55 protein-coding genes and 1 rRNA gene (1 of these 56 only partly in view) are annotated in these 56,493 nt (G+C 58.5%); 36 read left to right on the forward strand and 20 right to left on the reverse strand.

Features of this window, described 5'->3' with window-relative positions; genetic code table 11:
- Positions 1-4 precede the first annotated feature (4 nt).
- A 5S ribosomal RNA gene (rrf, locus tag MKR05_RS16090) occupies positions 5-120 on the forward strand.
- 610 nt (positions 121-730) lie between these two features.
- Complete coding sequence (locus MKR05_RS16095; protein WP_023290679.1) at positions 731-2,029, forward strand: MFS transporter; 1,299 nt, start codon at positions 731-733, stop codon at positions 2,027-2,029.
- A 3-nt stretch (positions 2,030-2,032) separates the two neighbouring features.
- Here the strand turns inward: MKR05_RS16095 and MKR05_RS16100 are convergent, their stop codons facing one another.
- The 5 genes from MKR05_RS16100 to trxC form a co-directional block, all read right to left on the reverse strand.
- Positions 2,033-2,356 (reverse strand): YfiM family lipoprotein, encoded by a 324-nt coding sequence (locus MKR05_RS16100; RefSeq protein WP_004201811.1) that lies wholly within the window; start codon positions 2,354-2,356, stop codon positions 2,033-2,035.
- Between the two features lie 41 nt (positions 2,357-2,397).
- The gene (gene pssA, locus MKR05_RS16105; protein ID WP_023290677.1) at positions 2,398-3,753 is read right to left on the reverse strand and encodes a CDP-diacylglycerol--serine O-phosphatidyltransferase; all 1,356 of its coding nucleotides are present in this window, start codon (positions 3,751-3,753) and stop codon (positions 2,398-2,400) included.
- A 120-nt stretch (positions 3,754-3,873) separates the two neighbouring features.
- Positions 3,874-6,525, reverse strand: coding sequence for a bifunctional acetate--CoA ligase family protein/GNAT family N-acetyltransferase (locus MKR05_RS16110; RefSeq protein WP_049013875.1), 2,652 nt, complete (start codon positions 6,523-6,525; stop codon positions 3,874-3,876).
- Between the two features lie 34 nt (positions 6,526-6,559).
- A complete protein-coding gene (gene tapT / locus MKR05_RS16115; protein WP_044524370.1) occupies positions 6,560-7,258 on the reverse strand; it encodes a tRNA-uridine aminocarboxypropyltransferase in 699 nt (232 codons plus the stop codon).
- Between the two features lie 69 nt (positions 7,259-7,327).
- Positions 7,328-7,753 (reverse strand): thioredoxin TrxC, encoded by a 426-nt coding sequence (gene trxC / locus MKR05_RS16120; RefSeq protein WP_002914091.1) that lies wholly within the window; start codon positions 7,751-7,753, stop codon positions 7,328-7,330.
- A gap of 203 nt (positions 7,754-7,956) precedes the next feature.
- On the opposite strand from trxC, the gene MKR05_RS16125 reads away from it, so the two are divergent.
- A complete protein-coding gene (locus MKR05_RS16125; protein ID WP_023290674.1) occupies positions 7,957-9,042 on the forward strand; it encodes a tRNA/rRNA methyltransferase in 1,086 nt (361 codons plus the stop codon).
- Between the two features lie 55 nt (positions 9,043-9,097).
- On the opposite strand, the gene ung is transcribed toward MKR05_RS16125, so the two are convergent.
- Positions 9,098-9,787 carry a uracil-DNA glycosylase gene (gene ung, locus MKR05_RS16130; protein WP_023290673.1) on the reverse strand — a complete coding sequence of 230 codons (690 nt, stop codon included), beginning with the start codon at positions 9,785-9,787 and terminating at the stop codon, positions 9,098-9,100.
- Between the two features lie 311 nt (positions 9,788-10,098).
- Between ung and grcA the strand changes: the two genes are divergently transcribed.
- Positions 10,099-10,482, forward strand: a complete 384-nt coding sequence (gene grcA, locus MKR05_RS16135; RefSeq protein WP_002914084.1) for an autonomous glycyl radical cofactor GrcA — start codon at positions 10,099-10,101, stop codon at positions 10,480-10,482.
- A 45-nt stretch (positions 10,483-10,527) separates the two neighbouring features.
- Here the strand turns inward: grcA and srmB are convergent, their stop codons facing one another.
- Positions 10,528-11,859 carry an ATP-dependent RNA helicase SrmB gene (gene srmB, locus MKR05_RS16140; RefSeq protein WP_032453738.1) on the reverse strand — a complete coding sequence of 444 codons (1,332 nt, stop codon included), beginning with the start codon at positions 11,857-11,859 and terminating at the stop codon, positions 10,528-10,530.
- 132 nt (positions 11,860-11,991) lie between these two features.
- Between srmB and trmN the strand changes: the two genes are divergently transcribed.
- Positions 11,992-12,729, forward strand: coding sequence for a tRNA(1)(Val) (adenine(37)-N(6))-methyltransferase TrmN (trmN, locus tag MKR05_RS16145; protein ID WP_048298029.1), 738 nt, complete (start codon positions 11,992-11,994; stop codon positions 12,727-12,729).
- Here trmN and nadB read toward each other — a convergent pair.
- Positions 12,714-14,333 carry an L-aspartate oxidase gene (gene nadB / locus MKR05_RS16150; protein WP_064157324.1) on the reverse strand — a complete coding sequence of 540 codons (1,620 nt, stop codon included), beginning with the start codon at positions 14,331-14,333 and terminating at the stop codon, positions 12,714-12,716. The genes trmN and nadB overlap by 16 nt on opposite strands.
- A gap of 328 nt (positions 14,334-14,661) precedes the next feature.
- On the opposite strand from nadB, the gene rseD reads away from it, so the two are divergent.
- The 12 genes from rseD to acpS all read left to right on the forward strand — a co-directional run bounded on the left by rseD (position 14,662) and on the right by acpS (position 24,123).
- The gene (gene rseD, locus MKR05_RS27055; protein ID WP_223822583.1) at positions 14,662-14,757 is read left to right on the forward strand and encodes a rpoE leader peptide RseD; all 96 of its coding nucleotides are present in this window, start codon (positions 14,662-14,664) and stop codon (positions 14,755-14,757) included.
- Positions 14,754-15,329 carry an RNA polymerase sigma factor RpoE gene (gene rpoE / locus MKR05_RS16155; RefSeq protein WP_002914074.1) on the forward strand — a complete coding sequence of 192 codons (576 nt, stop codon included), beginning with the start codon at positions 14,754-14,756 and terminating at the stop codon, positions 15,327-15,329. Before rseD ends, rpoE begins: the two co-directional genes overlap by 4 nt.
- 32 nt (positions 15,330-15,361) lie before the next feature.
- A complete protein-coding gene (gene rseA / locus MKR05_RS16160) occupies positions 15,362-16,012 on the forward strand; it encodes an anti-sigma-E factor RseA (protein WP_032453736.1) in 651 nt (216 codons plus the stop codon).
- On the forward strand, positions 16,012-16,968 hold the full coding sequence (rseB, locus tag MKR05_RS16165) for a sigma-E factor regulatory protein RseB (protein WP_004201821.1): 957 nt from the start codon (positions 16,012-16,014) through the stop codon (positions 16,966-16,968). Before rseA ends, rseB begins: the two co-directional genes overlap by 1 nt.
- A complete protein-coding gene (rseC, locus tag MKR05_RS16170) occupies positions 16,965-17,444 on the forward strand; it encodes a SoxR-reducing system protein RseC (RefSeq protein ID WP_004201822.1) in 480 nt (159 codons plus the stop codon). The genes rseB and rseC overlap by 4 nt, the downstream gene beginning before the upstream one ends.
- A gap of 185 nt (positions 17,445-17,629) precedes the next feature.
- Positions 17,630-19,429: a translation elongation factor 4 gene (lepA, locus tag MKR05_RS16175; RefSeq protein WP_023290668.1), complete on the forward strand. Its 1,800-nt coding sequence runs from the start codon at positions 17,630-17,632 to the stop codon at positions 19,427-19,429.
- A 15-nt stretch (positions 19,430-19,444) separates the two neighbouring features.
- Positions 19,445-20,419, forward strand: a complete 975-nt coding sequence (gene lepB, locus MKR05_RS16180; RefSeq protein ID WP_004201827.1) for a signal peptidase I — start codon at positions 19,445-19,447, stop codon at positions 20,417-20,419.
- Positions 20,420-20,668: 249 nt separating this feature from the next.
- Entirely contained in the window at positions 20,669-21,349 is a 681-nt protein-coding gene (rnc, locus tag MKR05_RS16185) for a ribonuclease III (protein WP_002914065.1), read from the forward strand.
- Positions 21,346-22,251 (forward strand): GTPase Era, encoded by a 906-nt coding sequence (era, locus tag MKR05_RS16190; protein ID WP_023290667.1) that lies wholly within the window; start codon positions 21,346-21,348, stop codon positions 22,249-22,251. Before rnc ends, era begins: the two co-directional genes overlap by 4 nt.
- Before the next feature lie 11 nt (positions 22,252-22,262).
- Complete coding sequence (gene recO, locus MKR05_RS16195; protein ID WP_002914062.1) at positions 22,263-23,000, forward strand: DNA repair protein RecO; 738 nt, start codon at positions 22,263-22,265, stop codon at positions 22,998-23,000.
- Positions 23,001-23,011: 11 nt separating this feature from the next.
- Positions 23,012-23,743, forward strand: coding sequence for a pyridoxine 5'-phosphate synthase (gene pdxJ / locus MKR05_RS16200; protein WP_023290666.1), 732 nt, complete (start codon positions 23,012-23,014; stop codon positions 23,741-23,743).
- On the forward strand, positions 23,743-24,123 hold the full coding sequence (gene acpS, locus MKR05_RS16205) for a holo-ACP synthase (RefSeq protein ID WP_004201835.1): 381 nt from the start codon (positions 23,743-23,745) through the stop codon (positions 24,121-24,123). Before pdxJ ends, acpS begins: the two co-directional genes overlap by 1 nt.
- 12 nt (positions 24,124-24,135) lie before the next feature.
- On the opposite strand, the gene MKR05_RS16210 is transcribed toward acpS, so the two are convergent.
- Positions 24,136-24,396 (reverse strand): YfhL family 4Fe-4S dicluster ferredoxin, encoded by a 261-nt coding sequence (locus MKR05_RS16210; RefSeq protein WP_023290665.1) that lies wholly within the window; start codon positions 24,394-24,396, stop codon positions 24,136-24,138.
- Positions 24,397-24,452: 56 nt separating this feature from the next.
- On the reverse strand, positions 24,453-25,301 hold the full coding sequence (locus MKR05_RS16215) for a MurR/RpiR family transcriptional regulator (RefSeq protein ID WP_023290664.1): 849 nt from the start codon (positions 25,299-25,301) through the stop codon (positions 24,453-24,455).
- Positions 25,302-25,512: 211 nt separating this feature from the next.
- On the opposite strand from MKR05_RS16215, the gene yfhb reads away from it, so the two are divergent.
- Together yfhb and tadA are read left to right on the forward strand one after the other, a co-directional pair.
- Positions 25,513-26,148 (forward strand): phosphatidylglycerophosphatase C, encoded by a 636-nt coding sequence (gene yfhb / locus MKR05_RS16220; RefSeq protein WP_017900418.1) that lies wholly within the window; start codon positions 25,513-25,515, stop codon positions 26,146-26,148.
- Positions 26,149-26,210: 62 nt separating this feature from the next.
- The gene (gene tadA / locus MKR05_RS16225) at positions 26,211-26,720 is read left to right on the forward strand and encodes a tRNA adenosine(34) deaminase TadA (RefSeq protein WP_023290663.1); all 510 of its coding nucleotides are present in this window, start codon (positions 26,211-26,213) and stop codon (positions 26,718-26,720) included.
- On the opposite strand, the gene mltF is transcribed toward tadA, so the two are convergent.
- Complete coding sequence (mltF, locus tag MKR05_RS16230; protein ID WP_032453733.1) at positions 26,717-28,333, reverse strand: membrane-bound lytic murein transglycosylase MltF; 1,617 nt, start codon at positions 28,331-28,333, stop codon at positions 26,717-26,719. The genes tadA and mltF overlap by 4 nt on opposite strands.
- 175 nt (positions 28,334-28,508) lie before the next feature.
- On the opposite strand from mltF, the gene purL reads away from it, so the two are divergent.
- From purL to glnB, 5 genes are all read left to right on the forward strand, one after another.
- Positions 28,509-32,396, forward strand: coding sequence for a phosphoribosylformylglycinamidine synthase (gene purL / locus MKR05_RS16235; protein WP_064157320.1), 3,888 nt, complete (start codon positions 28,509-28,511; stop codon positions 32,394-32,396).
- Positions 32,397-32,987: 591 nt separating this feature from the next.
- Complete coding sequence (locus MKR05_RS16240; protein ID WP_086075121.1) at positions 32,988-34,409, forward strand: HAMP domain-containing sensor histidine kinase; 1,422 nt, start codon at positions 32,988-32,990, stop codon at positions 34,407-34,409.
- Positions 34,410-34,438: 29 nt separating this feature from the next.
- On the forward strand, positions 34,439-35,125 hold the full coding sequence (qseG, locus tag MKR05_RS16245) for a two-component system QseEF-associated lipoprotein QseG (protein WP_023290659.1): 687 nt from the start codon (positions 34,439-34,441) through the stop codon (positions 35,123-35,125).
- A complete protein-coding gene (glrR, locus tag MKR05_RS16250) occupies positions 35,112-36,449 on the forward strand; it encodes a two-component system response regulator GlrR (protein WP_048298025.1) in 1,338 nt (445 codons plus the stop codon). The genes qseG and glrR overlap by 14 nt, the downstream gene beginning before the upstream one ends.
- A gap of 65 nt (positions 36,450-36,514) precedes the next feature.
- Positions 36,515-36,853 (forward strand): nitrogen regulatory protein P-II, encoded by a 339-nt coding sequence (gene glnB / locus MKR05_RS16255; RefSeq protein WP_002914032.1) that lies wholly within the window; start codon positions 36,515-36,517, stop codon positions 36,851-36,853.
- 74 nt (positions 36,854-36,927) lie between these two features.
- On the opposite strand, the gene hmpA is transcribed toward glnB, so the two are convergent.
- Positions 36,928-38,118, reverse strand: a complete 1,191-nt coding sequence (gene hmpA, locus MKR05_RS16260; protein ID WP_238874838.1) for an NO-inducible flavohemoprotein — start codon at positions 38,116-38,118, stop codon at positions 36,928-36,930.
- A gap of 325 nt (positions 38,119-38,443) precedes the next feature.
- On the opposite strand from hmpA, the gene glyA reads away from it, so the two are divergent.
- Positions 38,444-39,697, forward strand: coding sequence for a serine hydroxymethyltransferase (glyA, locus tag MKR05_RS16265; RefSeq protein WP_002914027.1), 1,254 nt, complete (start codon positions 38,444-38,446; stop codon positions 39,695-39,697).
- A gap of 55 nt (positions 39,698-39,752) precedes the next feature.
- Here the strand turns inward: glyA and MKR05_RS16270 are convergent, their stop codons facing one another.
- From MKR05_RS16270 to hcaE, 6 genes are all read right to left on the reverse strand, one after another.
- A complete protein-coding gene (locus tag MKR05_RS16270; RefSeq protein WP_101862571.1) occupies positions 39,753-40,175 on the reverse strand; it encodes a DoxX family protein in 423 nt (140 codons plus the stop codon).
- Positions 40,176-40,276: 101 nt separating this feature from the next.
- Positions 40,277-41,479: a phenylpropionate dioxygenase ferredoxin reductase subunit gene (gene hcaD, locus MKR05_RS16275; protein ID WP_238874840.1), complete on the reverse strand. Its 1,203-nt coding sequence runs from the start codon at positions 41,477-41,479 to the stop codon at positions 40,277-40,279.
- Between the two features lie 9 nt (positions 41,480-41,488).
- Positions 41,489-42,301 (reverse strand): 3-phenylpropionate-dihydrodiol/cinnamic acid-dihydrodiol dehydrogenase, encoded by an 813-nt coding sequence (hcaB, locus tag MKR05_RS16280; RefSeq protein ID WP_048298021.1) that lies wholly within the window; start codon positions 42,299-42,301, stop codon positions 41,489-41,491.
- Positions 42,301-42,618: a 3-phenylpropionate/cinnamic acid dioxygenase ferredoxin subunit gene (gene hcaC, locus MKR05_RS16285; RefSeq protein ID WP_044524356.1), complete on the reverse strand. Its 318-nt coding sequence runs from the start codon at positions 42,616-42,618 to the stop codon at positions 42,301-42,303. The genes hcaB and hcaC overlap by 1 nt, the downstream gene beginning before the upstream one ends.
- Positions 42,618-43,136, reverse strand: a complete 519-nt coding sequence (gene hcaF, locus MKR05_RS16290; protein WP_023290652.1) for a 3-phenylpropionate/cinnamic acid dioxygenase subunit beta — start codon at positions 43,134-43,136, stop codon at positions 42,618-42,620. Before hcaF ends, hcaC begins: the two co-directional genes overlap by 1 nt.
- On the reverse strand, positions 43,133-44,494 hold the full coding sequence (gene hcaE, locus MKR05_RS16295) for a 3-phenylpropionate/cinnamic acid dioxygenase subunit alpha (RefSeq protein WP_048336305.1): 1,362 nt from the start codon (positions 44,492-44,494) through the stop codon (positions 43,133-43,135). The genes hcaF and hcaE overlap by 4 nt, the downstream gene beginning before the upstream one ends.
- A 135-nt stretch (positions 44,495-44,629) precedes the next feature.
- Here hcaE and hcaR point away from each other — a divergent pair, with 135 nt between their 5' ends.
- Positions 44,630-45,514, forward strand: a complete 885-nt coding sequence (hcaR, locus tag MKR05_RS16300; protein WP_238874841.1) for a DNA-binding transcriptional regulator HcaR — start codon at positions 44,630-44,632, stop codon at positions 45,512-45,514.
- Between the two features lie 322 nt (positions 45,515-45,836).
- Positions 45,837-46,973: a 3-phenylpropionate MFS transporter gene (locus tag MKR05_RS16305; protein WP_048336304.1), complete on the forward strand. Its 1,137-nt coding sequence runs from the start codon at positions 45,837-45,839 to the stop codon at positions 46,971-46,973.
- Here the strand turns inward: MKR05_RS16305 and csiE are convergent.
- Positions 46,970-48,247, reverse strand: a complete 1,278-nt coding sequence (gene csiE, locus MKR05_RS16310) for a stationary phase inducible protein CsiE (protein WP_102004280.1) — start codon at positions 48,245-48,247, stop codon at positions 46,970-46,972. The two genes, MKR05_RS16305 and csiE, sit on opposite strands and share 4 nt — an antisense overlap.
- 124 nt (positions 48,248-48,371) lie before the next feature.
- Here csiE and MKR05_RS16315 point away from each other — a divergent pair, with 124 nt between their 5' ends.
- Both MKR05_RS16315 and MKR05_RS16320 read left to right on the forward strand, forming a co-directional pair.
- Positions 48,372-49,010, forward strand: a complete 639-nt coding sequence (locus MKR05_RS16315) for a DUF1007 family protein (protein ID WP_023290647.1) — start codon at positions 48,372-48,374, stop codon at positions 49,008-49,010.
- Positions 49,001-49,981 carry a nickel/cobalt transporter gene (locus tag MKR05_RS16320; RefSeq protein WP_238874843.1) on the forward strand — a complete coding sequence of 327 codons (981 nt, stop codon included), beginning with the start codon at positions 49,001-49,003 and terminating at the stop codon, positions 49,979-49,981. Before MKR05_RS16315 ends, MKR05_RS16320 begins: the two co-directional genes overlap by 10 nt.
- Before the next feature lie 47 nt (positions 49,982-50,028).
- Here MKR05_RS16320 and suhB read toward each other — a convergent pair whose 3' ends face one another.
- Positions 50,029-50,832: an inositol-1-monophosphatase gene (gene suhB, locus MKR05_RS16325; protein ID WP_002913995.1), complete on the reverse strand. Its 804-nt coding sequence runs from the start codon at positions 50,830-50,832 to the stop codon at positions 50,029-50,031.
- Positions 50,833-50,952: 120 nt separating this feature from the next.
- Between suhB and trmJ the strand changes: the two genes are divergently transcribed.
- From trmJ to hscA, 7 genes are all read left to right on the forward strand, one after another.
- Entirely contained in the window at positions 50,953-51,687 is a 735-nt protein-coding gene (gene trmJ / locus MKR05_RS16330) for a tRNA (cytosine(32)/uridine(32)-2'-O)-methyltransferase TrmJ (RefSeq protein ID WP_023290645.1), read from the forward strand.
- Positions 51,688-51,943: 256 nt separating this feature from the next.
- Positions 51,944-52,435: a Fe-S cluster assembly transcriptional regulator IscR gene (gene iscR, locus MKR05_RS16335; RefSeq protein WP_002913993.1), complete on the forward strand. Its 492-nt coding sequence runs from the start codon at positions 51,944-51,946 to the stop codon at positions 52,433-52,435.
- A gap of 178 nt (positions 52,436-52,613) precedes the next feature.
- The gene (iscS, locus tag MKR05_RS16340; RefSeq protein WP_017900428.1) at positions 52,614-53,828 is read left to right on the forward strand and encodes a cysteine desulfurase; all 1,215 of its coding nucleotides are present in this window, start codon (positions 52,614-52,616) and stop codon (positions 53,826-53,828) included.
- Between the two features lie 26 nt (positions 53,829-53,854).
- Entirely contained in the window at positions 53,855-54,241 is a 387-nt protein-coding gene (gene iscU, locus MKR05_RS16345) for a Fe-S cluster assembly scaffold IscU (RefSeq protein WP_002913991.1), read from the forward strand.
- A 17-nt stretch (positions 54,242-54,258) separates the two neighbouring features.
- Positions 54,259-54,582, forward strand: a complete 324-nt coding sequence (gene iscA / locus MKR05_RS16350) for an iron-sulfur cluster assembly protein IscA (protein ID WP_002913979.1) — start codon at positions 54,259-54,261, stop codon at positions 54,580-54,582.
- Between the two features lie 74 nt (positions 54,583-54,656).
- Positions 54,657-55,172: a co-chaperone HscB gene (gene hscB / locus MKR05_RS16355; RefSeq protein WP_023290644.1), complete on the forward strand. Its 516-nt coding sequence runs from the start codon at positions 54,657-54,659 to the stop codon at positions 55,170-55,172.
- Between the two features lie 15 nt (positions 55,173-55,187).
- A protein-coding gene (gene hscA / locus MKR05_RS16360; RefSeq protein ID WP_023290643.1) for a Fe-S protein assembly chaperone HscA crosses the window boundary here: on the forward strand, positions 55,188-56,493 show its 5' portion. It continues 545 nt past the right edge of the window; the window shows 1,306 of its 1,851 coding nt (coding positions 1-1,306); its start codon is at positions 55,188-55,190; its stop codon lies off the right edge, out of view.

The raw sequence follows: 56,493 nt of genomic DNA on the forward strand, positions 1-56,493 counted from the left end.
TTTGCCTGGCGGCACTAGCGCGGTGGTCCCACCTGACCCCATGCCGAACTCAGAAGTGAAACGCCGTAGCGCCGATGGTAGTGTGGGGTCTCCCCATGTGAGAGTAGGGAACTGCCAGGCATCAAATAAAACGAAAGGCTCAGTCGAAAGACTGGGCCTTTTGTTTTGTCTGTTGTCTGTCGGTGAGCGCTCTCCGGAGGAGGACAAATCCGCCGGGAGCGGATTTGAACGTTGCGCAGCAACGGCCCGGAGGGTGGCGGGCAGGACGCCCGCCATAAACTGCCAGGCATCAAATAAAGCAGAAAGCCCGGTCGAAAGACCGGGCTTTTTGTTTTTGCGTTTAAAAAGAACCCCGTCCCGAAAGGTGCGGGGTTTTTTGCTGTGTGGTGTATGCCTCCCCCGGTGGCGCTGCGCTTACCGGGGCTACGGATCCGTAGCCCGGACAAGGTGCGCAGCACCGCCTCCGGGGAAAATCCCGCCATACCCGCACCATTATCTTCATTCAAAGCAACATAAAACCCCGTCATGGCAAACCCTTCGCCATAATCCACTTTTTCCTTGCCTCTGCGCTGGCGTTGATCGCGAAAACCGTGCTTGCGAAAAAAAATGTGAATGCAATCACATATAAAGATATAACAATTATATAACATTTAGTTTACTAACTAATTTGTCTGCGTGACGTGGTACGCCCGACAAGACAGACTGCAGTCTTTGCTGGAGCAATATAACAATGACAGAGAGTAGCATTACCGAACGGGCCGCGCCGGAGCAGGCCGATACCCGTCGTCGTATTTGGGCAATTGTTGGCGCTTCCTCGGGAAATCTGGTTGAGTGGTTTGATTTTTATGTCTACTCATTCTGCTCGCTCTATTTTGCCCATATCTTCTTTCCCTCCGGAAATACCACCACTCAACTTTTACAAACGGCAGGCGTATTCGCCGCCGGATTTCTGATGCGTCCTATCGGTGGGTGGCTGTTTGGTCGGATCGCCGACCGCCGCGGACGTAAAGCTTCCATGCTTATTTCGGTCTGTATGATGTGCTTTGGTTCACTGGTGATTGCCTGCCTGCCGGGCTACGCGGTCATCGGCACCTGGGCTCCGGCGCTGCTGCTGTTGGCCCGTCTGTTTCAGGGGCTGTCGGTCGGTGGAGAATATGGCACCAGCGCGACCTATATGAGTGAAGTGGCGATTGAAGGAAAGAAAGGCTTCTATGCCTCTTTCCAGTACGTCACGTTAATTGGCGGTCAACTGCTGGCGGTATTAGTGGTCGTGGCGCTCCAGCAGGTGCTGAGCGACGAAGATTTGCATGCCTGGGGATGGCGTATTCCTTTTGCTCTCGGGGCAGTACTGGCTATCGTCGCGCTGTGGCTGCGTCGCCAGCTGGACGAAACCTCGAAGCAGGAGACCCGGGCGCTGAAAGAGGCTGGCTCATTTAAAGGGTTGTGGCGTAATCGCCGGGCTTTCGTGATGGTGTTGGGCTTTACTGCCGCCGGATCGCTGACCTTCTATACCTTTACTACCTATATGCAAAAGTATCTGGTCAACACGGCTGGCATGACGGCCAGCACCGCCAGCGTGATCATGACCGCGGCGCTGTTCGTTTATATGCTGGTTCAACCGCTGTTCGGCGCCTTTTCGGATAAAGTTGGCCGCCGTACCTCCATGCTGTGCTTTGGCGTGCTGGCGACATTATTTACCGTGCCTATCCTGAGCGCCTTGCAAAAAGTGAGCTCACCCTATGCTGCCTTCGGCCTGGTGATCTGCGCCTTGCTGATTGTCAGTTTCTATACCTCGATCAGCGGCATCCTGAAGGCCGAGATGTTCCCGGCGCAGGTTCGCGCGCTTGGGGTAGGGCTGTCCTATGCCGTCGCGAATGCCCTGTTTGGCGGCTCGGCGGAATATGTCGCGCTGTCGCTGAAATCGGCGGGGATAGAGCACGCGTTCTACTGGTACGTGACGGTGATGGCGGCCATCGCCTTCCTGGTCTCCCTGATGCTGCATCGCAAAGGCAAAGGCCTGCGTCTTTAGCCGTTACTGGTGCGCCAGTTGCCAAACAGCGTAGCCGGTGGTCGCGCCGGCTACATCCCAGGCGAAATCCTTCCAGCTCCAGCCGCTGCCTGCCGGGCGGCTGTCCCAAAGCTCTTTTGAGGCGCCGAGGCTGACGGAAAACATCAGGCCGATAGCAGCGCTGCGGTCCCGGCTGTAACCCTGATGTTGCGCATATTCATTGCCGGCGGCAGACAGCATCGCCGAGGCCAGAAAATGCTGGGCTTTGTCCTGACCGGACCATGCATCATTTGCCATGTGGCTGCAGCCCGTTAACATCAGCGAAGCAATCACGATTATCGTACGCATAGCGCTTCCAGAAAAAAGCCCCGTCGAGGCGGGGCTGATTGTCAGAGAATACGGCTGATCAGCCGGTCAATGCGGATCCGCCGCAGTCGGCGGATCAGTTTACGCACTTTCACCGGATAGTCGGCAATACTTTGCAGATCCCGATAATGTTTCACCACCGTGGTGTGGGTGCGGATGAGCTTCAGCTCTTTCTCCCGCATGGCTCCCAGCTGCTGCTTTGGATCGTGGATCAAAATGGCATTTTCCAGATCGAGTCGCCAGGCGCGCGGGTTAAGGTTGTTGCCGGTGAGCAGCATCCACTCGTCGTCAACCCACATGCCCTTCAGGTGGTAGCTGTTATCGTCATCCTTCCACAGGCGGACGATCAGCTGATCGGTATTCACATAATACTGCAGCCGGCTGAGGAAACGCCGCAGGTTGATCTCATACAGATAAGGAAGCGCGCCGATGATTTTAAACGGCTGATCTTCCGGAATATAGAAATCGTTAGCGGTTTTATCGCCGACAATAATCTCCACCTGTTTACCGTCGCGCAGCAGCTGGATGATATTTCTTACCAGCACGGCAGGAAGGTTGAAGTAGGGGGTGCAGATCGTTAACTTGTGCTCGGCACAGGGCATCAGGTGAAAGATAGTTTTGTTCAGCAGGCTGGATTTCCCCAGGCCTACCAGCGGGGTGACGGAGAGTTCTTCGTCACCGGCGGTGCCGACAAAATGGTAGCTGCGGTCGCGCAGCTCCTGACGGTACTGGCGAATATCGTTTTTGATTTCCGGACTTTTTGGCCGATCCGGTCTGTCGAGACGATTCACGCCGCGTCCCTGAACCAGATTATTGTCGACCCAGTCGAACATGACGTCCGCCATTTTGCCGTTACGGATGCACTGATAGCGGTCATAGCGGTACTTATCATGCTGATGCAGATAAACATCGTTCAGGCTGGCGCCGCTGTAGAGGACGCAGTCATCGATAATAAAGCCTTTGAAATGGAGAACGCCGAGCGCCTCCCGGGTGTTAATCGGCACGCCGTAAACGGGGATCTCTACGCCCGGATTTTCATTGGCCATCCGACAATACCAGTCAGCATTGGTGTTGGAGGCGGCGGCGCCGATACGGCCACGTTGAGCGCGGTGCCAGTCAACGAGGACGCGAACATCCAGTTGCGGACGCTGACGTTTGGCGTCATAAAGGGCCTGCAAAATTCCTTTTCCGCCATCATCTTGCTCCAGGTAGAGCGCAATAATGCATATACGCTGAGTGGCGTTGGCAATCCGGGTCAGTAACGCTTCCCTGAAATCCGCAGGGGCGTAAAAGAACTCTACATCATCAACTGACTGAGAAAGCTTAGGGAGTTGGGCAAGGTGTTGTTGATGTTTATTACGCTTAAATTTTGACAACATCACAGTGCGTTTCTTCTCTGTTTATTGAAGGGTCTTCTGTACCATGCAGACGACGTAAGCGGGCAATAATACCATTACTACCCGCTAATGTGGTCAACAATTGCGGTCAGCGTCGCGCGATTATCCCTGATTCAGGGGCAGCGACAGACTGACAATCCCATCTTCCAGCTGAATATCAACGGTGAATCCCAGCTTTCTGGCGAGGCCGATCATGCCTCGGTTATTCGGCATCGTAATCCCATTCAGCCGTTGCAGGCCATGGCTTTGCGTATAGGCGATCAGCTTTTCCAGCAGCCTTCGCCCCAGGCCTAACCCTTTCAAATCTGAACGGACCAGCACAGCAAACTCGGCATCAATATTGTCAGGGTCGGAGATCGCCCGCGTCACGCCGAGGATCTCGCTCTGTTCCGCGGTGGTCCTGACGGCGACGAACGCCATTTCACGATCGTAGTCGATCTGGGTCATATTGGCTAAGTCGTCATGGGTAAATTCGTTGATCTCACTAAAATAGCGATAATAGAGATCTTCTTTGGTGACCTGAGCGATAAACGCGAGCAACTGCGGTTCATCTTCCGGAAGGATCGGCCGGAACAGACAGCGATCGCCATTTTTCATCACCACCCACTCCTCCAGCTGGTGCGGATAGGGACGAATAGCGAGACGGCTTTCACTGTCGCCGCTAAAGGGAGCAAGCCCCAGGGTAACGTCCAGCGCCGTAAACTCGTTGCCGGAGGCGAGCAGGGGATGAATATCCAGCCGCTGGATCTCCGGGCAGTCGACGATCAGGTTCGAGACTTGAACCAGCAGCTGGCTTAAGCCTGCGATATCCAGCGGTCGCAATGCGCTGCGGCCGCGGATCTTCTTATTTTTGATCGCCTGGATCACCAGATAACGCGCCAGGTTCATATTCAGCGGCGGCAGCGCCACAGCGGCCTGGTCCTCGGCCCGCCACTCTACGCCGCCTTCGCCCAACATAATCAACGGGCCGAAGAGGGGATCGTGCTCAACCACCACTCTCAGTTCCTGGGCGCCGGCGCGATTGGCCATACTCTGCACCAGCAGGCCATGAATGCGCGCCTGGGGCCAGGCCAGCCTGACGCGATCGATCATCGCATCCGCTGCCTGCTGTACTTCTGCCGCGGTACGCAGATACAACATGACCCCCTGTACTTCTGATTTGTGCGGAATATCCGGGGAACGCAGCTTCAACGCAACCGGATAGCCTATCTGCTCAGCGATATGCACCGCTTCCGCGCTGTCAGCGGCGATCCAGGTTGGCAGTGTGTGGATACCGTAGGCCCGGAGCACCGGGCTGACCTCGTGGGTATCCAGCGTGGTGGCGCCGTCATCTATCGCTTGCTGGAGCAGAGCATGCGCTTCGCTGGTATTGGCGGTTAACGAGTCCGGCAGCACTGGAGTCTCGCGCAGCTGTTTCTGGTTACGGCGGTACTCGACCATATGCATAAAGGCGGTGATGGTGCCCTCCGGCGTACGGTAGGTGGGAAGGCCGGCATCGCTGAACAGCCGTCGCGCCTCCTGGGAAGAGAATTCGCCGCACCAGTTGGTCAGCACGGTGACATATTTGCCACGCGGATGGTGCTTCAGGGCGTCTATCAGCGCCAGGGCGCTCTCGGTGCCCGGCGCGGCGGCGCTGGGCGAGTGGATCACCAGCAGCGCGTCGTAGTCCTGACTGTTAAGCAGAATGTTCACCGCCCGCTGATAGTGTTCGCTGCTGGCGTCATCGCGTAGATCCAGTGGGTTGGCGATCTCAACGCCGCCCGGCAGCGCCTGGCGCAGGGCGTCGCGCGTCTCCTCGCTGAGGGTCGCCAGCTTACCGTTACGCAACCAAAGCTCATCCAGCGCCAGCGCCGCCGGCGCCGCGCCGTTGCTGACGATCATCAGTTTTTCACCGCGCAGCGGGCGCATATGGCTTAGGGTTTCTACGGCGGAGAACAGCTCATGGGTATCCTGGACCCGCAGCAGACCAGCACGCTGGATGGCCGCATCCCATGCCGGATCCATCCCTGAATTGACGTGCAACAGTTTCTGCGCCGCGGGACTACGGCCGCTTTTGATCACCAGGATTGGCTTGTTTCGCGAGGCGCTGCGCGCGGCGGAGACAAACCGGCGCGCGTCGCTGAGATGCTCAAGGTAAAGCAAAATGGCGCTGGTTTTGCTGTCGCGGGCCAGAAAGTCCAACAGGTCATCGACATCTATATCCAGGCTATCGCCCAGCGCGATGAAGTAGGAAAACCCCATCTCGCGCTGTTGCGCCCAGTCAAGGATGGTGTTGGAGACGGCGGCCGACTGCGAGATAAAGGCCAGTTTACCGCGGTGGATCGCGACCGGCGAAAAGCTGGCGTTCAGGCCTTGCCACGGCGCCAGCAGCCCCAGGCTGTTTGGGCCGAGCAGGCGCATCTGATAGCGCGCAGCGCATTCGAGCAGCGCCGGATACTGTTCCGGCTGCGAAGAGAGGATGATGCAGGTCTTGCAGCCTTTCTGCCCCAGGGCTTCGAGCAACTCGAGATTACGTCGCGCGTTGGTACAAAGCACCGCCAGATCCGGCGTAAACGGCAGCTTCTCAATGGTGGGCCACGCCAGCACCCCAAGCACCGCCTTCCAGGCGGGGGTCACCGGCAGTACCGGGCCATTGAAGCCGCCGGCTAGCAGGTTGCGCATCATGAGATAGCCAGCGCGCTGCGGCTTCATTGATGCGCCAATAACGGCGATGGATTTTGGTCGCAGCAGCGCTTCCAGGCCTCGTTGGCTCATACCGGTCTCCTTTCATCCCAGTGACCGAATGATTTTAAACGTTTTCCGCCTGGCCCGCTGTGATACTGCCCTTATGCTGGGTTTTTCCCGCCAGGTAGCGGGTCCGGAAGCGGGTGAAGTGTTCGCCAAGCGCTGCGGCGGCCGGCGCATCGCCCGCCAGATCCAGCAGGGCGATGGCCACTTCCGCGGTACAATATTGTCCGTCGGCGTGCGCCTCGCGCAGATGGTAGGCTGAGATGCGCGACAGATCGACGGAGATGATCGGCAGCGCGTCCAGATAAGGGCTCTTACGGAACATTTTACGCGCTTCGGTCCAGGTGCCGTCGAGCATGATAAACAGCGGCGGTTTGCCGGACGGCGGCGCGCTCAGGACCTGGCGCTCCGGTGCGGCGTAAGAGGCGGGGAACACCACCATCGGCTGGTAATCGGGATGGGCGACCAGATCGAGCAGCCCCTGCGGCGGCTCGGTTCTCGACCATTGATAAGCCTCGGTATTCGGCAGAATATCGGCGATGAGCCGGCCGGTGTTGCTGGGCTTCATCGGCTCCGTATCAAACATCACCAGGCAGAAACGACTGGTGGCCTGCGCCGGCGTTAACGTGGCGCACAGGCACTGCTTGAGCGGCAGCAGACAGCGCTGGCAGCGGCGGATGCGGTTGCCGCGAGCAAGGAAAGGGCGGGTGGCTCGCGCGAGACGTTCGGCGCGCAGGCGAAGGACAGCGTTATCAGTCATGGGAGTCGCTAGTGAAAAACGCTATTGTCGCAGAGGCGAAAACGGGGCACAAGCGGTGCCCCGGAAGGATTACTGCTGTCCGGCTTCGTTCAGCCAGCTATCAAATGGCGCTTTTGGCACCGCGCCATTAAGCATGTCGATCACTTCGCCATTTTTGAACATCATGATGGTCGGGATGCTGCGGATACGAAACCGTGCGCTAAGCTCACGTTCCGCTTCGGTGTTAACTTTCACAAAACGCATCTTCCCGCTACGCTCTTCCGCGACGTCTTCAAAGATCGGCGCGAAGCTGCGGCAGGGACCGCACCATGGCGCCCAGAAATCGACAACGACCGGCAGATCGTCCTTTAAGAGTTTATCCAGCGTTGCCCCGGTCGCGTTGATGACGTCGCCATCAAAAAGATCGTGACCGCAGCGTCCGCACTTTGCGCCATCCGCGCTACGATCGTCCGGGAGGCGGTTCAGAGCCTGACAACTGGCACAAACGGTATTCATAACTAACCTCTGGTTATGGGTTGCAACGTGGCACGTGGCCGATATGTTTCTGTGATGTTACATATTATCGATTAAGTGTTATTTAAGGACAATGCGTTTTGTTCGATGAGTGCAATAGAGGCCGTCTTTTAAACGAAATCATGGCGAAGCGATGACACATCGGGTAATCTGCGCGCTTCGCGCAGCGCAGGTGGAGAAAATTGATGAGCGACGAACTGAAAAATAAAAGCGGCAAGGTCAAAGTGATGTATGTCCGCAGTGATGATGATTCTGACAAACGCACCCATAACCCACGTACCGGGAAAGGGGGAGGTCGTCCAGGAAAATCTCGTGTTGACGGCCGCAGCCGCCCTGCGCGTGACGAACGAAACAGCCGCGGTGACGATCGTAAACGCGATGACCGCAAGCGTGATGAGCGCAAGCGCGATGATTTTAATCGTGACGATGCGTCCCCGTGGCGTACCGTTTCTCGCGCTCCTGGCGATGAGACGCCGGTAAAAGAGGATCACGGCGGGATCAGCGGGAAGAGTTTTATCGATCCGGAAGTACTGCGTCGCCAGCGTGCGGAAGAGACCCGCGTGTATGGTGAAAACGCCTGTCAGGCCCTGTTCCAGAGCCGACCGGAAGCCATTGTCCGCGCCTGGTTTATCCAGAGCGTGACGCCGCGCTTTAAAGAGGCGCTGCGCTGGATGGCGGCTAACCGTAAAGCCTATCATGTGGTTGATGAAGCCGAGCTGGCGAAAGCCTCCGGGACCGATCACCACGGCGGCGTCTGCTTCCTGATCAAAAAACGCCACGGTACCTCTGTTGCCCAGTGGGTCGCGAAGGCCGCAGAAGAAGATTGCGTTCTGGCGCTGGAGGACGTGGGTAACCCGCACAACCTCGGGGCGATCATGCGCAGCTGCGCGCACTTCGGCGTGAAGGGTGTTGTGGTTCAGGATGCCGGCGTGCTGGAGTCCGGCGCGGCGATCCGTACGGCGGAAGGCGGTGCGGAACATGTTGAACCGATCACCGGCGACAGCTTCATCGATACTCTGGATCAGTTCCGTCAGGCGGGCTATGCGATTGTCTCGACCTCCAGCCATAATGGTACCCCGCTGTTTAAAGCCGAGCTGCCGAAGAAAATGGTGCTGGTGTTAGGCCAGGAGCGCGATGGCCTGTCGGATGCAGCGATCTCCAGCGCGGACCTCAGCGTCGCCATCGATGGTACCGGCAATGTCGAAAGCCTGAACGTCTCTGTGGCGACCGGTGTCCTGCTGGCGGAATGGTGGCGTCAGAACAAGGCGTAATACCTGTCCCTGAATACAAAAGCCAGCTGATGCTGGCTTTTTTTATGACTGTCGATCACTCGCTTTCGGCGGGAAGGACCGGCATCCAGTCAATCGGCGCTTCGCCGCGATCGGCCAGCCACTGATTGGTTTGCACGAAATGGTTGCTGCCAAAGAAGCCGCGATGCGCGGAGAGCGGTGAAGGGTGCGGCGCCTTCAGTACGCAGTGGCGCTGGCGATCGATAATCGCGCCTTTCTTCTGCGCATGGGAGCCCCACAGCAGAAAGACCACCCCCTCGCAGTGCTCATTGATTAACGCGATTACCTTATCAGTAAACGTCTCCCAGCCGAGGCTGGCGTGCGAGTGCGCCTGCCCGGCGCGGACGGTCAGGACCGTATTAAGCAGGAGCACCCCCTGGCGCGCCCAGCTTTCCAGGTAACCATGGGTAGGGCGGGTAAAGCCAGGGATAGTGGCCTCCAGCTCTTTGTACATATTCAGCAGCGAGGGCGGGATAGCGACGCCGGGGCGAACCGAGAACGCCAGACCGTGGGCTTGCCCCGGGCCGTGATAGGGGTCCTGACCGAGAATGACGACTTTGACATCGCCCAGTTCGGTAAAGCGAAACGCATTAAAGACATCTTTTTGCGGTGGATAGATGGTGATCCCGGACTGGCGCTCTTCGGCGACGGTCTTCAGAGTATTGAGAAAATAGGGTTGTTGCTTTTCATCCGCCAGCACGTCATGCCAGGTTAAAGGGGTGGTCATCTTGCTCTCCTGCAAAGGGTCATCGCTATAGCTTAACGGCTTCTTTCTACAGAACAAAATCGGCACGGCTTGACGCGGGCCTTGATGCAAAAAAAATTGAAAATTTACAAAATTATTTATAGCGGCTTATGGCGTAACTTGATGTAAAACAATAAAATCCTTGCATACCCACTTAGAGTGAGTGGTTTTTATTGATTTACATCAAAGAATGCCGAGGGTGCGGCTGATATATATACACTCATACAACAATGGTTTTACCAATTGGCCGCGAAGAGGCCAAAATCGAATAAACACTGCCTGGGAGGCATCAAATGATTACTGGTATCCAAATTACTAAAGCGGCAAACGACGACCTGCTGAACTCTTTCTGGCTGCTGGATAGCGAAAAAGGCGAAGCGCGTTGCCTGTGCGCCAAAGGTGGTTTTGCGGAAGATGACGTGGTGGCGGTCAGCAAACTGGGTGAAATCGAATACCGTGAAATCCCGGTAGACGTGAAACCAGAAGTTCGCGTGGAAGGCGGTCAGCACCTGAACGTTAACGTGCTGCGTCGCGAAACCCTGCTGGACGCGGTTGAGCATCCGGAAAAATACCCGCAGCTGACCATTCGTGTTTCCGGCTACGCGGTACGCTTCAACTCCCTGACTCCGGAACAGCAGCGCGACGTTATCGCTCGTACCTTTACCGAAAGCCTGTAAGGCTAACGCCAGATGTGAAAACGCCGGGATATCCCGGCGTTTTTTTTACTCTTCGCTGGACGCTGATGGCGTTCCGGTCGCGCTTGGCTTCCGGCGCTTACCGATATTTTTCGTATCGCGGTGGCGCTTCTTCACCCGCGGCTTCTCTTTTTCTTTCTCTTTTTTCTCGGCGCGTTTCGCCAGCACTTTCTTCGATGGTTTACCGGTCAACTTCTCGCTTGGCGCGCGGGTTTTGGGTCGCAATTCATCAATCACGCGAGCTTTCAGCGGTTCTTCAACGTAGCGGCCGATCTTGCCCAGCAGCAGGTGATCGTGCGCTTCAACCAGCGAAATCGCGGTGCCTTTCTTACCTGCGCGGCCGGTACGACCGATACGGTGCAGATAGATGTCGGCGGTGCGCGGCATATCGAAGTTAAAGACGTGGCTGACGTCCGGAATATCGATACCGCGGGCGGCGACGTCGGTGGCGATCAGCACGTTTACGCGGCCGTCGGTCAGACGCTTAATGGCTTCGTTACGCTTGGCCTGCACCATCTCGCCTTCCAGCCAGCAGGTGTTAATCCCCGCTTCACGCAGCCAGTTGGCCAGCTCATGCACGCGCTCGCGCTTGCGCACAAAGACGATAGCGCGGGTAGCTTCCGGCTGTTGCAGCAGATTCACCAGCAGCCTGGTCTTATGTTCGATATCGTCCGCGCGATAGTACCATTGATGGATTTTCTTACGCTCGCGAGTCGACGGGGTAGCGGAAACTTCAACCGGCTCTTCCAGCAGGCGCTCAGCGAAGTCTTTGATCGCATCGCCTTCCAGCGTCGCGGAGAACAGCATGGTCTGCTTGCGCCAGCGGGTTTCACCAGCGATGGTTTCGATATCCTGCGCAAAGCCCATGTCCAGCATGCGGTCGGCTTCATCGAGGATCAGGGTCTCGACGGCGCGGCAGTCGAAGTTCTCTTCTTTTATATACTGCAGCAGGCGACCAGTGGTGGCGACCACGATGTCCTGGTTTTCGCTGAACACTTCCGCGTGGTTCATGTAGGCTACGCCGCCGGTAATGGTGGCGATATCCAGATGGGTATGCTTCGCCAGCTCGCGGGCGTGGTCAGCCACCTGCATCGCCAGCTCACGGGTCGGCGTCAGGATAAGAATACGCGGCGGGCCGGATTTCTTACGCGGGAAATCGAGCAGGTGCTGCAACGCTGGCAGCAGATACGCCGCCGTTTTACCGGTGCCGGTCGGCGCTGAACCGAGAATGTCACGGCCATCGAGCGCAGGCGGAATAGCGGCGGCCTGAATGGCTGTCGGGCGAGTGAAACCTTTATCCTGGAGGGCTTCCAGCAGGTTTTCATCGAGTTCAAGTTCGGAAAAAGTCGTTACAGTCATGTTCTACCTCTGAGTGGGCCGCCGATTATAGACGTTACTGACGTAATGTTCATCTGTTTGTAAGGCTATCTGTTCTCCGGTATTGTGCATAGCCTTACGTTCAGGAGTTTTTTGTCGGCAAGGTTATTGAGGATGTCTCAGTCGAAGTTTGCGCTGCCGCGCAATGGTTTTACCTTCAAACAGTTTTTTGTCGCCCACGATCGTTGCGCGATGAAGGTGGGTACCGACGGCATTTTGCTCGGCGCCTGGGCGCCGATTGCCGGAGTGAAACATGTGCTGGATATTGGCGCCGGCAGCGGCCTGCTGGCGCTAATGCTCGCGCAGCGTACCGGCGATGATGTGCGTGTCGATGCGGTCGAACTGGATGAGGAGGCCGCCGCCCAGGCGCAGGAAAATGCCCTTGCGTCGCCATGGGCTTCGCGGGTTGAGGTCTGTCAGGCCGATATCCATCAGTGGCAGCCGCCGCAGACCCGACGCTATCAACTGATAATCAGTAACCCGCCCTTTTTTGCGGAAGGGGTGCCTTGCGCCACCTCGCAGCGGGAGCAGGCGCGGTATACCACGACGCTCGATCACGCTTCTCTGCTGACCTGTGCCGCTGAGCATATCACCGAAGAAGGCTTTTTTTGCGTGGTGCTGCCGGTCGATATCGGTAATGCGTTTATCGAACGGGCAACCGCGATGGGCTGGCACCTGCGACTGCGCACTGACGTGGCGGAGACCGAGATGCGGCCGCCGCATCGGGTGCTGCTGGCTTTCTCCCCGACGGCGGGGGAGTGTTTCAGCGACAGGCTGGCGATCCGCGGGCCAGAGCAGCAGTATTCAGAAGGCTTTACCGCTCTGACCGAGGATTTTTATCTCTTTATGTGAGCCAGGGGCGACAATATCGACGGACCGCTGTTCGGCAGCGGCTGCGGATAGTCAAGGGTGTAATGCAGTCCCCGGCTCTCTTTGCGCAACATCGCGCAGCGTACGATAAGTTCCGCCACCTGCACCAGATTGCGCAGCTCCAGCAGATTATTCGAGACGCGGAAGCGGGCGTAATACTCATCCAGCTCCTGCTGCAGCATGGTAATGCGCCGCAGGGCGCGCTCCAGCCTGCGGGTGGTGCGCACAATCCCCACGTAATCCCACATCAGCAGGCGCAGCTCGTGCCAGTTATGCTGGATAACCACCAGTTCATCCGGGATCTCCACCTGACTTTCATCCCACGCCGGCAGGGTGCTGACCTTCTGGGCCAGCGGCAGGCGACGGGCAATATCTTCTGCGGCGGACCAGCCGTAAACCAGACACTCCAGCAGCGAGTTCGAGGCCATACGGTTCGCGCCGTGCAGCCCGGTATAGCTGACTTCGCCGATGGCGTATAACCCATCGACGTCGGTGCGGCCATTATCATCCACCATCACTCCGCCGCAGGTGTAATGCGCGGCAGGGACGACCGGTACCGGATCTTTGGTTAAATCAATTCCCAGACCGAGCAGCTTTTCGTAAATCATCGGGAAGTGCTGGCGAACAAACGCCTCGGGTTTATGGCTGATATCAAGGAACATACAGTCAACGCCAAGGCGCTTCATCTCATGATCGATGGCGCGGGCGACGATATCGCGTGGGGCCAGCTCGCCGCGTTCGTCAAAGTCCGGCATAAAGCGGGTGCCGTCCGGGCGTTTAAGGTGGGCGCCTTCGCCGCGCAGCGCTTCGGTCAGCAGGAAATTGCGCGCCTGCGGATGATACAGCGCGGTGGGGTGAAATTGGTTGAATTCCAGATTCGCCACCCGGCAGCCCGCCCGCCAGGCCATCGCGATACCGTCTCCGGAAGAGACGTCGGGGTTAGTGGTGTATTGATAAACCTTGGCGGCTCCGCCGGTGGCGAGCACCACCGCCTTCGCGCTGCAGGTTTCCACGCGCTCTTTATTGCGGTTCCAGATCCATGCCCCGACCACCCGGCGCGTGCCCGGCAGGCCAATCTTATCCGATACGATCAAGTCGACGGCATTGCTGCGCTCAAGGATGCGGATATTGGGATGGGCGAGGGCTTTATCGACCAGCGTCGTCTCCACCGCTTTGCCGGTAGCGTCGGCGGCGTGAAGAATGCGCCGATGGCTGTGGCCCCCTTCGCGCGTGAGATGATAGCTCTCTTCGCCATTGGCCTGGACCTGGGTATCAAACAATACGCCCTGATCGATAAGCCACTGGACGCATGGCCTGGCGTTGCTGGCGACGAAGGTGACCGCATGGCGATCGCATAACCCTGCGCCGGCGATCAGGGTATCTTCGACATGGGATTCAATACTGTCGGTCTCGTCGAAGACGGCGGCAATCCCGCCCTGCGCATAGAACGTCGAACCTTCGCTGATCGGCCCTTTGCTCAACACCGTCACCGAACTGTGCTCTGCCAGGCGCAGCGCAAGAGAGAGGCCGGCAGCGCCGCTGCCGATAATCAACACATCACAAAAGAAGTCAGGAGTGGTATTCATCGTCTTTGTTTAATTTACTAAACACATTTAGCTCACAATAGCACCAGCTCGTGAGGAATCGTACAATTTTTTTTAACTGGCGTTGTGACGGCTAAACAGCAGGCGAGCGGAAACGGTCTGGAGCACGGCGAAAATGAGACGCGTGGCAGGTTGATAGCATTGGATTTTATAGTGAAATAAACGCCGTGTTACGATACCCTTCAGACGGGCCTGCGCTTTTTCTTATTGACTAACCTATCGTTTAGCAACCTGGGCATATAATGATTGATAACGATCTGCCGCCGTTGCCAGACAAAAAACAAAAGCGTAACGGAACTTTATTGTTTTCATACACTCCAAGAGTCAGCTTGCTCATAATGCAGATTTTGGGTGGTGTTTTGAAGACGCATGGGAATTGGGTTTGGGGAGACATTACCTCGGATGAGCGAGCAGTTAACGGATCAGGTCCTTGTTGAACGGGTCCAGAAAGGAGATCAGAAAGCGTTTAATTTGCTGGTAGTGCGCTATCAGCATAAGGTCGCGAGCCTGGTTTCCCGCTATGTACCGCCGGGCGATATCGCTGACGTCGTTCAGGAATCGTTCGTTAAGGCATGGCGTGCGCTGGACTCTTTCCGGGGAGATAGCGCTTTTTACACCTGGTTATACCGTATCGCCGTCAATACGGCGAAGAATTATCTGGTTGCTCAGGGACGCCGTCCGCCGTCCAGCGATGTTGACGCTAACGAGGCGGAAAACTTCGAAAGCGGCGGGGCGTTGAAAGAAATTTCGAACCCTGAGAACTTAATGTTGTCAGAAGAGCTGAGACAAATAGTTTTTCGTACCATTGAATCGCTTCCGGAAGATTTACGCATGGCAATTACGTTACGGGAGCTGGATGGCCTAAGCTATGAAGAGATAGCCGCTATCATGGATTGTCCGGTTGGGACGGTGCGTTCGCGTATCTTCCGGGCGCGAGAAGCTATTGATAATAAAGTTCAACCGCTTATCAGGCGTTGACGATAGCGGAATACTGGAAAAGGGTATCAGGCATGCAGAAAGAAAAACTTTCGGCTTTAATGGATGGTGAAACGCTGGATAACGAACTGCTCAACGAGCTGAGTCGTTCTTCTGAGATGCAAAAAACCTGGGAGAGTTATCACCTTATCCGCGATACGCTGCGTGGCGATACCGCAGAGGTGCTGCAATTTGATATCTCCGCCCGGGTGATGGCCGCCATTGAAAATGAGCCCGTTCGTCAGACGGCGCCGCTTATTCCTGAATCTCAGCCCGCACCGCACCAGTGGCGGCAGATGCCGTTCTGGAACAAAGTGCGTCCGTGGGCCAGCTCACTGACCCAGATGGGCGTTGCCGCCTGCGTATCGCTTGCGGTTATCGTCGGCGTCCAGCACTATAATGGGCAGTCTGATGCCGCTCAGCAGCCAGAGGCGCCGGTGTTCAATACGCTGCCGATGATGGGTAAAGCGAGCCCGGTAAGCCTTGGCGTACCGGCTGACGTATCAGCAGGTAGCGGCCAGCAGGCTCAGGTCCAGGAACAGCGTCGGCGGATTAACGCCATGCTGCAGGACTACGAACTGCAGCGCCGCCTGCACGCTGAGCAGCTTCAGTTTGGCCAGGCCCAGACTCAGCAGGCCGCAGTCCAGGTGCCGGGTTATCAAACTTTAGGAACGCAATCGCAGTAATGAAGCAACTTTGGTGTGCCATGTCGCTCATGGCAGGCAGTCTGTTGTTCTCTGTCAACGCCTCGGCTGATACATCGTCCGGGGCGTTGTTGCAGCAGATGAACCTGGCCAGCCAGTCCCTCAATTATGAGCTGTCTTTCGTCAGCATCAGCAAACAAGGCGTTGAGTCGCTGCGCTATCGTCACGCGCGACTGAACAATCAACCGCTGGCGCAGCTTCTGCAGCTGGACGGTCCGCGCCGGGAAGTGGTCCTGCGCGGTACGGAAATCAGCTATTTTGAACCCGGCCTCGATCCGTTCACCCTGAACGGCGACTATATCGTCGATTCGCTGCCGTCGTTGGTTTACAGCGATTTCAAACGTCTCAGCGCAGCCTATGATTTTATCTCCGTGGGCCGTACCCGTATCGCCGACCGCCTCTGCGACGTGATCCGCGTCGTGGCTCGCGACGGCACGCGCTATAGCTTTATCGCCTGGCTGGACGCTGAGACCAAGCTGCCGCTGCGCGTCGATTTGCTCGACCGCGACGGTGAAACGCTGGAGCAGTTCCGGGTCGTCTCTTTCAACGTTGGCGATAACGTCAGCGCCAGCATGGAGACGCTGGCGAAAGCGAATTTGCCGCCGCAGCTGTCGGTGCCTGAAGGGGGCGACAAAGCCAACTTCAACTGGGCGCCAACGTGGCTCCCGCAGGGCATGACTGAGGTCTCCAGCAGCCAGCGTCGTCTGCCCACCTTTGATGGTCCGGTAGAATCACGTCTCTATTCCGACGGCTTGTTCAGCTTCTCGATCAATATCAACCGCGCCACCGCGGCCAGCAGCGACCAGCTGTTGCGCACCGGCCGACGCACCGTCAGCACGACGGTACGCGATAACGCGGAGATCACCGTGGTGGGCGAACTGCCGCCGCAGACGGCGAAGCGTATCTCAGACAGCATTAAATTCAAGGCAGTACAATGATCAAAGAGTGGGCCACCGTGGTTTCCTGGCATAACGGCGTGGCGCAGGTGCACTGCGACGTTAAAGCCTCCTGCAGCAGTTGCGCCTCCCGCGCCGGCTGCGGCAGCCGGGTATTAAACAAGCTGGGGCCGCAGACCAGCCATACCATCAGCGTGCCCTGCGAGCAGCCGTTGACGGCGGGGCAGAAAGTGGAGCTGGGGATCGCCGAGAGCAGTCTGCTGGGTTCGGCGCTGTTAGTCTACATGGCGCCGCTGGTGGGTCTGTTTGTGATGGCGTCGATTTTCCAGGTGCTGTTTGCCAGCGATATCGCTTCGCTGTGCGGCGCGCTGCTGGGCGGCGTCGGCGGGTTTCTGGTGGCGCGCGGTCTGTCGCCGCAGCTGGCAGCGCGCCAGTCGTGGCAGCCGGTGATTCTGAGCGTCGCGTTGCCGCCGGATCTGGTGCGTATCGAAACGCCTTCCTCCGACATGGGTCAGTGATTTCACTGGCCCTTATCTTTATTTACCCTTCCTGTTACAACGCCACAATTTCTGCGGTTATGCTGGATCTAACAGCATTTCCTGGTTTCAAGGATGTAGTGTAGAATGCGGCGTTTTCGGATTAAAAAACGTCAGGCACAGTACAGCGGCCTCATGATACTCGTAAGGCATAATTAACTCTAAATATGAAGAATATACGTAACTTTTCGATCATCGCTCACATCGACCACGGTAAGTCGACGCTGTCTGACCGTATCATCCAGATTTGCGGTGGCCTTTCTGATCGTGAAATGGAAGCCCAGGTTCTGGACTCCATGGATCTTGAGCGCGAACGCGGGATCACCATCAAGGCGCAGAGCGTCACCCTGGACTATAAGGCCAACGACGGTGAGACCTATCAACTGAACTTTATCGACACCCCGGGCCACGTGGACTTCTCTTATGAAGTTTCCCGTTCCCTCGCCGCGTGCGAAGGCGCGCTGCTGGTGGTTGACGCCGGGCAGGGCGTAGAAGCCCAGACCCTGGCCAACTGCTACACCGCGATGGAGATGGACCTGGAGGTCGTTCCGGTACTCAACAAGATCGACCTGCCTGCGGCCGACCCTGAGCGCGTAGCGGACGAAATTGAAGATATCGTCGGGATCGACGCCCACGACGCGGTGCGCTGCTCGGCGAAAACCGGCGTCGGCGTGACCGAGGTGCTGGAGCGTCTGGTGCGCGATATTCCGCCGCCGGAAGGCGATCCGGACGCGCCGCTGCAGGCGCTGATTATCGACTCCTGGTTCGATAACTACCTCGGCGTGGTGTCGCTGGTACGAATTAAAAACGGCACCATGCGCAAGGGCGACAAAATCAAGGTCATGAGCACCGGCCAGGTCTATAACGCCGACCGTCTGGGCATCTTCACGCCGAAACAGGTTGACCGTACCGAGCTGAAATGCGGCGAGGTAGGCTGGCTGGTCTGCGCGATCAAAGACATCCTTGGCGCGCCGGTGGGCGATACCCTGACCGCCGCCCGCAACCCGGCAGACAAAGCGCTGCCTGGCTTTAAGAAGGTGAAACCGCAGGTGTATGCCGGCCTGTTCCCGGTGAGCTCCGATGATTATGAAGCTTTCCGCGACGCGCTGGGCAAACTGAGCCTCAACGACGCCTCTCTGTTCTACGAGCCGGAAAGTTCTACCGCGCTGGGCTTCGGCTTCCGCTGCGGCTTCCTCGGCCTGCTGCACATGGAGATCATTCAGGAGCGTCTGGAGCGTGAATACGATCTTGACCTGATCACCACCGCGCCGACGGTAGTTTACGAAGTGGAGACCACCTCCAAAGAAGTTATTTACGTCGACAGCCCGTCCAAGCTGCCGCCGCTGAATAATATTCAGGAGCTGCGTGAGCCGATCGCCGAGTGTCACATGCTGCTGCCGCAGGAGTTCCTCGGCAACGTGATCACCCTGTGCGTGGAGAAGCGTGGCGTGCAGACCAACATGGTTTACCACGGTAAACAGGTGGCGCTGACCTACGAAATCCCGATGGCGGAAGTGGTGCTCGACTTCTTCGACCGTCTGAAGTCTACCTCCCGCGGCTATGCGTCGCTGGACTACAACTTCAAACGCTTCCAGGCGTCGAACATGGTACGCGTCGATGTGCTGATCAACGGCGAGCGCGTCGATGCGCTGGCGCTGATCACCCACAACGATAACGCGCCGTATCGCGGCCGCGAGCTGGTGGAAAAGATGAAAGATCTTATTCCGCGTCAACAGTTCGACATCGCGATTCAGGCGGCCATCGGCAACCACATCATCGCGCGCTCTACCGTGAAACAGCTGCGTAAAAACGTGCTGGCGAAATGCTACGGCGGTGACGTCAGCCGTAAGAAAAAGCTGCTGCAGAAGCAGAAAGAAGGTAAGAAGCGTATGAAGCAGGTCGGTAACGTTGAACTGCCGCAGGAAGCGTTCCTCGCCATTCTGCACGTTGGTAAAGACGGCAAATAACCCTAAGGAGTTGGCATGGCGAACATGTTTGCCCTGATCCTGGTGATTGCAACCCTGGTGACGGGCGTTTTATGGTGCCTGGACAAGTTCATTTTTGCACCGAAACGTCGTGAGCGTCAGGCCGCTGCTCAGGCAGCGACCGGCGAGCAGCTGGACAAAAAGACGTTGAAGAAAGTCGGCCCGAAACCGGGCTGGCTGGAAACCGGCGCATCGGTTTTCCCGGTGCTGGCGATCGTTCTGGTGGTACGTTCATTCATTTATGAGCCGTTCCAGATCCCGTCAGGTTCGATGATGCCGACTCTGCTGATTGGCGATTTCATCCTGGTGGAGAAATTTGCCTACGGCATTAAAGATCCTATCTACCAGAAAACGCTGATCGAGACGGGTCATCCGAAGCGCGGCGACATCGTGGTGTTTAAATATCCGGAAGACCCGCGCCTGGACTACATCAAGCGCGCGGTGGGGCTCCCGGGGGATAAAGTCACCTACGATCCGATTGCCAAGCAGGTCACTATTCAGCCGGGCTGCAGCTCCGGACAGGCCTGCGGCAACGCGCTGCCGGTGACTTACTCCAACGTGGAGCCGAGCGATTTCGTTCAGACCTTCTCCCGCAGCAACGGCGGCGAAGCGAGCAGCGGTTTCTGGCAGCTGCCGAAGGGCGAAACCAAAGCCGACGGCATTCGCCTCACCGAGCGTCAGGAGACGCTGGGCGACGTCACGCATCGTATTCTGATGGTGCCGATTGCTCAGGATCAGGCTGGCATGTATTACCATCAGAGCGGTCTGCCGCTGGCCACCTGGATTGTGCCGCCGGGTCAGTACTTCATGATGGGCGACAACCGGGATAACAGCGCCGACAGCCGTTACTGGGGCTTTGTGCCGGAAGCAAACCTGGTCGGGAAGGCCACCGCTATCTGGATGAGTTTTGAAAAGCAGGAAGGTGAATGGCCGACCGGCGTGCGGTTATCGCGCATTGGTGGAATTCATTAATTTCATCTGCTGAATTCACGCCGCTGCTGTTATCGCAGCGGCGCGAATTATTTAGTATTTAAATCCATTCAAACTAACGACATCCCGTGTCGTTGCGTATAGAATATCCCCCCGAAGTTTTTGGTTGTCGCTCTGCCGGGTGACACTGCACACGAAAGCGTATTGGTCTGTTTCAACTTACTGTTTGAAGCGTATGCTCAGGTCGGTTTCGTGTGCTGCATCTTTGACGCATTCATTTATTGGTAACGCATGAACCCCATCGTAATTAATCGGCTTCAACGAAAGCTGGGCTACACTTTTCATCATCAGGAGCTGTTGCAACAGGCATTAACTCACCGCAGTGCCAGCAGCAAACATAATGAGCGCCTGGAATTTTTAGGCGACTCCATTTTAAGTTTTGTGATCGCTAATGCGCTGTATCATCGCTTTCCTCGCGTGGATGAAGGCGACATGAGCCGTATGCGCGCGACGCTGGTGCGCGGCAACACGCTGGCGGAAATCGCCCGCGAGTTTGAACTGGGCGAATGCTTGCGCCTCGGGCCGGGCGAACTGAAAAGCGGCGGTTTCCGTCGTGAATCGATTCTCGCGGACACCGTTGAAGCGTTAATTGGCGGGGTTTTCCTCGACAGTGATATTCAGAACGTTGAACGCTTAATCCTCTCCTGGTACCAGACTCGTCTGGACGAAATCAGCCCGGGCGATAAGCAAAAGGATCCGAAGACGCGTCTGCAGGAGTATCTGCAGGGTCGTCATCTGCCGCTGCCGTCCTACCTGGTAGTCCAGGTGCGCGGCGAAGCGCACGATCAGGAATTTACTATCCACTGCCAGGTCAGTGGCCTGAGTGAACCGGTGGTTGGCACAGGTTCCAGCCGTCGTAAGGCGGAGCAGGCTGCCGCCGAACAGGCGCTGAAAAAGCTGGAGCTGGAATGAGCGAAGAAAAAAGTTATTGTGGGTTTGTCGCCATCGTGGGTCGTCCAAACGTTGGCAAATCCACGCTGTTGAATAAGCTGCTTGGGCAGAAGATCTCGATCACCTCCCGTAAAGCGCAGACTACCCGTCACCGCATCGTCGGCATCCATACCGAAGGGCCGTATCAGGCGATTTACGTCGATACTCCGGGCCTGCATATGGAAGAAAAGCGCGCCATTAACCGCTTAATGAACAAAGCGGCCAGCAGCTCTATTGGCGATGTTGAGCTGGTCATCTTCGTGGTGGAAGGCACCCGCTGGACGCAGGACGACGAGATGGTGCTCAACAAGCTGCGCGACGCGAAAGCGCCGGTGATCCTCGCGGTCAACAAAGTGGATAACGTGCAGGAAAAAGCGGATCTGTTACCGCATCTGCAGTTCCTCGCCAGCCAGATGAACTTCCTCGATATCGTGCCGATGTCGGCGGAAACGGGGACCAACGTCGACACCATCGCGTCGATCGTGCGTAAGCATCTGCCGGAAGCGATCCACCACTTCCCGGAAGATTATATTACCGATCGTTCTCAGCGCTTTATGGCTTCCGAAATCATCCGTGAAAAACTGATGCGTTTCCTCGGCGCTGAGCTACCGTACTCCGTCACCGTGGAAATCGAACGTTTCGTGACCAACGAGCGTGGCGGTTACGACATCAACGGCCTGATCCTTGTCGAGCGTGAAGGGCAGAAGAAGATGGTGATTGGCAACAAAGGCGCCAAAATCAAAACCATCGGCATCGAAGCGCGTAAGGACATGCAGGAGATGTTTGAAGCGCCGGTCCACCTCGAGCTGTGGGTCAAAGTGAAATCCGGCTGGGCCGATGACGAGCGCGCCCTGCGCAGTCTCGGTTATGTTGACGACCTCTGAGTTAACGCAACGTGGATGGATGGCAGCGCGCCTTTGTCCTGCATAGCCGACCGTGGAGCGAAACCAGCCTGATGCTGGACGTCTTCACGGAAGAATCCGGTCGCGTGCGCCTGGTTGCCAAGGGCGCACGCTCCAAACGCTCGAATCTTAAAGGCGCTTTACAGCCCTTTACCCCCTTGCTGGTTCGCTTCGGCGGCCGCGGCGAAGTCAAAACCCTGCGCAGCGCGGAAGCTGTCTCGCTGGCGCTGCCGCTCAGCGGCATCACCCTCTACAGCGGTCTTTACGTTAACGAGCTTATCTCCCGTGTGCTTGAGCACGAAACGCGCTTCTCCGAACTCTTTTTTGACTATCTGCACTGCATTCAGGCGCTCGCCGGGGCCAGCGGCTCGCCGGAGCCTGCGCTGCGGCGCTTTGAGCTGGCGCTGCTCGGACACCTGGGCTATGGCGTGGATTTTCTCCACTGTGCCGGGAGCGGCGAGCCGGTGGACGACACCATGACCTACCGCTATCGCGAAGAAAAAGGCTTTATTGCCAGCCTGGTGATTGATAACAACACGTTTACCGGGCACCATTTGAAAGCGTTGGCGAGTCGCGAGTTTCCTGATGTTGATACGTTGCGCGCCGCAAAGCGCTTTACCCGTATCGCCCTGAAGCCCTATCTCGGCGGCAAACCGCTCAAGAGCCGGGAATTGTTTCGCCAGTTTATGCCCGCGCGAAAGGCGCGAGCGGATAATACGAATAATGATTAACGAGGATTGTCATGGCTGAATTACTGTTAGGGGTCAATATTGACCATATCGCGACCTTGCGTAACGCCCGCGGCACCGCTTACCCGGATCCGGTTCAGGCGGCTTTCATTGCCGAACAGGCCGGCGCCGACGGCATAACCGTGCATCTGCGCGAAGACCGCCGCCATATCACCGATCGCGATGTGCGTATCCTGCGCCAGACGCTGCACACCCGCATGAACCTTGAAATGGCGGTCACCGAAGAGATGCTGACGATCGCCTGCGAAACCAAACCGCATTTCTGCTGCCTGGTGCCGGAGAAGCGTCAGGAAGTGACCACCGAAGGCGGACTGGACGTGGCCGGCCAGCGCGACAAGATGCGTGATGCCTGTCAACGCCTGGCGGATGCTGGCATCCAGGTCTCCCTGTTTATCGATGCGGATGAAGCGCAGATCAAAGCGGCAGCTGACGTTGGCGCGCCCTATATCGAAATCCACACCGGCTGCTATGCCGATGCTAAAACCGACGCCGAGCAGGCGAAGGAGCTGGAACGTATTGCCAAAGCGGCCACTTACGCCGCCAGCCTCGGCCTGAAGGTCAATGCGGGTCACGGTCTGACCTATCACAACGTGAAAGCGATTGCTGCGCTGCCGGAAATGCATGAGCTGAATATCGGCCACGCGATTATTGGCCGGGCGGTAATGAGCGGCCTGAAAGAGGCGGTGGCGGAAATGAAACGTCTGATGCTGGAAGCGCGCGGCTAATGGCCATCCTCGGGCTGGGTACCGACATCGTCGAGATCGCCCGCATCGAGGCGGTGATCGCCCGCAGCGGCGATCGCCTTGCCCGCCGGGTGCTGAGCGACCATGAATGGAGCATCTGGGAGCAGCACCAGCAGCCGGTGCGTTTCCTGGCGAAACGCTTTGCGGTCAAGGAAGCGGCGGCGAAAGCGCTGGGGACCGGGATCCGCAACGGGTTGGCCTTTAATCAGTTCGAAGTTTACAACGATGAGCTGGGCAAGCCGAAGCTGCGGCTATGGGGTGAGGCGCAACGGCTGGCGGAACGACTGGGGGTGAGCCATATTCATGTCACGCTCGCCGATGAGCGCCATTACGCCTGCGCCACGGTGATTGTCGAAAGCTAAGCCGGGAAGCGGTTAAATTTTATCCGCGTGGTGCATCAGGACGAATTTATCCCACAGCTGTTCTTCATTCTCGACGTGTGCCGGATCTTTCAGAATGGTATTTGGGATCGGGCACACCTTCTGGCAGGTGGGCGTGTCGTAATGGCCCACGCATTCGGTGCAGCGGTCGCTGTTAATTTCATAAATGCTGTCACCCATCGAAATGGCTTCATTAGGGCACTCCGGCTCGCACATATCGCAGTTGATGCATTTTTTGGTAATTAACAGCGCCATCAGGAAAATCTCAGAAACAACACAAACAGGGCGGGCATTATACGCCCATTTTCTGCTCAGACCAGCTTTTTCACCAGCGCTTCGCTATGGCGAATGCGCTCCGGCGCCCGCTCCAGATCCTGCTGCACCAGCCCCATAAACAGCAGGTCGGTGAGCATCATTTGCGCGCTGGTGGAAGAGATGGCCGCGCTGCGCGTCGCCTGCTCTTCGGCGATAGTATACAGGCAGTGGGTCGCCTGCTGCTGCAGAGCGTTAGGGCTAAAGCCGGTGATCGCCAGGATCCTGGAGCCCACGCGCAGCGCTTCACCGGCCGCCATATTGATCTCCCGACGCTCGCCGGAGTAAGAGATCGCCAGCAGCAGATCGTCGCTGGACATGGCCTGCACCGTCGCCAGCAGGGCGTGCATATCCTGCTCCGAAACAGCATTAACGCCGATCTTCATCAGCTTCCAGCTAAAGTTACGCGCTACCAGGCCGGACGCGCCAATCCCGGTGACGATCACCCGCCGGGCGTTGCGCAGCAGCGTGACGGCTTCCCGCAGCGTCTCTTCAGTGTTGACGTCCAGCGAGGCATGCATGGCGGCGACATTGTCTTTAATGAGTTTCTCGCCCACCAGACGCAGCGGGTCGTCACCGCGAATGTGGTTATGTACCGGAACGGAGTGCGGATCCGGGCTGCTGGCCAGCGCTTCACTCAGCGCCAGCTTCAGCGCCGGAAAGCCTTTGAACCCCAGTTTCTGGGCAAATTTAACCACGCTGGACTGACTCACACCGGCTTCCACCGCCAGCTGTTGCGAGCTGAGGTGCCGGGTGTCATCGGGTTGGCTCAGAATAAAATCGGCCAACTTTTTGTCGCTCGCCGCCAGGGTGGGATAGCGCTGACGAATACGCGTTAAACAGTTCATTGGAGCTCCGCTGGAGCCGTCCGGCTCGTGTCTGACAGAATTTTTATTCGATTATAAGGGGTATACCACGAATTAAAAATTCATAAGCCACAATTTTTCCTTCGCCTGCTAATTTAATTCTTCCTTAACGGCAGGGATGTTTTCCCTCTTCTTGGCATAAGACTGTTAAGCTTACCCTAACGAGAAGCGAATCCTGAGAGAAGGAGGCAGTTTGCAGCACAGTGAACGGAGAGTGGTGTTTTTCGATCTGGACGGAACCTTGCATCAACAGGATATGTTCGGCAGTTTTCTGCGCTACCTGCTGCGCCATCTGCCGCTGAACCTGCTGCTGGTGGTGGCGATGGGGCCGGCGATCCTTGCCGGGCTGGCGGTGTGCGGGCGGGCGGCGCGCTGGCCGATGAGCCTGCTGCTGTGGGCGTCAACCTTTGGCCGTCGCGAGGCGGTACTGAAGCGGCTGGAAGCGGAGTTTGTCGGCTGGTTTCGTCATCATGTGACGGCGTTTCCGGTGGTTCATGCGCGGCTGACGGCCTACCTGACCAGTACCGATGCCGACGTCTGGTTGATCACCGGCTCGCCGCAGTCGCTGGTGGAACAGGTCTATCGCGATACCCTCTGGCTGCCGAGGGTGAATCTGATAGCCAGCCGCACCGCGCGCCGCTGGGGCGGCTGGGTATTGACCCTGCGCTGCCTGGGCCATGAAAAGGTGGTGCAGCTGGAGAAAAAGATTGGCGCTCCGCTGCAGCTGTATAGCGGCTATAGCGATAGCGAGCAGGATAACCCATTGCTCGGCTTTTGCCAGCATCGCTGGCGGGTCACCCCGCAGGGAGAGCTGCAGCAACTGGAGTAATAGTGTGTAATTGATAGCTCCCATGTATAATGCGCCCCGCTTTTTCTGCTGGAGTGGCCGCTGTGTCTGACCTCGAACTCAATGATGAATACTGGATGCGTCATGCCCTGACGCTGGCGAAGCGCGCCTGGGAAGAGGGCGAGGTGCCGGTGGGCGCGGTGCTGGTGCATAACAATCAGGTCATTGGCGAGGGCTGGAACCGGCCGATAGGCCGTCACGACCCCACCGCCCATGCGGAAATTATGGCCTTACGCCAGGGCGGGCTGGTGCTGCAAAACTATCGCCTGATCGACGCCACGCTGTACGTGACCCTCGAGCCCTGCGTGATGTGCGCGGGCGCGATGGTGCACAGCCGTATCGCCCGCCTGGTGTTTGGCGCCAGGGATGCCAAGACCGGCGCCGCCGGCTCGCTGATGGATGTTCTGCACCACCCGGGAATGAACCATCGGGTTGAGATTAGCGAAGGCGTGCTGGCGGGATCCTGCTCTGCCATGCTGAGCGACTTCTTCCGCTGGCGGCGGGAAGAGAAAAAAGCGCTGAAGAAAGCCCGGGAGCAGAACGGGGAAAGTTAATACAGGTGGCCGGGGAGTTTCATCCGGGCATTATCCATCTGTTTATCGGCGCGAAACTTGAAAAAGGGCAGGGTGGTCTCCTGCGGCTGTTCGAGCTCATTGGGGAGCACCGCCGGGTAATCCTCCGCCAGGGCCAGCGTTTGCTGCTGCTGGCGCTCCTTTTCTGACAAATAGCCGACAAGGCTTATCTGATATTTGCGGATGTTTTCCACATAGGCGTAGGCCTCATGGCCGCGGGCATAGCCGTATTTAAGTTTGCTGTAATAGGGTTTCTGGCTCAGCAGGGGTAAACGCAGCTTAACGTCTGCCCAGCTGTTGGGATTGCCTTTCTGTTTGCGGGTGAGCGCCATGGCGTCCAGCATATGGGCATAGCCCATATTGTAAGCGGCCAGCGCAAACCAGATGCGTTCATCTTTCGGGATCGAATCCGGCACTTTATCCATCATATCCTGGAGATAGCGCATACCGCCGTCGATACTCTGCGCCGCATCGGTCCGGTCAGTCAGCCCCAGACTCTGCGCCGTATTACGCGTAAGCATCATCATGCCGCGCACGCCGGTAGGCGAGGTGGCCTGCGGATCCCAGTGGGATTCCTGCCAGGCGATGGCGGCCAGCAGGCGCCAGTCGATCTCGCGGGCGTACTTTTCAAACAGCGGCTGCACCTCCGGAAGAATGTTTTCCACCGCGCGCAGGAAGGTGCGGGTATCGACATAATCGAAATCGTTGCCGTGGCCGAGGTACTTCTCTTCCAGGCGCGCCAGGGTGCCGTCTTCATTAATATTGTTGAAGAAATCAAGCATCGCCGCCGACAGCGAATTATCGTCGTCCCGGGCGCTGAACCAGGTGACCGGCTGTTCGTCGGTGATATCGAGGGCTACCGCCAGCTCCGGATGGACGCGCTGGAACAGGCTGACGGCCACCGAGTCGGCGATGGTGTAATCGAGTTTGCCGTCAATCACCGCCTGCATCAGCGCGGTGGTGCCGCGCTTTTCGTCCACGCGCCAGGCAAGATCCGGGTATTTCTCCGCTTTCAGTACCTGCAGGTCGTTGATCGCCACGTGACCCGGGGCGATGGCGAGCTGCTCGGCGGTCAGCGCCGCGAGGCTGCGCGGCCGGGTATTGCCGACGCGATAGACCAGCTGTTGGGAAACGGAGTAGTAGCCAGGGCCGGCCTGGTAGTTTTTCACCCGCTCCTGGTTATAGACCAACCCCGCGGCCAGCATATCGGCCTGACCGTCGTCGAGGTCGTCAAACAGCTGGCTGATGTTCTGGCGGACGGTTATCTTAAGCGTCACGCCGAGGTAGTCGGCAAACTGCTTCGCCAGTTCGTAGTCCAGGCCGAAGGTTTTATTGTTCATGGTGGCGAAGGTCATCGGCGAGTTGATGGTGCTGATGCGTAGCTCGCCGCGAGCGATAATGCCCGCCACCCGGTTCTCCGGTTTACCGGACCAGGGGATCGACGGCCACAGGGCAGCCGCCAGCAAAAGGGTGACAATGCCGATGAGCAGATAATTAATCTTTAATTTTTTCAGCGCGTTAATCTTCTGCAGCTTCAGGTTCCTCAGCAGGCGATGTCCGGAAAAAACGCAAGGTTGTCGTCGAATGAGCGGCATTCTGCTTAAGAATGCGCCAGTTGGCAACTTATTCGCGATGGACGTCACATTTATTGATAAACAGCATCAATGATTTTATTTCTACGCAAACGGTTTCGTCGGGGCGCAGGATTCACTATAATGACGCCCGTTTCCCCCCCTGGCTCACCCTGAAAGCTTCGAAGACGAGAGACTTATGATGGAAATTTTGCGTGGTTCACCTGCACTGTCGGCATTCCGTATTAATAAACTGCTGGCACGATTTCAGGCGGCCAACCTTCCGGTAAGCGCCATATATGCCGAGTATATTCATTTTGCCGATCTGAACGCCCCGCTGAGCGCTGACGATCGCGAGCGCCTGGCGCGACTGCTTAAGTATGGCCCGAGCTTAAACAGCCATACCCCGACCGGTAAATTACTGCTCGTGACCCCTCGCCCTGGCACCATCTCTCCCTGGTCTTCTAAAGCTACCGATATCGCCCATAACTGCGGCCTGGCTCAGGTTGTGCGTCTGGAGCGCGGCGTGGCGTATTATGTTGAAGCCTCGACCCTGACCGAAGCGCAGTGGGCCGCGGTGGCGGCGGAACTGCACGACCGCATGATGGAGAGCGTCTTCGACGCGCTGGAAGCGGGCGAAAAGCTGTTCGCTCACCATCAGCCGACGCCGGTGACCAGCGTTGACCTGTTGGGCGAAGGGCGTCAGGCGCTGATTGACGCCAACCTCCGTTTGGGGCTGGCGCTGGCAGATGACGAAATTGACTACCTGCAGGACGCCTTTACCCGTCTGGGACGCAATCCGAACGATATCGAGCTGTATATGTTCGCCCAGGCGAACTCAGAGCACTGTCGTCACAAAATTTTCAACGCCGACTGGATCATCGACGGCGAACAGCAGCCGAAGTCGCTGTTCAAAATGATCAAAAACACCTTCGAAAAAACGCCGGACTACGTCCTGTCGGCCTATAAAGACAACGCCGCGGTGATGGAAGGGTCTGAAGTGGGGCGCTATTTTGCCGACCACCAGACCGGACGCTATGACTTCCATCAGGAGCCGGCGCACATTCTGATGAAGGTGGAAACCCATAACCACCCGACGGCCATCTCCCCATGGCCGGGCGCGGCAACCGGCTCCGGCGGCGAAATCCGCGATGAAGGCGCCACCGGCCGCGGCGCGAAGCCGAAAGCGGGCCTGGTGGGCTTCTCGGTTTCCAACCTGCGCATCCCGGGCTTCGAACAGCCGTGGGAAGAAGATTTCGGCAAGCCGGATCGCATCGTCACCGCCCTGGACATCATGACCGAAGGCCCGCTGGGCGGCGCGGCGTTTAACAACGAATTTGGTCGCCCGGCGCTGAACGGCTACTTCCGCACCTATGAAGAGAAAGTCACCAGCCATAACGGTGAAGAGCTGCGCGGCTACCACAAACCAATCATGCTGGCCGGCGGTATCGGCAACATCCGCGGCGAGCACGTGCAGAAGGGCGAGATTACCGTCGGCGCGAAGCTGATCGTGCTGGGCGGTCCGGCGATGAACATCGGCCTCGGCGGCGGCGCGGCGTCTTCCATGGCCTCCGGCCAGTCCGATGCTGACCTCGATTTCGCCTCCGTCCAGCGTGACAACCCGGAAATGGAGCGTCGCTGTCAGGAAGTGATCGACCGCTGCTGGCAGCTGGGCGACGCCAACCCGATCCTGTTTATCCACGACGTCGGCGCCGGCGGTCTCTCCAACGCCATGCCGGAGCTGGTCAGCGACGGCGGCCGCGGCGGTAAATTCCAGCTGCGCGATATCCTGAGCGATGAGCCAGGCATGAGCCCGCTGGAGATCTGGTGTAACGAATCGCAGGAACGTTATGTCCTGGCGGTCGCCCCGGAGCAACTGCCGCTGTTCGACGAGCTGTGCCGCCGCGAGCGCGCGCCTTATGCGGTTATCGGCGAAGCCACCGCCGAGCAGCACCTGAGCCTGAGCGACAGCCACTTTAACGATCAGCCGATCGATCTGCCGCTGGACGTCCTGCTTGGCAAAACGCCGAAAATGACCCGCGACGTGCAGACCCTGAAAGCCCAGGGCAGCGCGCTGGATCGCCAACCGATTACCATCGCCGATGCGGTTAATCGCGTTCTGCACCTGCCGACGGTGGCCGAGAAAACCTTCCTCGTGACCATCGGCGACCGCACCGTGACAGGTATGGTCGCCCGCGACCAGATGGTCGGCCCGTGGCAGATCCCGGTGGCCAACTGCGCGGTCACCACCGCCAGCCTCGACAGCTACTACGGCGAAGCGATGGCGATGGGCGAGCGCGCCCCGGTTGCTCTGCTGGACTTCGCCGCCTCCGGCCGTTTGGCGGTTGGCGAAGCGCTGACCAATATCGCCGCCACGCAGATTGGCGAGCTGAACCGCGTGAAGCTGTCGGCTAACTGGATGGCCGCCGCCGGCCACCCGGGCGAAGACGCGGGTCTGTATGAGGCGGTGAAAGCGGTGGGCGAAGAGCTGTGCCCGGCGCTGGGCCTGACCATTCCGGTCGGCAAAGACTCAATGTCGATGAAAACCCGCTGGCAGGAAGGCAGCGAGCAGCGTGAGATGACCTCTCCGCTGTCGCTGGTGATCTCCGCCTTCGCCCGTGTCGAAGATGTTCGTCATACCGTCACGCCGCAGCTTTCGACGGAAGATAACGCCCTGCTGCTGATCGACCTCGGTAAAGGGCACAACGCGCTGGGCGCGACGGCGTTGGCGCAGGTCTATCGCCAGCTCGGCGACAAGCCGGCTGACGTGCGCGATGTCGCGCAGCTGAAAGGCTTCTGGGATGCGATGCAGGCCCTGGTGGCGCAGCGTAAACTGCTGGCCTACCACGACCGCTCCGACGGCGGCCTGCTGGTTACCCTGGCGGAAATGGCCTTTACCGGCCACTGTGGACTGGAAGCGGATATCGCCGCGCTGGGCGACGACCGTCTGGCGGCGCTGTTCAACGAAGAGCTGGGGGCGGTGATTCAGGTCCGCGCCGCAGACCGTGAGGCAGTGGAAGCCATTCTGGCGGTTAACGGCCTGGCGGACTGCGTGCATTACCTCGGTAAAGCGGTCGAGGGCGATCGCTTCGTGCTGACCGCCAGCGGTCAGACGGTGTTTAGCGAAAGCCGCACCACCCTGCGCATGTGGTGGGCGGAAACCACCTGGCAGATGCAGCGTCTGCGTGACAACCCGGCCTGCGCCGATCAGGAGCACGAGGCGAAAGCCAACGACGCCGATCCGGGCCTTAATGTGAAGCTCTCGTTTGATATTAATGACGACGTCGCCGCGCCGTACATTGCCACCGGCGCGCGTCCGAAAGTGGCCGTCCTGCGCGAGCAGGGGGTGAACTCTCACGTTGAAATGGCGGCAGCCTTCCATCGCGCCGGCTTTGACGCCATCGACGTGCATATGAGCGACCTGCTGGCGGGCCGCACCGGTCTGGGCGATTTCCATGCCCTGGTGGCCTGCGGCGGCTTCTCCTACGGCGACGTGCTGGGGGCAGGCGAAGGCTGGGCGAAGTCGATTCTGTTCAACGAGCGCGTGCGCGATGAGTTCGCGACCTTCTTCCATCGTCCGCAGACCCTGGCGCTCGGCGTGTGCAACGGCTGTCAGATGATGTCCAACCTGCGCGAGCTGATCCCGGGCAGCGACCTGTGGCCGCGCTTTGTGCGCAACCAGTCTGACCGCTTTGAAGCGCGCTTCAGCCTGGTGGAAGTGACGCAAAGCCCGTCTCTGCTGCTGGAAGGCATGGTTGGCTCACAGATGCCGATTGCGGTCTCCCACGGCGAAGGGCAGGTGGAAGTGCGCGACAGCGCGCATCTGGCCCAGCTGGAGAGCAAAGGTCTGGTAGCGCTGCGCTTCGTGGACAACTTCGGCAAAGTGACCGAAACCTATCCGGCGAACCCGAACGGTTCCCCGAACGGTATCACCGCGGTGACCAGCGAAAGCGGGCGCGCGACCATCATGATGCCGCACCCGGAACGCGTCTTCCGCACCGTAAGCAACTCCTGGCACCCGGAAAACTGGGGCGAAGACAGCCCGTGGATGCGTATCTTCCGCAACGCGCGTAAACAGCTGGGTTAATCTTCCCGAAGCGTGCCACGCGAACGTATCAGCCCCCTGCTCAGGCAGGGGGCTTTTTTTATCTGTGACGGTCGGCACGCCAGGGTGTCGGGAATCACCGACAACTGGCATATTGCGGTGTCGTCAAAAGGCGACACTTAAGTTATTGATTTAAATGATGAGTAACCTGGGGCATATTTAGTGTCGCTAATCGGCGACATCATGGATGAAAAGTATACAGCGCTGGAATGGTTGGATTTTATGGTGAAAGTCATATATATCAACGTGTTAATAAAATGTTTTGAAAGATGGCATAGTTCATGCATAATATTAACCAGTGGCTCATTCACCTTCTTATGTCAGCCCCTTCGGGACGCGCTACATAAACTTCGAATGACGCACAAACAGGTGCCTGCCGTCCAACTCCTGATAACAGCCTGGCTTTATCAGACATCGGGCGAAACGTCGAGTAAGGCACCGCCTCATTTCTCAACAAAGCCAGGCCTTGCGCCTGGCTTTGTTGTTTCTGCGGCGCCGTGGCGACGGGTATCGCTTTTCTCCGCCGCGCTCCTCAGTTAGCATCGACCAGAGCTAATGATTGAGACCACACCCTTGAAGCGACTCTCTCTTTTTCCCCGTTCGCTGCGTCAGCTGGTGACGCTCTCCTTTGTGCTGATCCTGCTGCCGTTGCTGGTGCTGGCCTGGCAGGCCTGGCAGAGCCTCAATGCCCTCAGCGCCCAGGCGGCGCATATCAACCGCACTACGCTGGTCGATGCCCGCCGCAGCGAGGCGATGATCAATGCCGCGCTGGAGATGGAGCGCAGCTATCGCCAGTACTGCGTGCTGGACGATCCGACGCTGGCGCGCGTCTATCAAAACCAGCGGCAGCGCTACAGCCAGATGCTGGACGCGCACGCCGGCGTGCTGCCGGACGAGAAGCTCTGGCAGGCGCTGCGCCAGGATGTCAGCGATCTGGCGCAGCTGCAGTGTAACAACAGCGGCCCCGACGCCCAGGCAGCCGCCAGACTGGAAGTGTTCGCCAGTAATAACAGCGACATGGTCCAGGCGACCCGGGCGGTGGTCTATTCCCGCGGCCAGCAGCTGCAGCAGGAGATTGCCGAGCGCGGCCAGTTTTTCGGCTGGCAGGCGCTGGTGCTGTTTCTGCTGAGCCTGGCGCTGGTGCTGCTTTTTACCCGCATGATCATCGGCCCGGTGAAAGGCATCGAAAGAATGATCAACCAGCTGGGGGCTGGGAAATCGCTGGACGACGCGGCATTGTTTACCGGCCCGCGCGAGCTGCGCTCGGTGGGCAAGCGCATTATCTGGCTCAGCGAGCGCCTGGCATGGCTGGAGTCGCAGCGGCATCAGTTTCTTCGCCATCTGTCGCATGAGCTGAAAACCCCGCTGGCCAGTATGCGTGAAGGCACCGAGCTGTTGGCCGACCGTGTCGCCGGGCCGCTGACGCCGGAGCAGCAGGAGATCGTCGAGATCCTCGACAGCAGCAGCCGCAACCTGCAAAAGCTGATTGAACAGCTGCTGGACTACAACCGCAAACAGGCCGACGGCCCGGTAGCCCGGGAAGAAGTGGACCTGGTGGAGCTGGTGGAAAACGTCGTGGCGGCGCACAGTTTGCCCGCGCGGGCTAAACTGATGCATACCGAGCTGGCGCTGCGGGCGCGGCATTGTCTGGCAGAGCCTGCGCTATTGATAAGCGTAATGGATAATCTCTACTCCAATGCGGTGCACTATGGCGCTGAATCCGGTAACATTCGTATCCATAGCTACCGGCACGGAGAGCAGGTGCGTATTGATGTCGCCAACAGCGGCGAACCGATCCCGGCCGCGGAAAAGAATATGATTTTTGAGCCTTTTTACCAGGGGAGTCACCAGCGTAAAGGGGCCGTGAAAGGCAGTGGACTGGGGTTAAGCATCGCCCGCGACTGCGTCCGTCAGATGCAAGGGGAGCTCAGTCTGGTTGACGCCCCCGCCGGGCAGGTCTGTTTTCGCATTACGCTTCCCTCAGCGCCGGAATAATCCAACTAATGAATCGATATCGGGGAACTATGTCCCAATTCCTGGCCTGGCGCCGTTCCCTTAGCGGATGGCTGCTCTCAGGCATTGCTTGTCTGACGCTGGCGGGGTGTTCCGCCGGCTTCTCGCCGCATAGTGCGGAAGGTGCCGCCGCCCCCGGGCAGGCGCAGCATCAGGTGGCCGATTTTGTCGCGGTGGACTGCGCCGATATCTGGGCGCACAGCAGCGATGCCAGCGACAAAAACCCCCTCTACTGGCTGCGGGGCATTGACTGCGCCGATCGTCTCGCGCCGGCGCAGGCGCGAGCGGAGGCGAAACGCCATACCGACGACAGCTGGCAGGACGCGTTCCGCCGCGGCATTCTGCTTGCCGATGCCAAAATTACCCCTGACGAGCGCCGCGAGCTGGTGGCGCGTCTCGACACCTTCAGCCCGCAAATCGCCGTTCAGGTCCGCCCGCTGTATCAGCTCTGGCGCGACGGGCAGGCCCGTCAGCTGCAGCTGGTGGAGGAGCGAGCCCGCTACGCGAAGCTTCAGCAGTCCAGCGATAGCGAGCTGGAGACGTTGCGCCAGCAGGAGCAGTCGCTGCGCGAACAGCTGGAGCTGACCACCCGTAAGCTGGAGAATCTGACGGATATTGAACGCCAGCTCTCCAGCCGCAAGCCGGGCGGCAATTTCGGCAGCGAAAAAGTGCCGGAGGTGATCCATGACGATCCGTAAACCGGCGCGTTTGCTGCTGGTGGATGACGATCCGGGGCTGCTGAAGCTGTTGGGCATGCGCCTGGTCAGCGAAGGCTATAGCGTGGTCACCGCCGAGAGCGGCCCGGAAGCGCTGCGCGTGCTGGGGCGTGAGAAGATGGATCTGGTGATTAGCGATCTGCGGATGGATGAAATGGACGGTCTGCAGCTGTTCAGTGAGATCCAGAAGGGGCAGCCCGGCATGCCGGTGATCATTCTCACCGCCCATGGCTCGATCCCCGACGCGGTGGCGGCCACCCAGCAGGGCGTCTTCAGCTTCCTGACTAAGCCGGTTGATAAAGACGCCTTGTATCAAGCCATTGATGAGGCGCTGGAGCAGCGCTCGCCAGCCACCGACGAAGCCTGGCGTCAGGCCATTGTCACCCGCAGCCCGCTGATGCTGCGCCTGCTCGAACAGGCCGGGATGGTGGCGCAATCCGACGTTAGCGTGCTGATTAACGGCCAGAGCGGGACCGGGAAGGAGATAGTCGCCCAGGCGATCCACAACGCCAGCCCGCGTCATGACAAGCCGTTCGTGGCGATTAACTGCGGCGCGTTGCCGGAACAGCTGCTCGAGTCCGAACTGTTCGGCCATGCGCGGGGCGCCTTTACCGGCGCGGTCAGCAACCGCGAAGGGTTATTCCAGGCCGCCGAAGGCGGTACGCTGTTTCTCGATGAGATTGGCGATATGCCGGTCGCCCTGCAGGTGAAGCTGCTGCGCGTCCTGCAGGAGCGTAAGGTACGCCCGCTCGGCAGCAACCGCGATATCGAGATCAACGTGCGGATCATCTCCGCCACCCACCGCGACCTGCCGAAGGCGATGGCTCGCGGCGAGTTTCGTGAAGATCTGTTCTATCGCCTCAATGTGGTTAACCTGAAGATCCCGCCGCTCTCCGAACGCACGGAAGATATTCCGCTGTTGGCCAACCATCTGCTGCGTCAGTCCGCCGATCGCCATAAGCCGTTCGTTCGGGCGTTTTCCAGCGATGCGATGAAGCGGCTGATGGCCGCCAACTGGCCGGGCAATGTGCGCCAGCTGGTGAACGTGATTGAGCAGTGCGTGGCCCTGACCTCGTCGCCGGTGATCGGCGATGCGCTGGTGGAGCAGGCGCTGGAGGGCGAGAACACCGCCCTGCCGACCTTCGTGGAGGCGCGCAATCAGTTTGAGCTGAACTACCTGCGCAAGCTGCTGCAGATTACCAGGGGCAACGTCACCCACGCCGCGCGGATGGCTGGACGCAACCGCACTGAATTCTATAAGCTGCTGTCGCGCCATGAGCTCGACGCCAACGACTTTAAAGAGTAGCTCCGCAACATAGCGCAAGTTATGATACGGTAAGCAACCGGTTACGCGACTAAGACAGGAACACCATGAAAAAGATTGATGCGATTATTAAACCTTTCAAACTGGATGACGTGCGTGAAGCGCTGGCCGAAGTCGGCATCACCGGGATGACGGTAACGGAAGTGAAAGGCTTTGGCCGCCAGAAAGGGCACACCGAACTCTACCGCGGCGCGGAGTATATGGTGGATTTTCTGCCGAAAGTGAAAATTGAAATCGTGGTGACCGACGATATCGTCGATACCTGTGTGGATACCATCATCCGTACCGCGCAGACCGGCAAAATCGGTGACGGTAAAATCTTTGTCTTTGATGTCGCGCGCGTGATTCGTATCCGTACCGGCGAAGAAGACGACGCGGCGATTTAACGCTCGCCGCTCGCTGCAGTATTGCCGGGTGGCGCTGCGCTTACCCGGCCTACAAATCCCCGCGTCGTCGGGGCTTACAGCACCTTATGCGGCCCGAAGCATTCGTAATGAATGTTGCCGCTGCTCACGCCCAGATCTACCAGCTGCTTCGCGGCAAACTGCATAAACGCCACCGGGCCGCAGAGATAGAACTGCATTTGCGGGTCGCCGATCTTGCCGGCCAGGGCCGTTAAATCCATCAAACCTTCGCTATCAAACGCGCCGGATTCACGGTCCGCTTCGCTCGGGCTGCGGTACCAGACGTGAGATGTAAACTTCGGCAGGGTTTCACCCAGCGTTTTAACTTCGTCCGCGAAGGCGTGCACGTCGCCGTTCTCTGCCGCATGGAACCAGTTCACCTGACCCTGATGGCGGCTCTTCGCCAGCGCATCCAGCATCGCCAGCATCGGCGTTTGCCCGACGCCGCCGGAGAGCAGAGTGACCGGCGTCTGCGGCTCAACGTTAAGGAAGAAGTCCCCGGCCGGCGCCGCCAGATAGACCACATCGCCTTCGCTGGCATGGTTATGCAGCCAGCTGGAAACCTGGCCGCCTTCCTCGCGTTTAACCGCGATGCGGTAGCCCTTGCCGTCCGCTTTGCGGGTCAGGGAGTACTGGCGAATTTCCTGATATTCGAAATCTTCCGGCTTCAGCCAGATGGCCAGATACTGGCCAGGCTGGTAATCGGCGACCGGCTGGCCGTCGACCGGCTCGAGCTCAAAGCTGGTGATAAGCTGGCTGCGCGGGGTTTTCTTCACGATACGGAACGCGCGGGTCCCTTCCCAGCCGCCGGTTTTACTGGCGTTTTGCTGATAGATCTCGGCTTCGCGGCCGATAAAGACGTTCGCCAGCACGCCGTAAGCTTTCCCCCAGGCATCAAGGACTTCCTGACCCGGGCTGAACATTTCATCGAGGGTCGCCAGCAGATGGCTGCCCACGATGTTGTACTGCTCCGGTTTGATCTGGAAACTGGTGTGTTTCTGGGCGATTTTTTCCACCGCCGGCAGCAGGGCGGGCAGGTTATCGATATTGCTGGCGTAGGCGGCAATGGCGTTGAACAACGCTTCTCGCTGGTCGCCGTTGCGCTGGTTGCTCATATTGAAGATCTCTTTGAGCTCCGGGTTATGCGCAAACATACGATCGTAGAAATGGGTGGTTAATTTTGGTCCAGTCTCTACCAGCAGGGGGATGGTGGCTTTGACCGTAGCGATGGTTTGAGCGTCGAGCATAGCGTGCTTCCTTGTGTGTTACCTTAATGATGTATTTTAAATGCATCTTAAGGAAATAACCCTGCGTTGTAAATGGTTCTTTAACACTTTCCGCCGTTGCAGTTACAACATGAAGAATTTGCATCACAATCCTGAAAAGAAATCCGTTGATACTGAGAGAGGCGTTATTGCTCAAAGCCTTGTGTCATGCGGAGCCAAACGTTTGCGTAAAATCCTTTGTCAAGACCTGTTATCACAGAATGATTCGGTTATACTGTGGGCCGTTGTCCAATCGGACCGCCTTTTTAGGCCGAAATTTTATTGTTAGCTGAGTCAGGAGATGCGGATGTTAAAGCGTGAAATGAACATTGCCGATTATGATGCCGAACTGTGGCAGGCTATGGAGCAGGAAAAAGTACGTCAGGAAGAGCACATCGAACTGATCGCCTCCGAAAACTACACCAGTCCGCGCGTGATGCAGGCGCAGGGCTCTCAGCTGACCAACAAATATGCTGAAGGATATCCGGGCAAGCGTTACTACGGCGGCTGCGAATATGTCGACGTGGTTGAGCAGCTGGCTATCGACCGCGCGAAAGAGCTGTTCGGCGCTGACTATGCTAACGTCCAGCCGCACTCCGGCTCCCAGGCTAACTTTGCCGTCTACACCGCGCTGCTGCAGCCGGGCGATACCGTGCTGGGGATGAACCTGGCGCAGGGCGGCCACCTGACTCACGGCTCTCCGGTTAACTTCTCCGGCAAACTGTACAACATCATCCCTTACGGTATTGATGAGTCCGGCAAAATTGACTATGACGACATGGCGAAGCAGGCACAGGAACATAAACCGAAGATGATCATCGGTGGTTTCTCCGCTTACTCCGGTATCGTTGACTGGGCAAAAATGCGTGAAATCGCCGACAGCATCGGCGCATACCTGTTTGTCGATATGGCGCACGTGGCAGGCCTGATTGCCGCTGGCGTGTATCCGAACCCGGTTCCGCATGCTCACGTCGTGACCACCACCACCCACAAAACCCTGGCGGGTCCGCGCGGCGGCCTGATCCTGGCGAAAGGCGGTAGCGAAGAGCTGTACAAGAAACTGAACTCTGCGGTATTCCCAAGCGCGCAGGGCGGCCCGCTGATGCACGTTATCGCGGCGAAAGCGGTGGCGCTGAAAGAAGCGATGGAGCCAGAGTTTAAAGTTTACCAGCAGCAGGTTGCGAAAAACGCCAAAGCGATGGTGGAAGTGTTCCTGAACCGCGGCTACAAAGTGGTGTCTGGCGGTACTGAGAACCATCTGTTCCTGCTGGACCTGGTGGATAAAAATCTGACCGGTAAAGAAGCTGACGCTGCCCTGGGCCGCGCCAACATCACCGTCAACAAAAACAGCGTGCCGAACGATCCGAAGAGCCCGTTCGTAACCTCCGGTATCCGTATCGGTTCTCCGGCAGTGACTCGCCGCGGCTTTAAAGAAGCGGAAGTCAAAGAGCTGGCTGGCTGGATGTGTGATGTGCTGGACAATATCAATGACGACGCGGTCATTGAGCGCGTGAAAGGCAAAGTCCTGGATATCTGCGCCCGCTTCCCGGTTTATGCGTAAGCGTTAGCGTTGACATCAAAAAGGCCGCGTTTGCGGCCTTTTTTGCGTCTGGAGATTAGCGGCGGTCGAGCGAAATCGCTCCGGGGCCGGTTACCGCCAGCAGCAGGAAAGCGCCGGCGATGCTGACGTTTTTCCAGAAGTTAATCATGTTCGGCAATACCGCATCGCCAGTCATATCCCAGTAGTGATGGCCAATCACCGCGGTGCCCAGGGTGTAGAAGATAAAGATGACCGCCAGCGGGCGGGTGAAAAAGCCCAGCACAATTAAAATGGCGGCAGGCACCTCCATAATGACGGCGATAATCGCCGCCAGGGTCGGCATCGGCGCGCCGGAGGCGGCCATGTACTGCACCGTACCGTCAAAGCCCAGCAGTTTGGGGTAGCCAAAAAGAATAAACAGAACTACCACGGCGATGCGGGCGATAAGCAGTAGCGGAGAGCGGGATGCGCCAAAATCAAAATAGCGGAGTGTGTTCATAATCAGCTCGTTATGAGAGAAGTGTCCTTTAAACGTAATACACGTTTTTGCTTCCCGCCACGTTAGTTCTGGCAACATCCCCGGTCCGCTGAACAGCGAAATTACCGCGTTTTTAACGGGACGCTTTCATCGCATAGCGTTTCGGCGTTCACCGCTTGACCACTCTGGATGAGCTTGCGCAGCGTGCGGATCTCGCGACCGTGATTGAGGGTGACCGCGCCGGTTAACACGCCGTCGGACAGCTGGAACCAGATCGCTTTGCGATCGGCGGGCGCTCCCCGACACCACCACTTTTCGCCCTGCATATCGCCAATAAACTGCAGGTTATCTTCGTACTGATCGGTCCAGAACCAGCCTGGCGCCCTGGCGGGGCGTGGTTTGCCAAGCATGGCCGCAGCGGCAATCTGCGCCTGGATATTGGCATTTTCCCAGCTCTCGACGCGCGACAGCGAACCATCTGATTGCCGCGTCAGCGTGACGTCGCCGGCGGCAAAAATAGCCGGGTCCGAGGTCCTGCCGTCGGCATCCACGACGATGCCATTGTCTGTCTCCAGCCCGGCGCGGCGCGCGAGAGCATCGTTAGCCACGATGCCAATGCCATATACGACCGTCCCGGCGCGCAGGGTTTCGCCACTCTGTAAAGTGAGGGTGAGGTGGGTTCCCTGTTCCGCCTGTTCGATGGCGCTGTTCAACAGCACCCGTACCCCGGCCTGGCGATGGCGGGCCAGCAGGTAATCGCGGACCGGCGGCGGGGCGTTGCGACCCATCACCGTCGACGCCTGCTCCACCACCGTGACGCGACAGCCGCGCTGAATAGCGCTGGCGGCCAACTCCAGGCCGATGGTGCCTGCGCCGACGATAACCACCTCACTCCCTGGCTGCAGCGCCGCGCGCAGACGCGCAGCATCGCCGGCGTGTCGCAGGGTCAGGCAACGTTCCCCCAGCGCGTCGAGCAGCGGCAGCGGTCTGGCGGCGGCTCCGGTCGCCAGCAGCAGTTGTCGCCAGTGAAAGACGCGATTGTCTGCCAGCGTCAGGCTCTGCGCCTGACGATCGATATCGCGCAGCGTCACACCGAGATGCAGCTGGACGTTGTTGTCCTGCCACCAGCTGGCGGGGAGCACCGGCTGTCGCTGCGGATCTGCATCCAGCAGCATCGCTTTCGACAGCGGCGGGCGCTCATAGGGTAAATGGGGTTCATCAGAAAACAGGTGCAGGGGACCCTGGTAACCCTGCTGGCGGAGGGCCGCGGCGGCCATCGCCCCGGCCTGTCCACCGCCGATAATGGCAATCATCGGTTCGCTCATCATCACTCCTTACAGGTTTAGTCCGGCGGCGACATGGCGGATCCCGCGGATCCCCAGGCCGCCATCGGCATTGATCATCACCCCGCTCAGCGTCCGATTATTACGTCGGGAAGCCAGCATGACGTACGGGCCGGTGAAATCGACCGGTTCGGGGAAAAACTGCAGTGGCAGGATGGCGGCGATCTTCTCCGCCGTCAGGGAGTGCATTATCGTGGTGTCGCTTTGCCCCAGCGCCTGCGGGCCGCGCAGATCGGTCGCCATCCCGCAGGGACCAACGCCGTTGACCCGCACCTTCGGCGCCAGCTCGTAGGCCAGCTGGCGAATTAAGCCGGTCGCCGCATGTTTACTGGCGGTGTAGAGCGGGCCGCCGCCGCCCGGATACCAGGCCGCGTTGGAGAGGGTCAGAATAATGCTGCCTTCGCTGGCGATTAATGCCGGGGCGCAGGCCTTGGCGCCGAGCAGATAGCCCAGCACGTTGACGTTGAACAGCTCATGGAAGCCATTCTCCAGCGCCTCCGCCGGGGTGTCTATCAGGGAGGCGTTATGATCCCAGATGCCGGCGTTGCCGATAAAACAGTCCAGACGGCCATAGGTGGTGAGGATCTGATCCACTGCGCGCTGATAATCACCGTAGCGGGTTACGCTGCCTTCCACCGCCAGCACCCGATCGCCAAAGCGCTGGCGCAGGCTGGCGACTTTCGCGCCGGACAGTTCGAGGGTCGCGACCTTCGCCCCCTCGTCAATAAAGCGCTCAACCAGCGCCAGACCCAGGCCGGAACCGCCGCCGGTAATCAACACCACGTTATCGCGTAAATCGCTCATCAGGCCTCCTCAGGAATATCAATAAACACCTCACCGCCTTCCACGTGCACCGTATAGGTGGTCAGCGGCTCGGTGGCGGGCAGACACAGCGCTTTGCCGGTTTTCAGGCAGAAACTGGCGGCGTGTAGTGGACATTCCACCGTCGCGTCGTCTTCCAGGTAGCCTTCGGACATCGACGCGTTGCCATGGCTGCAGCGATCGTTAACGGCATAAAACGCTCCGCCAATATGGAACAGGGCAATAACGGGAGAGGTCTCCAGGCGGAGGGCTTCCCCCTCCGGCAGCTCCACGGTGGAGCAGGCGAATATTCGATTCATCAGAAGAGTACGCTCAGGTTGTGGGACGCGATCACTGCCTGATCGAGCACGATCTCTCGAGCCGTCAGGCGCCACTCGCCGCCAGGCAGACGGCGGACGGTGTCCCTCCGCGTGCCGACGTAGCAGGTCTCGTCACGCTCCTTTTGCGCGCGATATAGCAGATAGTTAAGGCGCACGGCGAAGCGATCCGGTTGTCCGGTTTCGCTGATCTGCAGGTTGTTAATCAGATGGCGGGTGCGGGATGGCGGCTCCTCTGCCCATGCCATGCCGGTCTCCAGGCGAGCAATCCGGCGCTCAAGCTGGTCTTTGTTGTCATTAAAGATCCAGGTGGTCGGCGGCTGGACCCCTTTGCGACGGTCGCGGGTCTGGGCGTTGACGGTCGTGCGCATGGTGTAGCGGATCTCGTCGTCCAGCTGCGTCAGCCAGTCGCGAAACTGCCAGTCGTCCAGCAGACGCGCCTCCTCGTAGAGGAACTGGCTGATGCGGTAGTGCAGTTCAGCAGAGACTAAGGCGCTCATTTCATCACCTCCTGCTGGTAAGCGGCGGTTTTTTCCTGCACTTCCTGCCACGTTTCGCTGCTTAACAGATCGGCCCAGCGCTGGTACATACCGCGGGCGGCAGTTTCGGAAAAGATATAGTTGGTTATCCCCGGAATGCCATCTGTGCGGCGTTTTTCCTCGCCTAATCCCATCTCCAGACACAGGCTGGTGTGACGCGCCCGGTGTCCTTTCAGCAGTTTTTGAATTTCACACCAGTTTTCCGAGTCATCCTGCTCGAGGAAACCAGCCGGACCAAAGGCGCGCGTGGCGCTGTTTTCGAACGCCGCTTTGACCTCATCGGAGGCGGCTTTATCGGTGAGACAGAATGCCCAGACCTCAACCCGATCCGGTCCTCGCGGGTGCCAGACGCGCAGCGTGGCGGTACCGTTTAGCCACGAGAGGGTCGGGAAGATGTTATTGTGACCTGCGAGGCGCAGGGCGCGGACGGTGCCCAGCCGCTGCTCGGCTTCGGCAAAGGTATCGCGGTAATAGCGGGAGACCTCGCCGTCGACCCAGACGTTAGCGTCCGGCTGTTCGGTGAAGAAAAAGCCGCTGCCGTGCCCCTCCTGACCAAACTGCAGCGCGTCTTTGGCAGTCTCCCACACCGGGCGGGCGGTCTGTCCTTCGCCCAGGCGCTTTTCACTGCCATCATCTTTCGCGCCCAGCACCTGCACCGCCGAGGCGTGGCTGAACAGCGCGTGATACTGGTCGCTGGCGAACTGCTCGGCAGGGAATTTCCAGTTGCAGTCGATGGTCCACTTCTGTACGCCGCCAACGATCTCGGTCCCGCCTTCACGACGGTCGAGGACGCCGTCAAGATACCAGGCCATATCGCCCAGATAGTCACGCAGCGTGGGGGCTGTAGGATCCCAGTTGGCGAAAATAAGGCCTTTGTAACTTTCCACACACGGGACTTCATTGAGCCCCCAGTGGGACTTGCACAGCCCCTGCGGGTAGGCGCGCGGCTCGAGCGGGACGTCGATCAGCTCGCCGTCGATGCCATAAGACCAGCCGTGATAGGGGCAGGTGAAGGCTCGGGTATTGCCGCAGTCGGCGTAGCTCACGCGCATCGCGCGGTGACGACATTGATTTAAAAAGGCTTTAATGCTGCCGTCCTTTTGGCGGACCACCACCACGGCATCTTCACCCATGTACGTGTTAAAGAAATCCCCTGCCCGCGGGATCTGGCTTTCATGGGCCAGAAACAGCCAGCAGCGGCCAAAGATCCGCTCCAGCTCAAGCTGATAGATCTCAGGGTCGGTATAGATCCGTGGGGTGACGCGACCGTTTTGCGGGTCGACCAGTTGGTAGACATCGGTTTTCATTTTGATGGTCATTTTTTTCATCCTGTGGGGTAAGAGGTATTGACCTTCTCTTTTTTGTGTCATTCTTATGTTGCTTGTGGGTTATCAATGTGTGAAATAGTTAATTTCTACCAGCTGAGATGTTTTATCGATAACAAGGAGGGGTTGATGGAATTGAGGCACCTGCGCTATTTCGTCGCGGTGGCGCAGGAACTAAACTTCACCCGCGCGGCAGAAAAACTGCATACCTCGCAGCCTTCGCTGAGCAGTCAAATTCGCGATCTGGAACAGTGCGTCGGCGTGTCGTTGCTTGAGCGCGACAAACGCAAGGTGACGCTGACGGCGGCGGGGGAGTGTTTCCTGCAGGATGCGAAGGCGATACTCGACCAGGCAGAGAGTGCCAAAATGCGCGCGCGAAAAATCGTCCAGCACGATAACCACCTGGCGATTGGTTTTGTTCCGTCGGCCGAAGTCAATTTGTTGCCCGGCGTTCTGCCCTTGTTTCGCCGCAAACAACCGAATACCCGGGTTGAGCTGGTCAGTCTTATCACCACCGAGCAGGAAGATAAAATTCGCAGCGGTGAACTGGATATCGGACTGATGCGCCACCCGATCTACAGTCCGGAAATTGACTATCTTGAGTTGCTCCACGAACCGCTGGTGGTGGTGCTGCCGGTAGATCATCCGCTGGCGAAAGCAGAGAAGGTGAGCGCCAGCCAGCTGGACGGCGTTGATTTTGTCAGCACTGACCCGGCGTACTCTGGGGTGCTGGCGCCGATCGTCCAGGCGTGGTTCGAACAGCAAAAAAGCCAGCCGCGTATTGTCCAGGTGGCGACCAATATTCTGGTGACCATGAATCTGGTGGGGATGGGGCTCGGGGTGACTTTGATACCCGGTTATATGAATCATTTTAATACTGGCCGGGTGGTTTTTCGTCCTATCGCCGGCAATGCCCCGACCATTGCGCTGCTGATGGCATGGAAAAAAGGCACCATCAAGCCGGCGCTGGCCGATTTTATCGCCACGGCCAGAGAGCATGCGGCTGCGGGATAATCTCCTTTCTGTAGCGGACCGCTGACGGGCGGCGGCGCCTGAACGTCGGTCGTGAGCTGTGATGAACTTCACGATTTTAACGCAAACTTTCAGGGTTATGTCTGTCAGACTGTCTGGCCTGTCATCCTACGCCATGGCTACCTCCAACGCCTCGGGCACTGCGTTTCAGCCGCGATATCCGCCGGAATGCCATTTTTTCCGCCAGGAGCGTCGCCCGGAGAACGAGGCACCATGGTGAATAAACCGCCTTTTTCCGCTTTCTGCCTGACTTGCGTCCGCCGGGGTTTATCGCCAGACTGTCGCCACCATTCGGGAGGAAATCATGGTCTTGCACTCCACGCGCTGGCTGGCGCTCAGTTACTTCACCTACTTTTTTAGCTACGGTATTTTTCTGCCCTTCTGGAGCGTCTGGCTGGCCGGTAACGGACTGACTCCGGAAACCATCGGCATCTTGCTCGGCGCCGGTCTGGTAGCCCGTTTTCTCGGCAGCCTGCTGATCGCCCCGCGGGTGAGCGACCCCTCCCGGCTGATCGCCGCGCTGCGCGTGCTGGCGCTGTTAACCTTGCTCTTCGCGCTGGCCTTCTGGGCCGGCAGCCATGTCGCATGGCTGCTGGCGATCATTGTGGGCTTCAATCTGTTCTTTTCGCCGCTGGTGCCGCTGACGGATGCCCTGGCCAATACCTGGCAAAAGCAAATCACCATGGACTATGGCCGGGTGCGGCTATGGGGCTCCATCGCCTTTGTGATTGGTTCGGCGCTGACCGGCAAGCTGGTGAGCCTGTTTGATTACCGGGCGATCCTGCTGATGCTCAGCCTGGGCGTTGCCTCGATGCTGCTCGGCATGCTGCTGAAACCGTCGGTGATGCCCGAGGGGGCGTCGCGCCAGCAGCAGGGGGCCGGGCTGGCGGCCTGGCTGACGCTGGTGCGCCAGAGCTGGCGCTTTCTCGCCTGCGTTTGCCTGCTGCAGGGGGCGCACGCCGCCTACTACGGCTTTAGCGCCATTTACTGGCAGCAGGCAGGCTATTCGGCCTCGGCGGTGGGCTATTTGTGGTCGCTAGGCGTGGTGGCGGAAGTGGTGATCTTCGCGCTGAGTAAAAAGGTGTTCCGCCGCTTCAGCGCGCGGGATCTGCTGCTGCTCTCTGCCCTGTGCGGGCTGGTCCGCTGGACGCTGATGGGCTGGACCACGGCGCTGCCGGGGCTTATCCTCGCGCAGATCCTTCACTGCGGCACCTTTACGGTGTGTCATCTGGCGGCGATGCGCTATATCGCCGCCCGCCAGGGCAGCGAAGTGATCCGCCTGCAGGCCGTCTACTCCGCGGTGGCGATGGGCGGCAGTATTGCCATCATGACCGTCTTCGCCGGCTTCCTCTACCAACACCTGCACCAGGGCGTGTTCTGGGTGATGGCGCTGCTGACCATCCCGGCGCTGGCTATCCGGCCAAAAACGGTGGCGGCCTAGTCTTCGAGCATCGCGCAGATATGCTGCTGCTGGCGTTCAGTGAAGCAGTTCTCCGCGTGGATCAGCGGCGGTGAAAACAGCGGCAGCGCCGTCGCATAGGGGGTGACGATAAGCGTCACCCCTTTGGGCGCCCCCTCTTTCTGAAAGCGCTCTACGCTCTGGTATTTGATGTTCAGCGGCAGCAGCGTCAGTTCGCGCAACTGCTGCTCCAGGGCCGCCTCCATATTCGGATTATCATCGGTCAGCAGCAGGACCTGCTTCTCATGCAGGTCGCTTTTCTGCATCAGCCAGGCGCCAAAGATCACCGCGATTAAGCCGGTCTCTTCCTCATTAAAACGGACGTGCCAGGCCTCCTCGAATTCGCTCAATGCCGCCTGGGTGGTGCGCAGTAAGCGAGGATAGAGCCGGCTCACTTCCTCTGTGAGCGTGTTATCGATGCCGATAGCAAACACGCTGCGGATCAACGCCTGCGACAAGTGAATATAAAGCTGATCGCTCAGCCCCTGCTCGTCACTGAACGACCTGCCGGCGAGCATCTGGAAGCGGTGGATCAGGCCGGAAATAGCCAGCCGCAGGCGTCGATCCTGCGGGTGACCATCGCGAAGCGGATCGGGGGTTTTGAGCATCATAAACAGCAGCGAGAGGAAAAAAGGCTCTCCGACATGCGGCGTCGCGCCGACCCGACGCTGCCAGTGGCGGACAATCTCCTGCGCCAGGGTGAACTCGGCGGCGGTCTGCGCCCAGCGTTGCTGTTCATCATTGAAGTCGGGTGAATATCCCCGGTGATGCTCAAGCAGACAGTACTGCAGGTACAGGCGCAGAAACTGAACGTCCCGGCAGTCGAACTGGCGATTGAGCGCTCGCGCGCAGCGGTTCACCAGCGCCTGCAGGTTAGTATCATCGTACAGAGTACGGGCGATGCCTTCCTGTTTAAGCTGCGTTTTCAGCGCCGGGGTAAAATGATGGTTAACGAACTGCGGGCACAGGCGCAGGCCCCGCCGCAGCGCATGCAGCAGGCATAAACGTTGGTCGAGCGCGGCGCCTTCAATCCGATAGCTGCCGTCCACCTGTGACCGAAGGGTCAGGCGGTGGTAACGCTGAATTTCGCGTCCGGTCTCCTCAATATCCTGCCGGGCCGTGGTCTCATCAACGAGGTTGATTCTGCCAAGCCGTTCAGTCGTTACCGACTGTCCGGGCAGATAAAACATCAGGAGCACCTGGCTACGGCGCTGTGGACTGGAAAGCGCAGATGGTGGTTCAATGACGGTCATCATCTGGTAAGTTCCAGTTAGGGTTTCCGCTAAGAATAGACAATGACAGCGGCGGGGGCAGGGAAGTGCGCCCGCTTTAGCTCAGGATTGCTGGCGAAGTTCACAGAATTTTTCACGTGAGGAACAGATGAACAGAGTGAAACAATGCACCAGCGCGGCGTTTTTCATGGTTTTATCATGGACAGCCGCCGCGCATCCGCATAGCTTCATCAGTTTGCAGAGCGAGCCGGTGGTCAAAGACGGCTTGCTGAGCGGGTTTAAAATGCGCTGGACGATGGATGAAATTACCTCATCGGATCTGCTCTACGACGCCGGAAACGCTAAACCGGGCAGCGAAGTATGGAAAAAACTGGCGGCGGAGGTGATGGCCAACGTGCTCGGCCAGCACTATTTCAGCGAGCTGTGGCACAACGGCCAGCGGGTGAAATTTGAAAATCGCCCCGACGGCTACGGTCTTGAGCGCGACGGCCTGCAGGCGGTACTGACCTTCACCCTGCCGCTGGCGACGCCGCAACCCGTTGCCGGACAGACATTTACCTTTTCCACTTTCGACCCGACCTACTATGTCGACATGTTTTATGACAAAGATAGCGATTTTTCCCTGCCCGCAGGGCTGCAGGCCGACTGTAAGGCAACGGTAATGACGCCAAAACCGAATGACAAAATGCTCTCATACGCCCAGTCGCTGGATAAAGCGGATGCGCCGCCGGAGGATATGGCGCTGGGCAGCTATTTTGCCCAGAAGGTGACCCTGACATGTCAGTAATTTTTACCCCGCGCAAGCGCGCGTCGCGCTGGAAAGCGCTGTGGCCGTTGGCGCTACTGCTGGCCGTGAGCGTCACGGGCGGCTTCTGGCTGTGGCAGGCCTGGCCGCAGGTGCTGATGCAGAGCGCGGTCTGGCAGCGCGCGCTCAATCTGGAGCTCAGCCGCCTGCTGCAGGCGGTGGCGGAGAACCCGGCGGCGGCGGGGCTGTCGCTGCTTGGGTTCAGCTTCGTTTACGGGGTGCTCCATGCCTTAGGGCCAGGCCACGGCAAAATTGTCATTACCACCTGGCTTGCCACCCATCCCTCGAAGTTGAAATCGAGTATTAACCTGACGCTGGCCGCCTCTTTATTGCAGGGGCTGGTGGCTATCGCGCTGGTGGTAGTGGTGCTGGCGCTGCTGCAGCTGCCGGCGCGCCAGCTGCATCTCAGTAGTTTCTGGCTCGAGAAGGGGAGCTATTTGCTGGTGGGCGCGTTAGGTCTGCTGCTCTGCTGGCGGGCGCTGAAAAAGCTGCGTCTGCTGCTGAGCCGGCCAACGTTTACCGCGTTTACCCCGCATCATGTTCATAACGAACACTGCGGCTGCGGGCATCAGCATCTCCCGGCCCCGGAGCAGCTGCAGGCCGGCGACGACTGGCGGGCTCGCACCGTGATTGTCCTGTCGATGGGCATGCGTCCCTGCTCGGGGGCGATCATGGTCCTGCTGTTCAGCAAGGTGATCGGGGTGTTCAACTGGGGGATGGCGGCGGCGCTGGCGATGGCGGCAGGGACCTCATTAACTATCACGGCGCTGGCGCTGCTGGTGCATAGTTTTCGCCAGCTGGCGGTGAAGCTGGGTCGGCATCAGGCGCCGCCGCTGTGGCGCCAGGTGGGCTGGCTGACGCTGGCGCTGGCCGGCGGCGTGGCGCTGCTGGTGGCAGCTGTCGTGATGTGGAGTAGCGCGATCGCGCCAGGCGGCGGTTTGCGGCCGTTTTAGAACATAAAAAAAGGAAGCCGCGGCTTCCTTTTTACATCTGCAAGAGATTAACGCTTCAGCGCGTCGCTCAGCTGCTCGCGCATATTCGCCAGCATCGCTTTCACCACACGCGGGTTACCGGCAACGATGTTGCCCGTCAGCATATAGTTATGACCGCCGGTGAAGTCGCAAACAATAGCGCCTGCTTCACGGGCGATCAGCTCGCCTGCGGCGAAATCCCATGGTTTCAGGGCAATTTCAAAGTAACCGTCAACGCGGCCGGCGGCAACGTAGGCCAGATCCAGCGCGGCGGAGCCGGTGCGGCGGAAATCGGCGCATTCGGTGAACATGTTGCCGAGAATATTCATGTAAGTGGTGGCGTGCTGCTTCGCCTTGAACGGGAAACCGGTCGCGATGATGGTGCCGTCGAGGTCGCGAGCGTTGCTGCCGCGCAGACGGTAGCCGTTCAGCTGCGCGCCCTGGCCGCGGGTCGCGGTGAACAGTTCGTTACGCATCGGATCGTAAACCACCGCGACTTCAGTACGGCCTTTGATGCGTACGGCGATGGAAACAGAGAAGTGCGGCAGACGTTTAACGAAGTTGGTGGTGCCATCCAGTGGATCGATAACCCATTGAACATCCTGCTCTTCACCAGCGTGTTCACCGCTTTCTTCGGTGATAATGGTGTGCTGCGGGTAAGATTTGCGAATGGTTTCGATAATAATCGCTTCGGCGGCTTTATCGACGTTGGTCACAAAATCATTGCTGCCTTTCTGGCTGGTTTCTACGGTGTCTGGCGTTTCGTAGTGTTTGGCAATTAAATTACCCGCCTTGCGCGCGGCGCGCACGGCGATGTTCAGCATCGGATGCATCGGTCTCTCTCACTGGATGTTAAAGAACGGGAAAAAACGGCGCATATAATAACAGCGAATTCTGCTTATGTCTCCGTTTTATGGTAGCATGCCCGAATAATCTTTAGCCGAAGAACCATAATGCTGCAAAATATTCGAATCGTACTGGTAGAAACCTCCCACACCGGCAATATGGGCTCCGTTGCCCGCGCGATGAAAACCATGGGCTTAACCAACCTGTGGCTGGTCAATCCGCTGGTGAAACCTGATTCCCAGGCCATTGCGCTGGCCGCGGGCGCCAGCGACGTCATTGGCAACGCGCAGATCGTCGATACCCTTGATGAAGCGCTGGCGGGCTGTAGCCTGGTGGTTGGCACCAGCGCGCGCTCCCGCACGCTGCCGTGGCCGATGCTCGATCCCCGCGAATGCGGCCTGAAAAGCATCGCCGAAGGCCAGCATGCGCCGGTGGCGTTGGTGTTTGGCCGCGAGCGCGTTGGCCTGACCAACGACGAACTGCAGAAGTGTCACTACCATGTGGCCATCGCCGCCAACCCGGAGTACAGCTCGCTGAACCTGGCGATGGCGGTGCAGGTTATCGCCTACGAAGTGCGGATGGCCTGGCTGGCGGCGCAGGAGCAAGCGCAGCCGGCGGTTGAGCACGAAGAAGCGCCGTACCCGCTGGTGGATGACCTGGAGCGTTTCTACGGTCATCTTGAGCAGACGCTGCTGGCGACGGGCTTTATCCGCCCGAATCATCCGGGGCAGGTGATGAACAAACTGCGTCGTCTGTTCACTCGTGCGCGCCCGGAAAGCCAGGAGCTGAACATCCTGCGCGGCATGCTGGCCTCGATTGACCAGCAGAATAAAGGCAAGTAACCGCGTTGATGCCGGATGGCGCTGCGCTTATCCGGCATACAAATCACGCGGCCCTTGCTATCTCCTGGTGGGAGAGGGCCGGGGTGAGGGCGCCCGGCAACGCGGAAGGAAAACGGCACGGAAAGCCAAATACCTGACTAAAACAGTCAAGTAAATAGTTGACCAAATTACTCGGGAATGTCAGACTTGGCCCTGCTATGCAATACCCATATTAATAAAAAGCCCGGCCAGGGGCGAGTTTGAGGTTAAGTAAGACATGAGACTGACATCTAAAGGGCGTTATGCCGTGACCGCGATGCTTGACGTTGCGCTCAACTCTGAAACGGGCCCGGTGCCGTTGGCAGATATTTCAGAGCGTCAGGGAATTTCGCTTTCCTATCTGGAACAGCTGTTCTCTCGCCTGCGTAAAAATGGCCTGGTTTCCAGCGTTCGTGGCCCAGGCGGCGGTTATCTGTTAGGTAAAGATGCCGGCAGTATCGCCGTCGGCGAAGTCATTAGCGCCGTGGACGAATCCGTTGACGCCACCCGTTGCCAGGGCAAGGGCGGCTGTCAGGGCGGTGATAAATGCCTGACTCACGCGCTGTGGCGCGATCTGAGCGAACGCCTGACCGGCTTCCTGAACAATATCACCCTCGGGGAACTGGTGAATAACCAGGAGATCCTCGATGTTTCCGGTCGTCAGCATCAGCACGAAACCCAGCGCAATGCGCGCACCCAGGACGCGATCGACGTTAAACTGCGCGCCTGAGTGACCCATCCCGTTTCGGGCTGCGGCTGACAGGGCGAGGCAGCGCGAAACGGCGGGACAACGATTATAAAGAGCTTTCAGAATCAGGCCGGGATGCTCCGACATTCCGTGTACTCGGTCGTACATCAAGCCGGTTGCCTGATTCCTTGCATTGAGTGATGTACGGAGTTTAAGAGCAATGAAATTACCGATTTACCTCGATTACTCCGCAACCACGCCGGTGGACCCGCGTGTTGCCGAGAAAATGATGCAGTTCCTGACCATGGACGGGACCTTTGGTAACCCGGCCTCCCGTTCCCACCGTTTTGGCTGGCAGGCTGAAGAGGCGGTTGATATCGCCCGCAATCAGATTGCCGAGCTGGTCGGTGCCGACCCGCGCGAAATCGTCTTTACCTCTGGTGCGACTGAATCCGACAACCTGGCGATCAAGGGTGCAGCCAACTTTTATCAGAAAAAAGGCAAGCACATCATCACCAGCAAAACCGAGCATAAAGCGGTTCTGGATACCTGCCGTCAGCTGGAGCGCGAAGGCTTCGAAGTGACCTACCTGGCGCCGCAGAGCAACGGGATTATCGATCTGAAAGAGCTGGAAGCGGCGATGCGTGACGACACCATCCTGGTTTCCATCATGCATGTGAATAACGAAATCGGCGTGGTGCAGGATATCGCTACCATCGGCGAGATGTGTCGCGCCCGCGGTATCATTTACCACGTTGACGCCACCCAGAGCGTGGGCAAGCTGCCTATCGATCTGAGCCAGCTGAAAGTTGACCTGATGTCCTTCTCCGGTCACAAAATCTACGGTCCGAAAGGCATCGGCGCGCTGTACGTGCGTCGTAAGCCGCGTATTCGTATCGAAGCGCAAATCCACGGCGGCGGCCACGAGCGCGGTATGCGTTCCGGTACTCTGCCTGTTCACCAGATCGTCGGCATGGGTGAAGCTTACCGTATCGCCAAAGAAGAGATGGAAAGCGAGATGGCGCGTCTGCGCACGCTGCGCAACCGTCTGTGGAACGGCGTGAAGGATATGGAAGAAGTGTACCTCAACGGCGACCTCGAGCAGGGCGCGCCGAACATTCTTAACGTCAGCTTCAACTATGTTGAAGGCGAGTCGCTGATTATGGCGCTGAAAGACCTGGCGGTTTCCTCCGGTTCAGCCTGTACTTCCGCGAGCCTTGAGCCATCCTACGTGCTGCGCGCGTTAGGCATGACTGATGAACTGGCGCACAGTTCTATTCGTTTCTCTTTAGGTCGTTTCACTACCGAAGAAGAGATTGACTACGCCATCAACCTGATTCGTAAATCCATTGGCCGTCTGCGCGAGCTTTCTCCACTGTGGGAAATGTTCAAGCAGGGCGTGGATCTGAACAGTATTGAATGGTCACATCACTAATTCGGCACCAATAAGGAGAATTCATCATGGCTTACAGCGAAAAAGTTATCGATCATTACGAGAACCCGCGCAACGTCGGCTCTTTTGACAACAGCGACGAGAACGTCGGCAGCGGCATGGTCGGCGCGCCGGCCTGCGGCGACGTGATGAAGTTGCAGATTAAAGTCAACAATGAAGGTATCATTGAAGACGCGCGCTTCAAGACCTACGGCTGCGGTTCCGCTATCGCTTCCAGCTCTCTGGTCACCGAGTGGGTGAAGGGTAAATCCCTGGACGAAGCGCAGGCGATCAAGAACACCGATATCGCCGATGAACTGGAGCTGCCGCCGGTGAAAATTCACTGCTCTATTCTGGCGGAAGACGCGATTAAAGCCGCGATTGCGGATTACAAAAGCAAACGTGAAGCAAAATAATTAGTTGAGGTTTTGTTATGTCGATTACTCTTAGCGACAGTGCAGCAGCGCGAGTCAATGCCTTCCTGGCAAACCGCGGAAAAGGGTTTGGCCTGCGCCTGGGCGTGAGAACCTCCGGCTGCTCAGGTATGGCCTATGTACTGGAGTTTGTTGACGAGCCGGCGGCTGAAGACACCGTGTTTGAAGACAAAGGCGTGAAGGTCGTGATCGACGGCAAAAGTCTGCAATTCCTCGACGGCACGCAGCTGGACTTCGTCAAAGAAGGCCTTAACGAAGGGTTCAAGTTCACTAACCCTAACGTCAAAGATGAGTGCGGCTGCGGCGAAAGCTTTAACGTATAATTGGTACTCCCCAACCCCACCGCGGTCACGCCGCGCGTGGGGTTTTCGTTTAGATGCATGACCCTGAGGTTACTATGGACTATTTCACCCTCTTCGGGTTACCAGCCAGCTATACCCTCTCGCTTGAACAACTGGCTGTCCGGTATCAGGATCTGCAGCGCCAGTACCATCCGGATAAATTTGCCAGCGCGCCCGCTGCGGAACAGCTTGCGGCGGTTCAGTATTCCGCCACCATTAACCAGGCCTGGCAGACGCTGCGCCATCCCCTGACCCGCGCAGAATACCTCCTCTCGCTGCATGGCTTCGATCTGGCCAGCGAGCAGCATACCGTTCGCGATACCGCGTTCCTGATGGAACAGCTGGAACTGCGCGAAGAGCTGGATGAGATCGGCCAGGCGAAAGACGAAGCGCGGCTGGAAGGCTTTATCAAACGAGTGAAAGCGCTGTTTGATACCCGCCATCAGCTGATGGTTGACCAATTGCATAATGAGAGCTGGGAAGCGGCGGCGGACACGGTTCGTAAGCTCCGTTTCCTCGATAAGCTGCGCAGCAGTGCTGAAGAACTCGAAGAAAAACTGCTCGATTTTTAATTTTCGGAAGCAATTATGGCCTTATTACAAATTAGTGAGCCCGGCCTGAGCGCCGCGCCGCACCAGCGTCGTCTGGCGGCCGGTATCGACCTGGGCACCACCAATTCTCTGGTGGCTACCGTGCGTAGCGGCCAGGCCGAGACTCTGCCCGATCATCAAGGCCGCTATCTGCTGCCGTCGGTGGTGAATTACCACGCATCGGGGCTGACCGTCGGCTATGACGCCCGGCTGAACGCCGCCCAGGATCCCGCCAATACCATCAGCTCCGTGAAACGGATGATGGGGCGCTCCCTCGCCGATATCCAACACCGCTATCCGCATCTGCCGTATCAGCTGCAGGCCAGTGAAAACGGCCTGCCGATGATCCAGACCGCCGGCGGCCTGCTGAACCCGATTCGCGTCTCCGCCGATATCCTGAAAGCGCTGGCCGCCCGGGCCACTGAAGCGCTGGCCGGCGAGCTCGACGGCGTGGTCATCACCGTCCCCGCTTACTTTGATGACGCCCAGCGTCAGGGGACCAAAGACGCGGCGCGCCTGGCGGGTCTGCACGTGCTGCGCCTGCTTAATGAACCGACCGCGGCGGCTATCGCCTATGGCCTTGATTCCGGCCAGGAAGGGGTGATTGCGGTCTACGATCTCGGCGGCGGCACCTTTGATATTTCTATTCTGCGCTTAAGCCGCGGGGTGTTTGAAGTGCTGGCCACCGGCGGCGACTCGGCCCTCGGCGGCGATGATTTCGATCATCTGCTGGCGGACTACCTGCGCGAGCAGGCGGGCTTCAGCGACCGTAGCGACAACCGCCTGCAGCGTGAGCTGCTGGATGCCGCCATCGCGGCGAAAATCGCCCTTAGCGATGCCGAGGTGGCGCACGTTGAGGTCGGCGGCTGGCAGGGCGATATCACTCGCAGCCAGTTTAACGATCTGATCGCCCCGCTGGTAAAACGTACGTTAATGGCCTGCCGCCGGGCGCTGAAAGACGCTGGCGTTGAGGCGCAAGAGGTGCTGGAAGTGGTGATGGTCGGCGGTTCCACCCGCGTGCCGCTGGTGCGCGAGCGCGTCGGCGACTTCTTCGGTCGCACCCCGCTGACCTCCATCGACCCTGACAAAGTCGTCGCCATTGGCGCGGCGATCCAGGCCGATATTCTGGTCGGCAACAAGCCGGACAGCGAACTGTTGCTGCTCGACGTTATCCCGCTGTCGTTAGGGCTGGAAACCATGGGCGGCCTGGTGGAGAAAGTGATCCCGCGTAATACCACCATTCCGGTGGCCCGCGCCCAGGAGTTCACCACCTTCAAAGATGGCCAAACGGCGATGTCCATTC

It is taken from the genome of Klebsiella sp. K5-204 (genome assembly GCF_030128585.1).
GTDB lineage: Bacteria > Pseudomonadota > Gammaproteobacteria > Enterobacterales > Enterobacteriaceae > Klebsiella > Klebsiella quasipneumoniae.

Bases quoted from the DNA above. Each gene is read 5' to 3' on its own strand.
- MKR05_RS16110 (WP_049013875.1), bottom strand. From the start codon at position 6,525: ATGAGCCAACGAGGCCTGGAAGCGCTGCTGCGACCAAAATCCATCGCC.
- trxC (WP_002914091.1), bottom strand. From the start codon at position 7,753: ATGAATACCGTTTGTGCCAGTTGTCAGGCTCTGAACCGCCTCCCGGAC.
- era (WP_023290667.1), top strand. From the start codon at position 21,346: ATGAGCGAAGAAAAAAGTTATTGTGGGTTTGTCGCCATCGTGGGTCGT.
- ung (WP_023290673.1), bottom strand. From the start codon at position 9,787: ATGACCACCCCTTTAACCTGGCATGACGTGCTGGCGGATGAAAAGCAA.
- rnc (WP_002914065.1), top strand. From the start codon at position 20,669: ATGAACCCCATCGTAATTAATCGGCTTCAACGAAAGCTGGGCTACACT.
- qseG (WP_023290659.1), top strand. From the start codon at position 34,439: ATGTCCCAATTCCTGGCCTGGCGCCGTTCCCTTAGCGGATGGCTGCTC.
- purL (WP_064157320.1), top strand. From the start codon at position 28,509: ATGATGGAAATTTTGCGTGGTTCACCTGCACTGTCGGCATTCCGTATT.
- MKR05_RS16320 (WP_238874843.1), top strand. From the start codon at position 49,001: ATGTCAGTAATTTTTACCCCGCGCAAGCGCGCGTCGCGCTGGAAAGCG.
- trmN (WP_048298029.1), top strand. From the start codon at position 11,992: ATGTCTCAGTCGAAGTTTGCGCTGCCGCGCAATGGTTTTACCTTCAAA.
- hcaC (WP_044524356.1), bottom strand. From the start codon at position 42,618: ATGAATCGAATATTCGCCTGCTCCACCGTGGAGCTGCCGGAGGGGGAA.
- iscS (WP_017900428.1), top strand. From the start codon at position 52,614: ATGAAATTACCGATTTACCTCGATTACTCCGCAACCACGCCGGTGGAC.
- rseC (WP_004201822.1), top strand. From the start codon at position 16,965: ATGATCAAAGAGTGGGCCACCGTGGTTTCCTGGCATAACGGCGTGGCG.
- MKR05_RS16095 (WP_023290679.1), top strand. From the start codon at position 731: ATGACAGAGAGTAGCATTACCGAACGGGCCGCGCCGGAGCAGGCCGAT.
- srmB (WP_032453738.1), bottom strand. From the start codon at position 11,859: ATGACTGTAACGACTTTTTCCGAACTTGAACTCGATGAAAACCTGCTG.
- MKR05_RS16215 (WP_023290664.1), bottom strand. From the start codon at position 25,301: ATGAACTGTTTAACGCGTATTCGTCAGCGCTATCCCACCCTGGCGGCG.
- MKR05_RS16210 (WP_023290665.1), bottom strand. From the start codon at position 24,396: ATGGCGCTGTTAATTACCAAAAAATGCATCAACTGCGATATGTGCGAG.
- iscR (WP_002913993.1), top strand. From the start codon at position 51,944: ATGAGACTGACATCTAAAGGGCGTTATGCCGTGACCGCGATGCTTGAC.
- MKR05_RS16270 (WP_101862571.1), bottom strand. From the start codon at position 40,175: ATGAACACACTCCGCTATTTTGATTTTGGCGCATCCCGCTCTCCGCTA.
- rpoE (WP_002914074.1), top strand. From the start codon at position 14,754: ATGAGCGAGCAGTTAACGGATCAGGTCCTTGTTGAACGGGTCCAGAAA.
- hscB (WP_023290644.1), top strand. From the start codon at position 54,657: ATGGACTATTTCACCCTCTTCGGGTTACCAGCCAGCTATACCCTCTCG.
- MKR05_RS16100 (WP_004201811.1), bottom strand. From the start codon at position 2,356: ATGCGTACGATAATCGTGATTGCTTCGCTGATGTTAACGGGCTGCAGC.
- suhB (WP_002913995.1), bottom strand. From the start codon at position 50,832: ATGCATCCGATGCTGAACATCGCCGTGCGCGCCGCGCGCAAGGCGGGT.
- pssA (WP_023290677.1), bottom strand. From the start codon at position 3,753: ATGTTGTCAAAATTTAAGCGTAATAAACATCAACAACACCTTGCCCAA.
- grcA (WP_002914084.1), top strand. From the start codon at position 10,099: ATGATTACTGGTATCCAAATTACTAAAGCGGCAAACGACGACCTGCTG.
- lepB (WP_004201827.1), top strand. From the start codon at position 19,445: ATGGCGAACATGTTTGCCCTGATCCTGGTGATTGCAACCCTGGTGACG.
- hmpA (WP_238874838.1), bottom strand. From the start codon at position 38,118: ATGCTCGACGCTCAAACCATCGCTACGGTCAAAGCCACCATCCCCCTG.
- lepA (WP_023290668.1), top strand. From the start codon at position 17,630: ATGAAGAATATACGTAACTTTTCGATCATCGCTCACATCGACCACGGT.
- rseB (WP_004201821.1), top strand. From the start codon at position 16,012: ATGAAGCAACTTTGGTGTGCCATGTCGCTCATGGCAGGCAGTCTGTTG.
- acpS (WP_004201835.1), top strand. From the start codon at position 23,743: ATGGCCATCCTCGGGCTGGGTACCGACATCGTCGAGATCGCCCGCATC.
- glrR (WP_048298025.1), top strand. From the start codon at position 35,112: ATGACGATCCGTAAACCGGCGCGTTTGCTGCTGGTGGATGACGATCCG.
- hcaE (WP_048336305.1), bottom strand. From the start codon at position 44,494: ATGACCATCAAAATGAAAACCGATGTCTACCAACTGGTCGACCCGCAA.
- mltF (WP_032453733.1), bottom strand. From the start codon at position 28,333: ATGCCGCTCATTCGACGACAACCTTGCGTTTTTTCCGGACATCGCCTG.
- csiE (WP_102004280.1), bottom strand. From the start codon at position 48,247: ATGATGACCGTCATTGAACCACCATCTGCGCTTTCCAGTCCACAGCGC.
- hcaF (WP_023290652.1), bottom strand. From the start codon at position 43,136: ATGAGCGCCTTAGTCTCTGCTGAACTGCACTACCGCATCAGCCAGTTC.
- MKR05_RS16315 (WP_023290647.1), top strand. From the start codon at position 48,372: ATGAACAGAGTGAAACAATGCACCAGCGCGGCGTTTTTCATGGTTTTA.
- nadB (WP_064157324.1), bottom strand. From the start codon at position 14,333: ATGAATACCACTCCTGACTTCTTTTGTGATGTGTTGATTATCGGCAGC.
- glyA (WP_002914027.1), top strand. From the start codon at position 38,444: ATGTTAAAGCGTGAAATGAACATTGCCGATTATGATGCCGAACTGTGG.
- MKR05_RS16125 (WP_023290674.1), top strand. From the start codon at position 7,957: ATGAGCGACGAACTGAAAAATAAAAGCGGCAAGGTCAAAGTGATGTAT.
- hcaR (WP_238874841.1), top strand. From the start codon at position 44,630: ATGGAATTGAGGCACCTGCGCTATTTCGTCGCGGTGGCGCAGGAACTA.
- glnB (WP_002914032.1), top strand. From the start codon at position 36,515: ATGAAAAAGATTGATGCGATTATTAAACCTTTCAAACTGGATGACGTG.
- pdxJ (WP_023290666.1), top strand. From the start codon at position 23,012: ATGGCTGAATTACTGTTAGGGGTCAATATTGACCATATCGCGACCTTG.
- trmJ (WP_023290645.1), top strand. From the start codon at position 50,953: ATGCTGCAAAATATTCGAATCGTACTGGTAGAAACCTCCCACACCGGC.
- MKR05_RS16305 (WP_048336304.1), top strand. From the start codon at position 45,837: ATGGTCTTGCACTCCACGCGCTGGCTGGCGCTCAGTTACTTCACCTAC.
- iscA (WP_002913979.1), top strand. From the start codon at position 54,259: ATGTCGATTACTCTTAGCGACAGTGCAGCAGCGCGAGTCAATGCCTTC.
- hcaD (WP_238874840.1), bottom strand. From the start codon at position 41,479: ATGAGCGAACCGATGATTGCCATTATCGGCGGTGGACAGGCCGGGGCG.
- rseA (WP_032453736.1), top strand. From the start codon at position 15,362: ATGCAGAAAGAAAAACTTTCGGCTTTAATGGATGGTGAAACGCTGGAT.
- hcaB (WP_048298021.1), bottom strand. From the start codon at position 42,301: ATGAGCGATTTACGCGATAACGTGGTGTTGATTACCGGCGGCGGTTCC.
- tapT (WP_044524370.1), bottom strand. From the start codon at position 7,258: ATGACTGATAACGCTGTCCTTCGCCTGCGCGCCGAACGTCTCGCGCGA.
- iscU (WP_002913991.1), top strand. From the start codon at position 53,855: ATGGCTTACAGCGAAAAAGTTATCGATCATTACGAGAACCCGCGCAAC.